This window comes from Burkholderia anthina, assembly GCF_902498995.1.
GTDB classification, from domain to species: Bacteria; Pseudomonadota; Gammaproteobacteria; order Burkholderiales; family Burkholderiaceae; genus Burkholderia; species Burkholderia anthina.
This window is the reverse complement of record NZ_CABVLY010000002.1, coordinates 1-57,671: the sequence shown is the minus strand read 5'-3', so window position 1 is coordinate 57,671 and position 57,671 is coordinate 1. Positions and strand designations below refer to the sequence as shown.

Here is a 57,671-nt window from a genome sequence, read left to right as displayed (position 1 = left end):
TGAAGGACCAGACGCAATCGCCGACCTTCGCGTACCAGTCGGCCGCGATCCAGTCGACCGGCGCGAACTACGTGCAGCAGGCGAACGATTTCGGTGCGCAGGGTTCCGCTTACCTGAGCGATATCGAGTTCGGCACCACGCCGCCGCTGGCGATGGCGTCGTACTATTTCAAGCCGACGAATTGCACGGGCTTCCTGTGCACGGTGCTGAATCCGCTCACGCAGAACTGAGCGGGCGCTGCCCGCACAACGACGGCGCGCGGGCCGATCCTGTCCGGATGCCCCGCGCATGTCGAATCGGGTGCCGCCGATGCGCCGCCTCGTTCGCGGACGCATCTTCTGCCGGCGGGAGGGCGTTTCGTGCGCGTCCGCGACCGTGGCGACCGGGCGAAGCGACGTGTCCGGCCGGACAGGTGCCCGACCCCCGATTTCGCCGACAACCTTCGTTCAAGTTCAAAACAATCATTCAAAAAGATCGGACGTGTACTAAAAGGATAATGCACACCTGATTTTCGCAGTGCCGTTTGGCATGATCGGGATATCACTATCCCGAATGTTTTCATCGTGACGGCCGGTCCGGCAGGGAATCCGCCGTATGTCCGCGCTCCGGGCGCCGTCACGCCGAGCCATGTCATACAGCACGCTTCAGTCGATTCGCCGCTACCAGAGCATCTCGATGTTCGGGGGCGGCATCGTCGTCACGATCCTGATCCTGATCGCCTGCGGGCTCGGGATCACGTCGATCGTATACGGCTACCTGGACGGCGAACGGCGCAATTTCCTGAACGGCGTCGAGGAAGCTGCCGACGAGGTGCAGATGGCCGAGACGTCGTTCCGCAACGGCGTCACGAACACGCAACTCATCTGGCGCGAGATCGACCCGGCGCCGGCCGACGTCACGAACGCATTCTTCGCCCACGGCCAGCAGCTCGCGATCAAGCCGTATCCGTCGCTCGTGGTCGGCGTGCCGGGGCAAACCGCACAGCGCGACGAGGTCGCGCGCTATCTCGCGCTGTCGTTCCTGCTGTCGCGCATCTGCGCGGCGAGTTCGATCAATCGCGGGCGTACGCTCGAGGGCTATCACTACAGTACGCGCACGGGGATGTTCGGCTTCGTGCCGCACCTGGCGCGCGACAATCCGGCGCTCGCGTCGACCGATGCGCGCGCGCATGTGCTCGACGCGCTGCGCGTCGATTTCGACGGCCCGCCGCCGGCCGCGAACGACGGGCGGCCGAACGTCCGCTGGTTGCCGCCCTACGTGAATCCCGTCACCGGGCAGGCGCGCATCCGCGTGGCCGCCGAGGCGCGTGCCGACGGCCGGCCGTTCGCGGTGCTGGTCACCGAATACGCACCGGAATACCTGCTGTCGTGGCTGTCCGGGCGTGCGCCGGCCGGCACGTTCTTCATCGCGTCGGCGGACAACCGGCTGATCGCGATCGATCCCGACGTCGAGCGCACGAACGCGCTGACCGAGCACTTGTTGAGTCTGGACGTCGCGCGCGAGGGCCATGCGTCCGGCGAGCCGTTCTTTCGCGACGGCGCGATCGTGTTCGGCAGCAAGCTCTCGGCAACCGGCTGGACGATCGCCTATGCGCTGTCGTGGGCCGACGTCATGGCCGGCATCGGCGTGCAGGCGGGCGCGCTCGCGGGGGCGACGCTCGTCGCGATCGTCGTGATGTGGCTGTTGCTCGTGCGCTTCCACCGGCGCGTGCTCGTGCCGGTCTATGCACGCTCGGCCCGCGTGTTCGACAGCGAGGCGCTGTGTCGCAGCGTGATCGCGATGGCGCCGGTCGGTATCGGTCTCGTGTCGCTGTCCGACCGGCGCGTGATGCTCGCGAGCGACGCGCTGACGCAGATGCTCGTGCCGCACGGCGGCGATCACCACGCGCTGTCCGCACAGGTGCTCGAGAAGTACGACGCGTTCGTCGCCAACGGCGGCGTCGGCCGGGCGATGATGACCGAGTTCACGCTCGATGCACGCGGCGAGGCGCCGCTGCATCTGGAGGTCATCGCGCACAGCGCACGCTACCAGGGCGAAGACGTGCTGATCGCGGCGTTCGCCGACACGAGCACGCAGCGCCGGCTCGTGCATCAGCTCGAGGAGGCGGTGCGCGCGGCCGATTCGGCGAATGCGGCCAAGTCGTCGTTTCTCGCCGCGACGAGCCACGAGATCCGCACGCCGCTGAACGTGATCCTCGGCAATCTCGAACTGCTTGAGCGCACGGCGCTCGCTGCGTCGCAGCACAGCCGCGTGCGGACGCTGCGCGCATCGGCCGAAGGTCTGCTCGCGATCGTCAGCGACATTCTCGATTTCTCGAAGATCGAAGCCGGTGCGATGTCGGTCGAGTCGATCGAGTTCGACGTGATCGCGGTGATCGAGCGCGAGCTCGCGGCATTCGCGCCCGTCGCCCGGGCGAAAGGGCTGCCGCTATTCGCCGATATCGATGCGAGCGGCGAGCAGCGGATGCGCGGCGATCCGACGCGGCTCGCGCAGGTGGTCGGCAACCTGTTGAGCAACGCGATCAAGTTTACGAGCGAAGGGCGCATCGTCGCGCGCGTGGCGGTCGGGCGCAATGCGCGCGGCGCGCTCGAGCTCGCGATCGGCATCGAGGATACGGGCATCGGGATCGACGTCGCGCAGCAGGCCAGGCTGTTCAAGCCGTTCTCGCAGGTTGACGCTTCGATCACGCGGCGCTACGGCGGCACGGGGCTCGGGCTCGCGCTGTGCGATCGGCTGGTCGAGGCGATGGGCGGGACGATTTCGGTCGACAGTACGCCGCGCGTCGGCAGCCTGTTCACCGTACGCTTGCCGTTGCGCATGGGTATTGCGCCGAAATTGCCGGTCGGTGCGCGTGCCGGTGCCGGCAGGACGCTGATCGTCGTGTCGCCGGAGGACGCGTGGCGTACGTTCGCATTTCCGCATCTGCGCGCATGGGGTTTCGACGTCGCGATGCATTCGAACCCGATCGGGATTGCCGCCGGGTGCGTCGCGCGTGCGCACGCGATCGTGCTCTTCGGCGATTCCGATCAATGGCGGCGCGAGGCGCTCGACAGCCTCGGCGGCGCTACGCCGGTCGTGCTGGCTACGCCGGACGGCCCGCTGCAGCCGGACGTCGCGGGCCGCACGATCCGCGTGTCGAGCTATTCGCTGAACGGGCTGCGCACGGCGATCGAGCAGGCGCGCGTCGTGAGCGCCGGACAGCGGCGCCAGCCGGCCGGCGAAGCCGGTGACGCTCGACCCGAAGCGGCTTCCGGTACGCGTGTGCCGCGTGTGCTGGTTGCCGACGATGCGGCCGTCAACGGCTCGATTTTCCGCGAGCAGCTGGATGTGCTCGGCTGCATGGTGCGATGCGTGTCGTCCGGCGGCGCGGCGCTCGACACGCTCGTGACCGGCGAGTGGGACGCGTTGCTGCTCGGTGCCGACCTGCCCGACATGTCGGCCCGCGAACTGGCGGAAGCGGTTCATGCGCGCGCCCTGCCGTGCGACATGATCGTCGTGGCATCGGATCTCGCACCCGACGACGCCAGGCGTTATGCGGCATCGAAGGTGGAATGCGTGCTGACCAAGCCCGTGACGCTGGCGGACCTGCGCCGGAGTGTCGCGCGCATCGCGCGGCGGCGCGGAATCGCGTTTCCCGCGGATGCGGCGGACGAGCGGCCGACGTCGAGAGCGATGGCGGCCGCGGCGGTGCACGGGCCGGGACGATAAAAGAAAAGCGACACCACGGCGGCGTCGATCGTCTGTGTCAAAGCGGGGAAGGCAGACACGCCGCATCGCTCCGGTGTCGCGTGATTTCGACTGAAGAAGGAAGGGTAAGGCCGTGCGCTATATGGGAAAGGTGTTCGGGCTGCTGCTGGGATTCGCGACGTTGCCGGAGAAATCCAGACGGGATTTCCTGACGAAGCTGAACGAATTCATGATGATGTCGCCGTCGCAGAAGCGGCGCGCCATCACCGAGTGGCAGCACGCCACGGATGACGGGCCGGGCGAGCCGGACAAATCCGTGGTCAAGCGTTAGGCAGCGGCTTTCGCCGCTCAGCGGGACCGGGTGGATCGACGGCGTCGGGAGCGCCGCCGATCGGATGTGCGTGGGCGGCGGACCACCGAGGGTTTGTGCCGCAACGCCGTGTCGGGCGCGCCGGCTGGCGCGACGGCAGGTGCGCCGACGGGCGCAGACAACCCGGGTTCCACCACCGCGACGCAGAACCTGTCTATCATCTTAAAATTACGCTGCGCACCGCCCGGTTCGCTGAACGCCGCGACGCGACTGTGTTGCGGGATCGATTCGAAGCCTGGCGCGTCGCACAACATGGCACGTCGGGCCGCGTGTATCGGGAGAAGAATAGAGATGGATGAATTTTTTGTGCGGGTGATGGTGGCGGACGATCATCCTTCGTCCGCACTCGGGATGTCGCAGGCGCTCGCGGGCAGCAGCACGATCAAGCTGCTCGGCACTGTCTCGAATTCGACCGACCTCGTGGCGATGCTCGACGAGAAGCAGAGCGATGTGCTCGTCGTCGACTATGTCATGCCCGGCGGCAAGTATGGCGACGGTCTTTCACTGTTGTCGTTTCTCCAGCGGCGCTATCCGGCGCTTCGCCTCGTGACGATCACGATGATCGACAACCCGAGCGTGCTGCTCGCGATCCAGAAGCAGGGCGTCGGGTGCATCCTGAGCAAGTCCGATGCGATTTCGCATCTGGTCGGCGCGGTTCATGCGGCGTTCGTCGGCGCGAATTATCTGTCTCCGTTCGTCAAGCGGCTGCTGGAGGACTGCCGGCCGTCGGCGGGTACCCGTACGCTGACGGCCCGCGAGATCGAAGTCGTGCGGCTTTACGGGGCCGGCCTGACGGTCGGCGAGATCGCCGTCCAGCTTCATCGCAGCAAGCAGACGATCAGTTCGCAGAAGTCGAGCGCGATGAAGAAGCTCGGCATCGTGCGCGATGCAGACCTGATCCGCTATGCGAGCGAGGGCCAGCTGCCCGAATTGCCGGCCGACGATGCAGCGGTACGGCGCGAGTAGCCGCACGCGATGCGTGACCCCTATCCGTTTCCGGCGGCGAGCAGCGGCCGGCCGCGCACCCTTCGGCGCCGACGATAATCCATGCCCGCCAAACTGAAGCGATTCGCCACCCAGGCGGCCGCTGCCGGCCGCAAGCCGTTCGATCCCGGCCGCGTGCGTCGTCAGCAACAACTCCTGTTGTATGGCGGCGGTATCGCGGTCACGCTGTTCATTCTGATTTGCGCCGCACTCGTCGTGCGGCTCGACGTGCAGGAGTATCGCTCGCAGGAGCGTTCGACATTCCTGCAACGGGAAGCGCGGTTCAATACGAGCCTGAGCGCGGCCGACACGGCGTTGATGACCTACGGGGACACGATGGAGCAGCTCTGGAATCAGGGCGCGCAACCGTCGCCCTCCGTACTGGAGGCATTCTCGGCCGCGGGCGGTGTGCTGGCCCCGCGCAACGGCAGCGCGTCGATGCTCGCGTTGGGCAGCATTGAGCCGGATCACCCTGCCGCATCGTACTCGCGATATCTCGGTGTGCTGGTTGGTCTCGCTGCGCGGGGCGGTCGGTCGCCGTCGCCATCGCCGACCGAGGTTGACGCCGAGCCGGTCGGCGGATATCTGATCGGGCTCGACCGCCCGTTTGTCGCCGTGCTGGGGGCGCCGCTCGTTGCGCGCGCACGTGCGCTTGCGCCGGGTACGGATTCCAAAGCGCTGATCGCGCAGTTGATGCCGACCGGGGCCGCGAAGCGCAAGCCGGGCGCGCAGAACCGCTCGTTCATGCTCGACCGCCGTTTCGACCCGTTTTCCGGCCGGACCGTCGTGCGGTACGCCCGCCGGCTGGACGACGCCGACGGGCGGCCGTTCGGGTGGTTCGTCGTCAACGGGTTGTATCGGGTCGACGACATGCTGATGCCGCGTTCCGACGACGAGGACATCGCGGTCGTCGATGCGCGCGGGAACATCGTCGTCGGGCGGCAGCGCGACCCGGCGATGATCGGGCGCGCGCTGCGCGACGCGCGTGATCCGCTCGGCGAACACGTGGTCGTGCGGCGGATCGGCACGAATTTCATCATCAGCGATCGCCTGCCCGATACCAGCCTCGTCATCATGACGACCTTCTCGTGGCGCAGCCTGGCGAGGGCGACGATCGTCGGCGTGAGCATCACGCTCGGCGCTGCGCTGTTCGGCCTCACGCTGCTCTGGTCGACGATCGTCCTGTTCGATCGTCGCGCGTTGCGTCCGGCGAACCGGCGCGCGATCCGCCTGATCGAGAGCGAGGCGTTCAACCGGACGCTGATCCGCCATGCGCCGGCCGGGTTGTTGCTGCTGTCGGTGGCGGACGGCGAGACGATGGTGCGCAACGACGCCGTGCTCGCATACGGCGGCGGCGGGGCCGGTTTGCCGCTGGGAAAGCGCATCTGGCAGACTTACCGCGAACGCCAGGCGGACGGCGACGATCGGCGCGGCGTCTTGCAGCAGGAACTGGCGATCGCGCGCGAGGATCATGGCACGGCCTACCTGACGGCTCATGTCGTGCGAACCAAGTTCCGTGGCGTCGACGTGCTGCTCTGCACGCTGACCGACATCACTGCACGCAAGCTGACGGAAGACAAGCTGCGCGAGGCCCGGGAGGCGGCGGACGATGCGAACAAGGCGAAATCGACGTTCCTTGCGACGATGAGCCACGAGATCCGCACGCCGCTCAACGCGATCGTCGGCAATCTCGAACTGATGGCGCGGGCGGCGTTGCCCGCGGCGGAACAGCGCCGGCTGCAGACGGTCGTGTCGTCGTCGGATGCGCTGCTGCGCGTGATCAACGACGTTCTCGATCTGTCGAAGGTGGAATCCAACCAGATGGTGCTGGAGGCCGTGCCGTTCGACCTGCGTGCGGTGCTGCGCGACGTCGCGGCGATCTTCCGCCCGCTCGCCGACGCGAAGCAACTCGTACTCGAATGCCGGATCGCACCCGAACTCGCCGACGGTTACGTCGGCGACCCGACCCGCCTGCGCCAGATCGTGTCGAATCTCGTCAGCAACGCGATCAAGTTTACCGAACACGGCAGCGTGACGATCGAAGCGCGGCAGCCCGTTGCCGGAGATCGCGCGCACGGCGTCGAAATCGCGGTGCGCGATACCGGTATCGGTATCGCGCCGGAGAGTCTGCCGGCGCTGTTCGACGTGTACGTCCAGACCGATGCGTCGATCTACCGGCGCTTTGGCGGCACGGGGCTCGGGCTGCCGCTGTGCCGGCGCCTCGCGCGATTGATGCACGGCGATCTGACGGTCGAGAGCCGGCCGGGCGTGGGCACGACGCTGGTGGCATCGCTGCCGATGCCCGACGCGCCGTCCGCGTGGCGCGTCGCGCTCGACGAGCCGGAGTCCGGGATCCCGGTACCGCCGGCCTGCGATGCCGGCGATGCGCCGCTACGCGTGCTCGTTGCCGAGGATCATCCGGCGAGCCGCGCATTGCTGCGCGATCAGCTCGAGGCGCTGCATTGCAGCGCGACGCTCGTCGCGAACGGAATCGAAGCGATGCGCGCATTCTTTACTCAGCCGTTCGACGTCGTGTTGACCGATCTCGGCATGCCGGAACTCGACGGTTTCGCGCTCGCGAATTTCCTGCGCGAGCAGGGCGCGAACGTGCCGGTGATTGCGATGACCGCGCATGCGACCGACGAGGACCGGCGCCGCTGCGCGCAGGTCGGGGCGGTGGAGGTCGTGCTCAAGCCGTTGTCGATCGATGCGCTCGACGCGGTATTGCGCCGGCATGGGGGGCGTGGCGCGGAAGCGGGGGAAGCAGGAGCCGGCACGCGGGAGAATGCGCCTGCCGTCACCGATGAAATCCGGCGGACCCTGCGCGAGGCAACGCTGAGCTCGCTCGACGCGCTCGATGCGGCGCTGTCGGGCGGCGACGCAGATGCGATGGCGGCGGAACTGCACTCGATGCGCGGCGGTTTCGCGATGGCCGACAATCCGCGGGCACGGGATGCCTGCGCGGCCATGGAGCATGTGTTGCACGAAGGCGGAGCCGAAGCGTTGAGGGAACGCTGGCCTGCTTTCCGGAACGCGATTGCACGCGAACTGGAGCCCTGAACCCGCGTGTGCGTCGATGCGGCCGGCACGCGCGCCGCACGTGCCGGCCGTGATCCTTCATTTTCGGCCCCCGCGCTTGAAACGAGCGGGGGCCGTCATGCCGAACCCTGCGGGTTCAACGCACCCTTACCAGTTGGCGGGACCGTAGCGCCACTGCCCGTCGATCTTGCCGAAACTCATGCCGACCGTGGCGTACGACTGGTCCGGGCCGCTGGCCGAGCTGGCTTCGATGTGGCCGCTGTCCGTATTCAGCCCGACCAGGCGCCCCTGGAAAAACGGACCGTAGGTCGGTGCCACGAGGTTCAGGCGGCTGCTCGACGTCGAGGCCCGGATTGTTCCGGCGTTTTCACCGACCAGGCCGCCCAGGTTCGACCGGTCGCCGGCAATCGTGCCGGTGGACGATGCATCGTCGATGAGGGCGCCTTTGTCGTTCAGGCCGGCCAGACCGCCGACGCTCGAGCCGTCGGCCGCCGCACTGCCCGACGCCTGCGCGTGGCGAACGATCGCGTCGTTGCCGCGGTTCGTGCCGACCAGTCCGCCGACGCGGCTACCGTTGCCGGCCGTCACGTCGACCGCGGCTTGCACGGTGTCCAGCACCCCCGAGTTTTGCCCGACGAGCCCGCCGACGTCGCTCGCGTCGCGCGCGTCGACCCTGCCTGCGGCGCGCGCGTTCGACACGGTGCCGTCGTTCGTGCCGACAAGCCCGCCAGCATGGCTGTTGCGACCGGCCGTCACCGTGGCCGTTGCATGCGCGTTGCGGATCGTGCCGCGGTTCGCGCCGGCCAGGCCGCCCACATGGCCGCTCGCGAGGTCGGTCACGTCGCCGGTCGAGCGCACGTCGTCCAGCGTGCCGCGTGCGTTTTCACCGACGAGACCGCCGATCGCCATCGCACCGGCGGCCGTGACCGAACCGGATGCGGACGCGTTTGCGATCGTGCCGCCGTCGCGGTTCTTGCCGACGAGGCCGCCGACATACCCGCCTCTGCCTGCCGTGACCGTGGCGGAGGTCGACGCATCGCGAATCGTGCCGTAGTTGATCCCGACGAGTCCGCCGGCGCTCGTGTCGTCGCGACCGGACACGCGTCCGCCGCTCGACACTCGAACGATCAGGCCGCCGTTGGTCCCGACGAGTCCGCCGACGCTCTGCACCTCACGGTTGAACTGCGGGTCGAACGGGCTGCCGGGTCGGCCCGACAACGTGACGTCGGCGAAGGCCTCGCTGTCGGCGATCGTGCCGGCGTTGGCGCCGACCAGGCCACCTACGGAGACGGTGTTGTTGCTGCCGGATACCCGCCCGGTGAAGCTCGCGCGTTCGATCGTGCCGAGGTTCCGGCCGACGAGGCCGCCCATCTGGACTGCGTCCCTGCCGTTGTACGAGACGCTCATGTTCTTCGCGGTGACGTTGGTGATGCGTCCGCCCAGGTTGTCGCCGACGAGCCCGCCGACGAACGCGGCGCGGCCGGCCGAGGTACCGTCGACGACGAGCGAATCGAGCGTCAGGTTCGCCAGGTGGCCGCTGCTTTGCCCGAACAAGCCGATGTTCGGGCCGGTATTGGTGATCGACAGCCTGCTGATCGTGTTGCCGAGGCCGTCGAACACGCCGTGGAACGCACGATCGCTGCCGATGCTGCGGAAGCTCGCGTTTGCGCCGTCGATCGTGTTGCCGATCACGTAGCGGCCGCCCAGGTTCGCATCGACGTTACGCAGGTCGGCGACCGTGTGCAGCACCGTGTAATCCTCGCCGTTCGAGCGGAACGATGCGTTGGCGCCGGACAGCGTCACGACGGCATTGCGGTTCGAGAGCGTATGACCGTTCTTCGCATTGAGCTCGAGGTGCGCGTTGCGGCCGGTGAGCTTGACCGCATCGTCGATGCGGATCTTTCCGGCGGCATTGATGTTCAGGCTGGCGTTCGCGCCGGTGGACGACAACGTTTGCGTCAGATCGACGTTGCCGTTTTGCGAAGTCAGCGTGAGCGTACGATCGCTGTTCCAGGCGACGGGGCCGGCGACGGAGAGATCGCCGCGGGTGTTGGCGAGCGCGACGTTGGTGGTACCGAGGTTGTGCGACAGCGTGTCGGCATCGATCGACGCGTCGACCGGATAGAGGCTGTCGGCGTTGTTGTTTGCGACGCCGGCGTTGGCGGCCTCGAGGGTCCAGGTGCCGGCCGTATCGCCCGCACGCGTGTCGACCGTGGTGCCGCGTGCGACACGAACCTGCTCGCCGCGCGTGACGACCGAGCCGGCCGGTGCGCCGGCTTCGGCCGCGCTCGCGTCGAGCGTGCCGGCGACCTTGACGGTGCCGCCATCGAGCGTGATCTTGCCGGCGTGGTTGGCGAGCCCCTTCGCCTCGATCGTGCCGGTGTTGTTGACGACGGCGTTCAGCAGGTTGCCCGCTGCGCGCGCGGTCATCAGCACTTCGCCGCCGTCGGCCTTGAGCAGGCCGCCGTTGCTGGCCTGCGCATCGACCGCGCCGCCTTCGACCTGCAGGCTGAGCAGGTCGTTGCCGTCGAAGTTGACCTTGAACGTATTGCCTGCGCCGAGCGCGATACGGCCCATCTTCGCCTGGATCACGCCGTTGTTGGATACGCGCGCGCCGAGCAGCGCGACGCTGCCGCCGTCGTCGGCGGCGATGTGGCCGTCGTTGACGATCGACGCGGTAGAGTTGCCCGAGAAGCGGTAGTTACCTGCGAGGAAGTCGGCATCGGCGATGTTCTGCGTGGACGCGACGAGGCCGCCGACGTTGATCTGCGCGCCGGAGCCGAACAGCACGCCGTTGGGGTTGACGAGGAAAACCTTGCCGTTGGCGTCGAGCTGGCCGTGAATCTGGCTGCCGTTGTTGCCGACCACGCGGTTCAGCGCGATCGACGTGGTGCCGGGCTGATGGAACGACACGCGCTCGTTGCCGGCGATGTTGAAGTCGTTCCAGTTGGTGATGAGCTTGTCGGTGTGCTGGTTGATGGACATCGACTTGCCGTCGTTTTCGCGAACGATGTCGGCTTTGCCGGCGGCGATGTTCTCGCCGGTGGGCAGCGCGAAGGCGGGCAGCGAGGTGAAGCCGAGCAGCGAGAGGGCGGCGGCGACGCGCTTGGCGCTGCCGGGCTTGGTGCGGCGGCGCGCGGTTTCCCCGACGGCGCTCCAGCATCCCTGGGTCTGGTTCCAGATCAATGCATAGGTCTTGTTCATCGTTTCGTTATCCAGATTGATTTTCGTGAGCCGGCCGACCGTGACGGCTGGTCGGCCGGAGGGGGCGACCGACGGCCTCGCGGCCGCCGGCAGCGAGCGGTCGGACCGCTCGCAGCAGGCGACGGAATCCGGCCTGCCGTTCAGGCGGCGGAGCCGGAGCCGTCCGGGTTCACGTCAGGGCTTCACCTGACCGTAGTTCACGCCGACCAGTGCGCCGTAGGATTGGTCGTAGCCCGGCTTCACATCGACGCGGCTGGTGCTCGACGAGCCGTAGACGAAACCGAAATTGCCGCCGACGAGCCCGCCCAGCCGCGCGTACCGGCCGCCGGATACGGTGCCGCTCGACGACGAGGCCGTGATGATGCCGCCGTTGCTGCCGACGAGGCCGCCGACGTAGCTGGCGTCGCCGCCCTTGACGGAACCCGTCGCGCGCGACTGGTCGACTGTCCCGGTCAGGCTGCCGACGAGGCCGCCGACCTTGCCCTGCATGCCGGCTTCGACGTCGCCCGACGCCGTTGACCGTGCGATGGTCCCGTTCTCGTTGCTGCCGACCAGGCCGCCGGCCGACGAGAAGTCGCCCGCCTTCACCGCGCCCGTCGCGCGGGAATCTGCGATCGTCCCGCTGTTACGGCCCGCGAGGCCGCCGGCGTAGCTCGATTGCCCGGCCAATACCTTGCCGTTGGCGCTCGACGTGCGGACGAGGCCCTGGTTGAGCCCCACGAGGCCGCCCGCCGTGCTGGCGTTCCGGACGGTGACGGTGCCCGATGCGTTGGAGGAATCCAGCGTACCGGTGTTGATCCCGGCAAAGCCGCCCGCCGTGCCGTTGTCGCCCGCGGCCACGTCGCCGGATGCGTCGGATGCCTCGATCGTGCCGGCATTCGTGCCGACGAAGCCGCCGACCGTGCTGTTGTGGTCGCCGGCCACGTTGCCGCTGGCGAGGGACGTCTCGATGAAGCCGTCGTTCGCGCCGGCAAAGCCGCCGAGCGTCGATTTGCCCGTGGCCCGCACGTGACCTTGCGCGTCGGATGCATGGATGCGGCCCGTCTTGCCGTTGCGCCCGGCGAAGCCGCCGGCGACGCTGTCGGCGCCCGCGACGACGTTGCCCGTCGCGGTCGACCCGTCGATGTCGCCGTCGTTGTAGCCGGCGAAGCCGCCGGCTACCGCGTTGCTGCCCGCCGTCACGTTGCCGTTGGCCTGCGACTTCATGATCCGGCCGCTGTTGGTGCCGACGAGCCCGCCGATCGTGCTCGAGGCGGCTGCGAACACGTCGCCGTCGGCCGTGGACGCGTCGATCTGACCCAGGTTCACGCCCGCGAGGCCGCCGGCGACGCTGCGTTCACCGACGCTCACCTTGCCGCTGGCGCGCGAATCCGTGATGGTGGCCAGGTTGAGGCCGACGAGCCCGCCTGCGATGGCGTTGTTGCGCGCAGTCACGCTTGCGGACGACGACGACTGCTTGATGATGCCGTTGCCGTCGTTGAAGCCGACGAGCCCGCCGACCATCGGGCTGGCGCCCGTCGCGTTGATGCGCCCCGCGCTCGACGAGCGCTCGATCAAGCCGGTGTTGTGCCCGACCAGGCCGCCGGTGGGGCCGTCGTGCGCGGCGTTCACCTCGACGTCGGCGTGGCTGTCGCGGATGGTGGCCGTCACCGGAGGCTGGTCCAGCAGCGTCAGGTTTTCACCCACGAGGCCGCCGATCGACTGCGCGTAGCGATCGCCGTCGATGCGGCCGGTGACCTTCGCGTGCTCGATCGTGCCGCCATAGTTGGAGCCGACGAGACCGCCGATGATTGCCGAGCCCGTGGCCGAGACCGTGACGTTGTTGGCCGTCACGTTCGAGATCACGCCCGAGTTGCTGCCGGCGAGCGTGCCGATCGAAGTCAGCCAATACGGCTGACCCGATGCGGTCGTCACGATGTCACGCAGGTTGAGGTTGGCGATGCGGCCGGCGTTGTGCGAGAACAGGCCGACGTTCGACTGGCCCGGGTTGGAGATGCGCAGGCGCTCGATCGTGTTGCCGAGGCCGTCGAATACGCCGTAGAACGATTGGTTGCCGCCGATGCTGCGGAAGCTCGTATTCGCGCCGTCGATCGTGTTGCCGATCACGTAGCGGCCGCCGCGGTTTGCATCGACGTTACGCAGGTCGGCCACGGTATGGAGAACCTTGTAGTCCTCGCCGTTCGAGCGGAACGATGCGTTGTCGCCGGACAGCGTCACGGCAGCGTTGTTGTTCAGCGTATGGCCGTTCTTCGAATTGAGTTCGAGGTGCGCGTTGCGGCCGGTGAGCTTGACTGCATCGTTGATGCGGATCTTGTCGGCGGCGTTGACGTTCAGGTTGGCATTCGCGCCAGTGGCCGACAGCGTCTGCTGCAGATCGACGTTGCCCTTCTGCGACGTGAGCGTGAGCGCGCGATCGCCGTTCCATGACACCGGGCCGCCGACCGTCAGGTCGCCTTGCGTGTTCGTCAGTGCGACGCTGGTCGTGCCGAGGTTGCGCGACAGCGTGTCGGCGCCGATCGAACGATCGCCGTTCACGCCGGCATTGGCGGCTTCGATGGACCAGGTGCCGGCGGTGCCGCCTGCACGCGTGTCGACGCGCGTGTCGGCGGCGACGTCGACGCGCTCGCCGCGCGTGACGACCGAGCCGGCCGGTGCGCCGGTTTCGGCCGCGCTCGTGTCGAGCGTGCCGGCGACCTTGACGGTGCCGCCGTCGAGCGTGATCTTGCCGGCGCGGCTGGCGAGGCCCTTCGCCTCGATCGTGCCGGTGTTGTTGACGACGGCGTTCAGCAGGTTGCCCGCTGCGCGCGCGGTCATCAGCACTTCGCCGCCGTCGGCCTTGAGCAGGCCGCCGTTGCTGGCCTGCGCATCGACCGCGCCGCCTTCGACCTGCAGGCTGAGGAGATCGTTGCCGTCGAAGTTGACCTTGAACGTATTGCCTGCGCCGAGCGCGATGCGCCCCATCTTCGCCTGGATCACGCCGTTGTTGGATACGCGCGCACCGAGCAGCGCGACGCTGCCGCCGTCGTCGGCGGCGATGTGGCCGTCGTTGACGATCGACGCGGTGGAGTTGCCCGAGAAGCGGTAGTTACCTGCGAGGAAGTCCGCGTCGGCGATGTTCTGGGTGGACGCGACGAGGCCGCCGACGTTGATCTGTGCGCCGGAGCCGAACAGCACGCCGTTGGGGTTGACGAGGAAAACCTTGCCGTTGGCGTCGAGCTGGCCGTGAATCTGGCTGCCGTTGTTGCCGATCACGCGGTTCAGCGCGATCGACGTGGTGCCGGGCTGATGGAACGACACGCGCTCGTTGCCGGCGATGCTGAAGTCGTTCCAGTTGGTGATGAGCTTGTCGGTGTGCTGGTTGATGGACATCGACTTGCCGTCGTTTTCGCGAACGATGTCGGCCTTGCCGGCGGCGATGTTCTCGCCGGTGGGCAGCGCGAAGGCGGGCAGCGAGGTGAAGCCGAGCAGCGAGAGGGTGGCGGCGATGCGCTTGGCGCTGCCGGGCTTGGTGCGGCGGCGCGCGGTTTCCCCAACGGCGCTCCAGCATCCCTGGGTCTGGTTCCAGACCAGTGCGTAGGTCTTGTTCATGAAATGATGTTCCTCAGGAAAACTACAGGGTGACCACTTCGTATTGATACGTATACCTAACGAAGATGGGAAATCGGAAAGACGCGACATGCGCGCTTCCGACGGTGCGGGTGGCTATGCCACCCATGCTGCTTGCGCCCCGACATGTGGCGGGCCGCAGGTCGGCCGCCGCTCAGAAATACTGTGCGGCCTGAAACCAGATGCTTGGCGAACGCGTGGCCGACGCGACCGGGTCGGTGTAGCCGACCGGCAGCGCGGCGGTGACGCTGGCCTGACGACGCGTGCCGAACCAGCTCGCCCCGATGCCGAGCGACGACAATTGCACGGTGTTGCGCTCGCGCGACCATCGCTGCTTGCTGAGCTGAATGCGTCCCGTGTCGGCGAATGCGCTCAGTTGCCAGCCGGGCGCGACGAGATGGCGCAGTTCGGCCGTGGCTTGCCAACCCTGATCGCCGCTGCCGGCGCCGAGTGCGAATGCACGCACGCCGTACGGGCCGCCGAGACTGAATTTTTCGGATGCGTCGAGATTGCGCGACGACAGTTGCGCACTGAGCTGGATATAGAGCTGCAATCGCGAGCCGAGCGCCTGGAGCCGCAGCGCGCTGACATTCAGCTTCGCGAACTGGCCTTGCGTATGCACGTAGTAGTCCATGTCGAACGGATCGTTGCCGCTCAGATGGCCGATGCCGAGCGTGGCGGAGAAGCCGCTTCTGCCGCCGCCGCCGAAAGTGTCCTGCTGGTTGCCGCTCACACCGAACGACCACAGATCGACGGTCTTGTCGTTGACCACGTCGAACGCGCCGTACACGTCGCGCAGATGCTTGTTTTCGTAGACGACCTGCGCGTCGAGGCTCGCGCGCCTGCTGCGCAGTAGCGGCTGCGTGACGAACGCGGAGCGAACGTCGGCACCGCCGTGGTAGCGCAGGTCCTTGAGGTCGCGGCCGATCCGGTAGTCCATGTCGGAATATGCGATGCCGATGCGGGTCGATGCGGGGCCGACGGGCAGTTGATACGACGCGCGGTAATAGCGCTGATTCGTGTTGCTCGTCAGTCCGCGCAGCGAGAAGCGGTCGCCGACCCGCAGCGGCGCATTGACGTCGACGCTGCCGGTCGCGCGATAGCGGCCCGTCAGCGGATCGCCGAAGTTGTCGAGTTCGATCGAGCCGGTGGCGAAGCGACCGCGTTCGGCATCGATCACGAGGTCGGTCGTGCCAGGTTCGGCGCCGGGCCGCAGCGTGCCCTTCGCATCGACGCCGGGGATCTCGTTCAGCAGCATGAGGCTGCGCTCGAGACGGTTGCCGTGCGCGATTTCGCCGGGCTGCAGCGACGCCAGCGGTTGACGCAGCGCGCGGTCCAGCACGCGCGTGCGGTTGTGCAATTCGATCTGTCCGTAGCGGCCTTCGACGACGGCGATGCGCACGATGCCGTGTTCGATGTCCTGGCGGGGAAGATACGCGCGGGCGAGGACGTAGCCGTGTTCGCGGTAGTACGTCGTGATCCGGTTGGCGGCCTGTTGAAGATCGCCGAAGCTCAGTTCGCCGCCGACCAGATCGCCGAGCAGCGGGGCGAGCCGCGCGGCGGGAATGGCCGCATTGCCTTCGATGGCGAATGCGCTGACCGTGACGCGCGGGCCTGCTTCATCGGGCGACGCAGGGGCGGGTTCGGCGGGCGCGATGTCGATTTGCGGGGCGGTGGCGGCCGGCAGCGACGGCCGCACGGTCTCGATGTCGCGCATCGATTGTCCGGCGCCGGGTATCGGCTGCGCATGGACCAGGCCGGGCAGGAGCAGCGCCGCGGCGAAGCACCAGGGGCGCGGTAACGCGGCCCGCCGTGTGCGGGCGCTGGTGTGCGGGTCGCGAGGCGCGTGCGGCGTGACGACGGTTGCCGGTTGCGGCATCGCCGGCAAACCGGAGACGGCGGTCGACGTGCCGGCGATCGCCGGCACGTGAGTGCGACGGATGAATTGAATATTCCACCCCGGATCGGAAAATATGGACCGGTCTCAAACGTTTGCGCCGGCTCGTTGATATAGCCGGGGATATTACGAAACGGTTGCGGGTGTGGATATTGAACAAGTACGAGCGCGCATGCGAGAACACTCTGTCTTGCACGATTTTGGGCGCGATGTGCGTTCGCTGCATGAATTGTCGTATCAGCGCGCTACGCAAAACCGTCGATTGCCGTCACGATGCCGGCCGGCGCGGCTTGCGCACCTGCGATTCGGGGCGCGGCCGATGACGTCCGGATGCAGCGGAGAGATGGAATAGCCGGCCGGGCTGCGCATGGCATGCCGAATCGCAAATGACCGCGGCCCGATGCGGACAATCGCCGCCCGGGCCGGCTTTACCTCACGGCGCGCATGAACGCGCGCCGGGCCGATATCGACCGGACATCAGCCGTTGCGGAAGATCTCCGAGTACGCGCTCAACGCGGGCACCCCGCCGAGATGCGCATAGAGCACCTTCGATCCCGGCTCGAATTCGCCGAGGCGCACCTTGTCGATCATTCCGTGCATCGATTTCCCTTCGTAGACGGGGTCGGTCAGCATGCCTTCCAGCCGTGCGCACAGACGAATCGCGTCCAGCGTGCCGTCGTTCGGCAGCCCGTATTCAGGCCCGGCATAGCGCGTGTCGAGCACCACATCCTTTTCGTCGATGTCGCGGCCGAGGCCCACTAGTTCGGCCGTATGCCGCGCGATGCGCGTGATCTGTTCGTGCGTGCGTTCGGGCGTCGCCGACGCGTCGATGCCGATCACGCGATCCGCGCGCCCGTCGGCCGCGAAGCCGACGACCATCCCTGCCTGCGTGCTGCCCGTGACCGAGCAGACCACGACGTAATCGAACTTGAACCCGAGTTGCGCTTCCTGCTCGCGCACTTCTTCCGCGAAGCCGACGAACCCGAGGCCGCCGAGCGGATGTTCGGAACACCCGGCCGGAATCGGATACGGCTTGCCGCCGGCCTGCCGCACGCCCTCCATCGCTTCTTCCCAGCTGCGGCGAATGCCGATGTCGAAGCCGTCCGACACGAGCCGCACGTCGGCGCCCATCATCCGCGACAGCTGGATATTGCCGACGCGGTCGTACACCGGATCTTCGTAGTTGACCCAGTGCTCCTGCACGAGCACGCACTTCATCCCGAGATGCGCGGCGACGGCCGCGACCTGGCGGGTCTGGTTCGACTGCACGCCGCCGATCGACACGAGCGTGTCGGCGCCTTGCGCGAGCGCGTCGGGGACGAGGTATTCGAGCTTGCGCGTCTTGTTGCCGCCGAACGCGAGGCCGCTGTTGCAGTCCTCGCGCTTCGCATACAGCTCGACCTTGCCGCCGAGATGCGCGCTCAGGCGCTTGAGCGGCTGGATCGGCGTCGGGCCGAACGTGAGCGGATAACGGGGGAAACGTTGCAGATTCATCGACAAGCTCCGAAGGGCGGTGGGCGGGAAACCGGATCGGTCGGGCGCGGCGTGCGGCCCGTGTTCCGATGGAAAAATGATAGGCAGGACCGCGAGAAATGAGCTTGCGAAATAAATCGTGAAGACCTACGTTATCGATGTGGTATGAATGAATGGAATAATTTTGATTCGTGAAATCGACAGGAGGCGCAATGAAATTAGATCGCGGTAACGCGGCGCCGGCCGACGCCGCGCCGGCGCTCGATCGCATCGACCGCGCGATCCTGCGGCAACTGCAGCAGGACGCGTCGATCTCGAACGTGAGCCTCGCCGCGAAGGTGAAGCTGAGCGCGCCGGCGTGCCTGCGGCGCGTCGAGCGATTGAAGGAAACGGGGCTGATCCGCGGCATCGTCGCGCTGCTCGATCCGAAGCCGCTCGGCGCCGGGATGCTGGTCGTGATCGGCTTCGTGCTCGATCGTTCGACGCCGGAGGCGTTCGCCGAATTCGAGAAGGCCGCGCAGAAAGTGTCGGGATGCGTCGAATGCCACGTGGTGACCGGCGAGTTCGACTACTTCATGCTGGTGCGCACGCGCGACAACGAGAGCTTCAACCGGCTGCACGCCGATCAACTGCTGTACCTGCCCGGGGTGCGGCAGGTGCGCTCGTTCATGGTGCTCAAGGAGATTCTGTCGACGCATGCGCTGCCGTTGTAGCGCGTGGTGATGGGGCAGGGCTTGTCAGCCGTTGTGCACGGCGCGACGCGTGCCGCGCCTGTGATTTTTATTTGCCGCATGTGACGGCGGTATTGTTCCAACCTTCCGCACGCGCTGGAATACGGGCATACGGGCGTCGCTTTATCCGCTCATGCTCCGTGACTGGCCTTGCAAGATCGCTTCGACTTTCTGCCATACGGCGTCACGCGTGGCGTTCGAACTGTCCCGTCCCGTATCCACAAAAGACAGGATGCAAGCGGCGCCGGGCGCACCGTCAACGTTGCCACGGCGCTGCCCCCGGTTGCTGCTGCACCGCCTTGCCGAGCCGCTCACGCGCTGCGCGCAGGAGGGCCGCATCGAGTTCGCCGTCGTCCGCGAGCGCCTTCAGCGCGGCGAGCACGATGCTCGCGCGATCCACTTCGAAGAACGCGCGCAGTGCATCGCGCGTGTCGCTGCGACCGAACCCGTCGGTGCCGAGCGTCACGTAGCGGCGCGGCACGCAGGCGCGGATCAGCTCGGGCACCGCACGCACGTAGTCGGTCGCCGCGATCACGGGGCCGTGCGTCGCGGCAAGCTGCTGCGTGACATAAGGTGCGACCGCCGCGTCGCCGAGCCGTGACAGCCGCTCGGCTTCCATCCCGTCGCGCTGCAGTTCGCTGAAGCTCGTGACGCTCCACACGGCCGCGTCGATCCCCCAGTCGTCCTTCAGCATCCGCTGCGCGGCGAGCACTTCGCCGAGAATCGCGCCCGCGCCGAGCAACTGCACGCGCGCGGCTTCATTCGATGCGCACGGCAGCCGGTGCATGCCCTTCAGGATGCCGTCGCGCCGCGCGGCCGGATCGTCGTCGGGCATCGACGGCTGCGCGTAGTTCTCGTTCGTGACCGTCACGTAATAGAACACGTCGTGCTGCTGCTCGACCATCTCGCGCATGCCGGCATCGACGATGGTTGCGACTTCGTAGGCAAACGCCGGATCGTACGCGCGGCAGTTCGGAATCGTCGATGCGGCGAGGTGGCTGCTGCCGTCCTGGTGCTGCAGGCCCTCGCCGCCGAGCGTCGTGCGGCCCGACGTCGCGCCGACGAGAAAGCCGCGCGAGCGCTGGTCGGCGGCGGCCCAGATCAGGTCGCCGATGCGCTGGAAGCCGAACATCGAGTAGTAGATGTAGAACGGCAGCATCGGCAGGTCGTGCACGCTGTATGCGGTCGCGGCGGCGATCCACGACGACACTGCGCCCGCTTCCGAAATCCCTTCCTCGAGAATCTGTCCGCGCGTGTCCTCGCGGTAGTAGAGCATCGAGCCGAGATCCTCGGGTTCGTAGCGCTGTCCGACCGGCGAATAGATGCCGACCTGCCGGAACAGGTTCGCCATCCCGAAGGTGCGCGCTTCGTCCGCGACGATCGGCACGACGCGCGGGCCCAGCCCGGGATCCTTCAGCAGCGCGCCGAGCATGCGCACCAGCGCCATCGTCGTCGACATCTCGCGGCCCGCCGCGTCCAGCGCGAACGCACCCCAGGCCGGCGTCGGCGGGACGGTCAGCCCCTTCGACGCCGCCATCCGCCTTCTGGGCAGATAGCCGCCCAGGGCAGCCCGGCGAGCATGCAGGTAACGCATCTCGGGGCTGTCTTCGGCTGGTTTGTAGAACTTGAGCTGCTCGACGTCGAGATCCGACAGCGGCAGCCGGAAGCGGTCGCGGAACGCCTTCAGGTCGTCGACGTCGAGCTTCTTCTGCTGGTGGGTCGTCATGCGTCCCTGGCCGGCCGCGCCCATCCCGTAACCCTTCATCGTCTTCGCGAGGATCACGGTCGGCTGGCCGCGATGCGCGAGCGCGCGCGCATACGCGGCGTGCAGCTTGCGTGCGTCGTGGCCGCCGCGGCGCAGACGGTCGATTTCCGCGTCGGTGAGCTGCGCGGCGAGCGCTTCGAGCGCCGGGTCGCGGCTGAAAAAGCGCGCGCGGTTGTAGGCGCCGTCGTTCGCGGAGAAGGTCTGGAACTGGCCGTCGACGGTGTCGGCGAACGCGCGCGCGAGCGCGCCGGCGTGGTCGCGCGCGAACAGCGGATCCCAGTCGGCGCCCCACAGCACCTTGATCGTGTTCCAGCCGGCGCCGGCGAACAGCGCCTCGAGCTCGTCGATCACGCGGCCGTTGCCGCGCACGGGGCCGTCGAGCCGCTGCAGGTTGCAGTTGATCACGAACACGAGGTTGTCGAGCCCTTCGCGCGCGGCGAGCGACAGCGCGCCGAGCGACTCGGGTTCGTCCATTTCGCCGTCGCCGAAGAAGCCCCACACGGTGCGGCCGCCGGTGTTCGCGAGCCCGCGATGCTGCAGGTAACGCATGAAGCGCGCCTGGTAGATCGCGTTGATCGGGCCGATGCCCATCGAACCCGTCGGGAACTGCCAGAAGTCCGGCATCAGCCACGGATGCGGATACGAACACAGCCCGGGGCCGGCGATTTCGCGACGGTAGTGCGTGAGATGCGCTTCGCCGAGAAAACCTTCGAGGTACGCACGCGCATAGACGCCCGGAGACGAATGCGGCTGAAAGTAGACGAGATCGCCGCCGGCGCCGCTGCCGTCACCGGCGTCGCTGCTGCCGGCCGGCGCCGCGCGGAAGAAATGGTTGAAGCCGGTTTCGAACAGGTCGGACGCCGACGCGTAGCTCGCGATGTGGCCGCCGAGCTCGCCATACGCGCGGTTCGCGCGCACGACCATCGCGAGCGCATTCCAGCGCAGCGCGGCGGACAGCCGCTCTTCGAGCTCGACGTCGCCCGGATAGGGCGGCTGTTCGTGCGCGGCGATCGTGTTCACGTACGGCGTGACGGGGCCGCGCGGCGCCGCGAGCCCACGGCCGTGCGCATGCGCGGCGAGCCGGTCGAGCAGGTATTGCGCGCGTTCCTTGCCCGCGTGCGCGACGACGGCGTCGAGCGACTCCAGCCATTCGGCGGTTTCTTCCGGGTCGGCGTCGGCGTGGGCGAGGCCCGCGCGCCGCGTGGCATCGATACCGTTGGACAGGTCCGTCATCGCAGGTCTCCCGCACACCGCTTCGGGGCGGCGCGCAATCAGTGGCAATCGGTCGAATCATGCTACCCGCCGATCTGCAAAATATGCGTCTGATTTCATTGGGATTTCGTGCGCGGATAGTGTAAATATTCCGGTTGTGGCCACTCTTCTGGAATATTTCGACCATGAGCAGCAACCCCAGGCGGCTCGACCGCATCGACATCGGCATCCTGAACCAGCTTCAGCAGAACGCACGGATCACGAACGCGGAACTCGCGCGCGCGGTGAACCTGTCGGCCACGCCATGCTTCAACCGCGTGCGCGCGCTGGAGAAGCTCGGACTGTTCCGCCAGCAGGTCACGCTGCTCGACCCCGAGCCGCTTGGGCTGCGGATCAACGTGTTCATCCAGGTCAGCCTCGAGAAGCAGGTCGAGGACGCGCTGCAGCGCTTCGAGGAAGCGATCTCGCAGCGCCCGGAGGTGATGGAGTGCTACCTGATGTCGGGCGACGCCGACTATCTGCTGCGCGTCGTGATGCCCGACATGCGCACGCTCGAGCGCTTCATCATCGAGCGGCTGACGACGATTCCCGGCGTGTCGAACATCCGGTCGAGCTTCGCGCTGAAACAGGTGCGCTACAAGACCGCCCTGCCGCTGCCGGCGACGGGGCTCACGCTGGTCGACCCGGACGAGTCGGCGTCCGACTGGAGCTGAACGGCGGCCCGGGTTTCGGATTTCGGACGAAGCGCCGACGAAATGGTGACGAGAAGGCGACGATTGCCCGACGGTGCCGAAAGGAATGAGCGGTCGCGCGGCGGGCCGCCGCCGTGTGGCGGTCACGATGCCTGCGTCGTCGCGACACCGCTCGGGACGATCGCGTATGCTCGTCCCGTCAGCGGCGACGGTGGCTGCCGTGGCCGGATCAATCGTGTGACGACGCATCAACGAGCGAGGGCATCATGGCAAGACAGACGATGGCGGAATACCTGGCGAAGACGCTGGCGGCAGCGGGCATCGAGCGCATCTGGGGCGTGACGGGCGACAGCCTGAACGGCCTGTCGTTCAGCCTGAGCCAGCTCGGCACGATCCGCTGGATGCATACGCGGCACGAGGAAAGCGCCGCGTTCGCGGCCGGCGCGGATGCCGCATCGACCGGGCGGCTCGCCGTATGCGCGGGCAGCTGCGGCCCCGGCAACCTGCACCTGATCAACGGGCTGTACGACTGTCACCGCAATCACCAGCCGGTGCTCGCGATCGCCGCGCACATCCCGTCGACCGAGATCGGCCTCGGCTATTTCCAGGAAACCCATCCGCAAGAACTGTTCCGCGAATGCAGCCATTTCGCGGAGCTCGTGACCAACGCGTCGCAGTTTCCGCGCGTGCTCGCGCGCGCGATGCGCACGGCGATCCAGGCGCGCGGCGTCGCGGTGATCGTGCTGCCGGGCGACATTGCGCTCGGCGACGGACCGGAAGAAACGCCCGCGTGGAGCGAATCGGCGCCGCCGTCGATCCTGCCGGCGGATGCCGACCTCGACCGGCTCGCGGCGCTGCTCAACGGCTCGGACGCGGTCACGCTGCTGTGCGGCAGCGGCACGCAGGGCGCGCACGACGAAGTGGTCGCGCTGGCCGATACGCTCGGCGCGCCGGTCGTGCACGCGCTGCGCGGCAAGCCGTTCGTCGAATGGGACAACCCGTTCGACGTCGGGATGACCGGGCTGATCGGCTTCAGTTCGGGCTATCACGCGATGGAGTCGTGCGACACGCTGCTGATGCTCGGCACGGACTTCCCGTACCGGCCGTTCTATCCGGCCAACGCGAAGGTCGCGCAGATCGACTGGAAGGGGTCGCAGCTCGGCCATCGCGCGCCGCTCGCGCTCGGGCTCGTCGGCACCGTGAAGGAAACGATCGCGGCGCTGCTGCCGCGCCTCACGCGCAAGACGCAGCGGCGCTTCCTCGAGAACGCGCTGAAGCACTATGCGGCCGCGCGCAAGGGGCTCGACGATCTCGCGGTGGCCGAGCCGCCGGGCCGCGCGATTCATCCGCAGTACCTGACGAAGATCGTCGACGAAGTCGCGGCGGAGGATGCGATCTTCACGGCGGACGTCGGCACGCCGACGCTATGGGCCGCGCGCTACCTGACGATGAACGGCAAGCGCCAGCTGCACGGCTCGTTCAATCACGGCTCGATGGCGAACGCGATGCCGCAGGCGCTCGGTGCGCAAGGCGCGCACCCGGGGCGCCAGGTGGTGTCGCTGTCGGGCGACGGCGGGCTGTCGATGCTGCTCGGCGATCTGCTGAGCGCACGCCAGCTCAACCTGCCGATCAAGATCGTCGTCTACAACAACAGCCTGCTCGGCTTCGTGTCGATGGAGCTGAAGGCGGCCGGCTATCTCGACACGAACGTCGACCTGAGCCCGACCGATTTCGCGGCAATCGCGAAGGGCGCGGGGATTTTCAGCGTGCGCGTCGAGCATTCGGAGAATGTGGAGCACGCATTGCGTACCGCATTCGCGCATGACGGGCCGGCGGTGGTCGACGTCGTCACGTCGAAGTACGAACTCGCGATGCCGCCGAAGATCGAGATCGCGCACGCGAAGGGCTTCAGCCTGTTCATGCTGCGCGCGATCCTGAGCGGGCGCGGCGACGAGATCGTCGAGCTGGCGCGGACCAATCTGCGGTGAGGCCGCGAGGCGGCGCGGGTGTCGGGCCCGCGGCCGCATCGGCCGGCACGCGCGGGATGCGGCCCGGCCGGTTTCGAAGGTCGGGCCCGTCTGGAAGCCGTTTGGCGGAAGGCAGCAGGCGTCGAACCTGCCCGGCGCGCTGTTTTCCCGAAACCGGATTGGGAGGGCGGGCTGGGCAGGCAACTGACGGCGCTTGCACCGGGCCCGGCCGTCTGTCGCCGTTCCTGGCCCCGCTCGCGAACCGTCGGTCGTGCAACGCGTCGCCTGCGCCGGCTGCCCATTCGCGTACCGCTTCCACGAACAGCCGCAGCGCGGTCGGCGGATCGGCGCCTCGGACAATCTTCACGTCATCTTAAGTTCGCGTTTCCTAGAATCGTTTCATCGCCGCGCTTCCTGCGGCGGAACGATTCGTCGGGAGGATGCGCATGAAGAAGACCCGGATGGCCGTTGCATGGCGCGGCGAAGTCGTCGGCACGTCGACGCAGGACGCGCGACAGGGCACGGAGGTTTGATGATCTGGCCGAACGCGTTGCGTGTCTCGGCACTGTTCGTGCGCGAGTGGGTTGGCCGTCCGGCCTCGGTGGGCGCGTTGTGTCCCAGTTCGCGGCATCTGGCGCGCGAGATGGCCGATGCCGTGCCGGATGGCGACGGGCTCGTCGTCGAACTCGGCGGCGGAACCGGCGCGGTGACGGCGGCGTTGCTCGAACGCGGCATCGCGCCGCGGCGCCTGGTCGTGGTCGAGCGGTCGCCCGCGTTCGTGCGGCATCTGCGCACGCGCTTTCCGGGCATCACGATCGTGTCGGGCGATGCGCGGCAGCTCGAGCGGCTGCTGCCGCCGGCCGCGCGGGTCGACGCGATCGTATCGTGCCTGCCGCTGCGCACGCTGCCGCGCGATGCCGTGACGGCGATCGTCGAGCAGTGCCGGCGCGTGCTGCCGGACGACGGCGCGATGATCCAGTTCACCTACGACTTGCGGGCGCCCGATCGCCACCCGCTGGGCAACTCGGGATGGGTCGCCGCCGAGAGCCGCATCGTGTGGGCCAACATTCCGCCCGCGCGAATCGTGACCATGCGCCGGGCCGACGTCGGGCAGGCAGCGTGACGGCGGTGCGGCGGGGCGCTTTCTTTCCTTTCATCGAGCCTGCGGACGCTCGCGGCTGACGGTCATGCCGCGGCGTCCGGCATGCGCGCCGACGGCCGTGACGCGGCCCGTCTGATGAAGCGGTCGAGCGGCGTCGCGTAGCCGCGCGCGATGGCCGCGCTCAATGCGGCAGACACCATCAGATACGCGACGAGCAACACGAGCTTGCCGTCGCCGTGCATGAGCGACGGCGGCCACGCCGTGCGGAGCGCGCCGAGCACGATCAGGTGGAACAGGTACAGCTCGTAGCTGAGCCGGCCGCTCCAGCGCAGCGGCGCCAGCGCGCGGCCCGGCGTGTTCGTGCCGTTGGCGTGCGCGCCGATCAGCAGCACCGCGGTGCCGAGCGCCATCGCGGACACGCCGACGACATGGCTTTCCGAGATCGGCCATGCGAGATAGAGCACGCTCATCGCAATCGCCGTCAGCCCTTGCACGGGCGCCGCGGCGAGCACCTGCCAGCGGGCGCGTGCTGCGAGCAGCGCGGTGCAGCAGCCGATCGCGATGCCGTCGAAGCATGCGAAGTACGCGTAGAGAAATCCGCCTTCGTCGCCCGCATGCGTGAAGCGGTACACGGGACCGATCGCGACGACCGCCGCCCAGAACGCGAACAGCCGCGCTTCGCGGCGCAGTGCGAGGCACAGCAGCGGAAACGACAGGTAAAACACTTCCTCCACCGACAGCGACCACAGCACACCGAGCGCGTAATTCACCCATCCGGCCGCGCCGATCAGGACGTTCATCCAGAACGTGAGCGACGCGAGATTCACGCGCCAGAACGACACGGCGACGCCTTGCGGCGCGTGATTTTCGAAGATCGGCACGCCGGCCGCGGCCAGCCCGTTGACGAGCGCGAGCAGCAGGAGCAGGCACGGGACGATGCGCGCGATGCGCGACACGTAGAACGCGCGCACGTCGAGCGCGTCGAGGCTGCCCCAGCGGCGGCGCGCATTCGACGTGATCAGGTAGCCGGAGATCACGAAGAACATCGTCACGCCATAGTTGCCGTTGCGGACCACCGCATGCACGGCCTCCCAGCCGGCCACGCGCGCGACGGACGTGTCGCGCAGCGAATACGGGATGTTGAAGTGATGCAGCAGGACCAGCAGGATCGACACGCCGCGCAGTACGTCGATCCGCGCGTTGCGCGGCCCGGTACTCATTGCGGGCGGCCTGGTTGAGCGAACGCGGGCAGCGCCGAGAGAAATGCGTCGCGCGAGCGCAGGCCGGCTTCCGGTTGCCAGTCGAGCAGCGTGATGCGCGCGTGATTCAGGCTCAAGCGAAACTCCATCGGATCGGGGCGGGGGCGGGCCGCCCGGAAGCGGCCGATCGTATGCGCCATGAAAGCCAAGTCCGGCAGCGTGGCCGCCGGAGGTCGAGATGGCCCACAGTGTATCGGCGAAGCACGGGCGGTTGTCCTGTCATCGTTGACGGGGCGCGCACGGCCCGGCGGCCCACTCGTCCGAGCGCGCGCCGAAACAAAAAGCCCGCCGGCAGGCATGCGCCTGCGAGCGGGCAAAGACACCGCGGCGGACCGCGCGGGGTGTCGCGTGAAGACGGCGAAACCGCGTCAGAACTTGTGACGCAGCGCGAGACGCACGGCCACCTGGTTCGACGTCGACGACGGCGCATCGGTGCCGGGGATGAAGGCCTGGTCGAGGATCGAACCCGTCTTGTCGCCGGCGATGTGCTGGTACGCGGCCTGCACGTACACGTCGGTACGCTTCGACAGGTTGTAGTCGGCCATCAGCCCGACCGAGTGGATCTTCGGCTTCGCGTCGCCGGTCGACGCGTCGTATTTCTCGAGCGACAGCACGTACTGCGCGCCGACCATGAACGCCGGCGTGATCTGGTATGCGCCGTTTACTTCGAAGTTCTGGTACTTGATCGCGCTGACCGTCGCCCCCGGCGCGATGATCGCGCCCGGCGTGCCGAGATAGCCGTTGCCGGTCGGGTTCTTGTAGTTCGAGTTCGTGTACGCGAAGCCGACCGTCGCGGGCCCGAACGTGTAGTTGATGCCCGCGCCGAACACGCGCATGCGCTCGGCGATGTAGCTCGCGTCATTCGACGTGATCGCGCCGGCGGAGCCGTCTCCCGGGTGGTTCGCCTGCAGGTACGCGGCGGCAATCAGCAGCCCGTCGTTCTGGTATTGCGCGCCGAAGCTGTACGCGCGGTTGTCCGAGAAACCCGTGCTGTTGCTGAAGCTGTATGCGCCGCCGAACTGGAAGCCCGCGAAGTTCGGGCTCGCATACTTCACGGTGTTGTCGAGCCGGAACGAGTTGTCGGTGTTGTCGTTGTCGAACGGGTGCGCGAGCAGGTAGCCGCCCCAGTTGCCGTTGGCGGTGGTCGGCGCGAGATAGTCGACGACGGAGTCGTACTGGCGGCCGAAGGTCAGCGTGCCGTACTGCGTCTGGCTCAGGCCGACGTACGCCTGGCGGCCGAACATGCGCCCGCCCTGGCCGAGCCGGCCGCTGTTCACGTCGAAGCCGTTTTCGAGCTGGAAGACCGCTTTCAGGCCGCCGCCGAGATCCTCGTTGCCCTTCAGGCCCCAGCGGCTGCCCTGCGCGTAGCCGCTCGCCATTTCGTAGACGTGGCCGGTGCCGACGTTGTTCGTGTAGTTCAGGCCTTCGTCGATCACGCCGTACAGCGTGACGCTGCTCTGCGCGAATGCGGGCGACGCGAAGGCGGCGGTCACGGCGAGCGCGGTCAGTGTCTTGTTCATTCAGATCTCCGGGTGTCCAGCTTGTATCGGTTGTCGTGAGCGCGTCCGGTGCGGCGCGTCCCGTCATCCTGGGCGAAGCGGCGCGGCGCGCGCGGCGCCGGCCCGCGGGTGCGGCGGCGTGGCGGCGGGCGGCGTCCGGTCCGGTCTCCTCCGATGACACCGCGCATTGTTCCCAAGCCGAAACGGAATCGAAAGCGAGTAATTTCGATGGATGGAATCGGGTTCGCCGATGGGGCGCGCGACGGGCCGCCTCGGCCGCCGGAGCCCGGATCGGGAAAGATTGGCGAACCCGATCGAAATGATCGGAATTACTCGTTTCCCTAAACAAATTGGCGGTTGAAACATGCAGGCTGACCGGACGTGGACGCGGGACATGCACACGTTTTTCGGCCGCCGCGCGCATGCCGCGACGCACAAACAACAGATCAGATTGGAGACGACCCATCATGCAGATTCGACGACTGAAGACAGTCCTTCTCGCCGCCGCGGCGATCCTGTCGGCGCCCCTGGCTCATGCGGCCGCCGGCGCGTGCGCGGACGGCAAGACGGTCCATTTCGCCGGCGTCACGTGGGAAAGCGGGTCGTTCTCGACCGAAGTGCTGCGGCAGATCATGGAGAAGGGCTACGGCTGCAAGACCGATGTCGTGCCCGGCAGCACGGCCGCGACGGAAACGGCGCTCGCGCGTAACGATCTGCAGGTGTGGTCCGAGCAGTGGACGGGCCGCAGCGAAATTGTCGCGAAGGCGGTTGCGGCCGGCACCGTCAAGCTCGTCGGCGATACGTTGCCGGGCGGCACGAAGGAGGGCTGGTACGTGCCCGAGTACGTGGTGAAGGGCGACCCGGCCCGCAACCTCAAGCCGGTGGCGGCGGGCCTCGCGTCGGTCGAGGATCTGCCGAAGTTCAGGCAGGTGTTCGCGGATGAGGAGGAGCCCGACAAGGGCCGTTTCCTGAACTGCCCGACCGGCTGGGATTGCGAGCGCGTGAATACGCGCCTGCTGCGCGTGCTGAAGCTCGATGCGTCGTACACGAATTTCCATCCGGGCACGGGCGCGGCGCTCGATGCGGCGATCGCATCCGCGTACCAGCGCGGCGCGCCGATCCTGTTCTACTACTGGGGGCCGGCCGCGCTGATGGCGAAATACCGGTTCGTCGCGCTGAAGATGCCCGCGTACAACGAAGCGTGCTGGAAGACGCTGCGCGAAGAGCGTGCGACGAACCCGTGCGCGTCGGCGTACATGGTGTCGCACCTGAAGATCGGTGTGTCGAAGCCGTTTTACGACGCGAATCCCGCGCTCGTGGCGGTGTTCGAGAAGGTCGGCTTCCCGATGGATTTCCTGAACCAGACGATCCTCGACATGACGACGAAGAAGATCGACGGCGCGGCCATGGCGACGCAGTTCCTGAAAACGCGTCCGGACATGTGGAAGCAGTGGGTGCCGGCCGATGTCGCGCAGAAGATCGCGGCCGGCCTGAAGGGCGCGTAACGCGGGCGGCGGCATCATGCGCGCCGTCGCGGCGCGCCGGAGAACGAACATGAACGGCTTCTTCCTGCACCTGTCGATCGCCGACTGGGTGAACGGCGCGGTCGAAACCTTCGTCGCGCGATACGGCGACAGCTTTCACCACGTCAGCGCGCTGCTGCTGCGCTATCTGCTGGTGCCGCTCGAGGGCGTGCTGCGCGTGGCGCCGCCGTGGCTCGTGCTGCTCGTGGTCGGCGCGATCGCGTGGAATGCGACGCGCCGTGCGGGCCTCGGCGCGGTGTTCATGCTGCTGCTCTACGCGATCGGCTGCTTCGGCCTGTGGGACAAGCTGATGCAGACGCTCGCGCTGATGCTCGTCGCGACGGTGCTGTCGGTCGCGATCGGCGTGCCGCTCGGCATTCTCGCGTCGCGCAGCGCGTGGCTGCGCCGGCTGCTGCTGCCGGTGCTCGACGTGATGCAGACGCTGCCGAGCTTCGTCTACCTGATTCCGGTGCTGATGCTGTTCGGGCTCGGCAAGGTGCCGGCGATCCTCGCGACCATCATCTATGCGCTGCCGCCGCTGATCCGGCTGACCGACCTCGGCATCCGCCAGGTCGATCCGGACGTGACCGAGGCCGCGCGCGCGTTCGGCACGACGCGCTGGCAGTTGCTCGTCAACGTGCAGTTGCCGCTCGCGCGGCCGAGCATCATGGCCGGTATCAATCAGACGACGATGATGGCGCTGTCGATGGTCGTGATCGCGTCGATGATCGGCTCGCGCGGGCTCGGCGAGGACGTGCTCGCGGGCATCCAGACGCTCGACGTCGGCAAGGGCACGCAGGCCGGCATCGCGATCGTGATCCTGGCGATCGTCATCGACCGCATCAGCCAGGGCTTCGGCCAGGAGCGGCGCGCGCGGCGGCGGCTTGCGCAGCAGCGCCGGCAGAAGGGCGCGTCGCGCGTGCCGTACCGCCTGCCGCGCAAGGCGGCGCCGTCCGGCACCGATTCGAACCCGCCGGCGCAATCGTCGCGCGCATAGCCACGGAGGCACACATGGCAACCATCGACGTCAGGCACGTGTACAAGCTGTTCGGGCCGGAGGCCGCGCATCCGCGCGTGCTCGACCTGTTGCGGGCGGGCAAGCGCAAGGCCGACGTGCTGTCGGAAACGGGCTGCAACGTCGGACTCAACGACGTGAGCCTCGGTATCGCGTCGGGCGAGATCTTCGTGATCATGGGGCTGTCGGGCTCGGGGAAATCGACGCTCGTGCGCCACTTCAACCGGCTGATCGAACCGACGGCCGGCGAGATCGTGATCGACGGCAACGACGTGATCGGGCTCGATGCGAACGGATTGCGGGAATTGCGCCGCTACAAGGTCAGCATGGTGTTCCAGAATTTCGGGCTGCTGCCGCACCAGACCGTGCTCGACAATGCCGCGTACGCGCTGCGCACGCGCGGCGAGAACCGGCACGACGCGCTCGATGCCGCGCGCAACTGGCTGACGAAGGTGGGGCTCGACGGGTACGGCGAGCATTATCCGGACGAGCTGTCGGGCGGGATGCGGCAGCGTGTCGGGCTCGCGCGGGCGCTGGCGGCCGACACCGACGTGCTGCTGATGGACGAGGCGTTTTCCGCGCTCGATCCGCTGATTCGCACCGAGATGCAGGATCAATTGCTCGAGTTGCAGGCGACGCTTTCGAAAACGATCGTGTTCATCACGCATGATCTCGACGAGGCCTTGCGCATCGGCGACCGGATCGCGATCCTGCGCGATGGCACGCTCGTGCAGGTCGGCACGCCGGACGATATCCTGTCGCGGCCGGCCGACGAGTATGTGCGGCGGTTCGTGGAGAAGCGGACCGGCGTGAACTGACCGGTCGGGTCGGCTCGCGCATGAAACGCGGCACATCGCGACGAGCGGTGCGCCGGTTTTTTACCGGGCGCCGGCGATACGAACCCGCGCGGCGTGCCGGCGTTTCGCCGTCAGCCCTGACGCGGCGAGTTCGCGTCCACGTACACCCACGCCGATGCGCCCGACGCGAGCACGACGAGATCGCGGCGGTATGCATCGACTTCGTAGTCGTCCGCGTGCTTCAGTTCCTCGGGCGTGATCGCGAACACGGTGCCGCTGACCTTGTCGCCGGGATGGCCGGTATAGGTCACGACCGGGTGATGCGTCTTCCCGCTGGTCGCGACGACCTCGGGATCCTTGATTTCCAGCATCGCGAGCGAATAGCCGGGCATGTGATCGGCATGACCGCCCAGCAATCGGCCGAACGTTGCAAGCTGCACCTGTTCGAGCTGAAGCGTGCCGTACGAGAAAAGGTTTTCTGAAAGCGTGGAATCGACGTTCGACATGACGGGTACACGTGGAAGCGGAGTGGTCGATTCTATAACCTCGTACGGATGCCTGCAGGGAAGCCGGGCTGTGGTGTGCGATTCGTACCGACGCGCCCGGCCGCCGGATCAATGTGCGACGGTTTCCCGCGCGCCGGCCGGCACGCCGCCCGCCTCGCCGCGCAACGCATCGGCCAGGATCAGATCCGCGCCTTTTTCCGCGACCATCATCGTCGGCGCATTGATGTTCCCCGACGTGATGTTCGGGAACACCGACGCATCGACGATGCGCAACGCCTTCAGCCCGTGCACGCGCAGCGATGCGTCGACGACCGACGTCGCCGCATCCGGCCCCATCGCGCACGATCCGCACAGGTGGTAGATCGAACCCGACTGCTCGCGGAAGTACTGCCGCATCGCTTCGTCGGAATCGACCTGCGGCCCCGGCGAAATTTCCTCGACCGTCATCGCCTTCAGCGCCGGCGCCTGCATCAGCGCGCGGATCACCTTGCTGCCCTGCACGGCTTCGTCGAGATCCTTTTGCGTGGTGAGCGCATTGATGCGGATTTTCGCGGCATCTTCCGCGCGGTTCGATGCGATCTCGATCGTGCCGCGGCTCGTGGGCCGGCACGGGTTGAACGCGATCAGAAAACCGGAGTAGGGCTCGGGCTTGATGCTTGCGCGATCGCTCTTCGGGATCCGGTACGACAGCGGGTTGAAGTAAAGCTGCAGGTTCGGCTCGTGCGTGTCCGCCGTGCCGCGGAAGAACCCGCCGGCCTGGTTCACGCTCATCGCGAGCGGGCCGCGCTTCGTCAGCAGATAGCGCAATCCGATCTTCACCTTGCCGAGCAGCGTCCCCATCTCGTCGTTGAGCGTCGGCCGGTTCGCCTTGAAATAGAAGCTCACGCACAGGTGGTCCTGCAGGTTGCGGCCGACGGCCGGCAACGCATGCACGAGCGGCACGCGATGACGCGCGAGCAGCGCCGGATCGCCGACGCCCGACAGTTGCAGCAGCTTCGGCGTATCGACCGCGCCGGCCGCGAGAATGACTTCGCGCGCGGCGCTCAGCGTTTCGTCGCCGTGTTCGCCCGCGACGATCACGCCGGCCGCACGCGTACCGTCGAACGTCACGCGGCGCACGAGCACGCCGGCGCGCAGCGTGAGATTCGGCCGGCCGAGCGCGGGTCGCAAATAGGCGAAACTGCTCGAACAGCGTTCGCCGTGCTTCGTGTTCAGGTCGTAGATGCCCGCGCCTTCGAACCGCGCGCCGTTGAAATCGTCGGTGCGCGGCAGGTTCAGCTGCGCGCAACCCTTCAGGAATTCATGGACGATCGGATGCACGTCGGCCTTCATCGACGTGATGTGGATCGGCCCCGACGTGCCGTGATGCTGCGGATCGGTTGCGCCGGCCGCGTGCGTTTCGAGCTTGCGGAAGTACGGCAGCACGTCGTCGTAGGCCCAGCCGGCATTCCCGGCCGCGGCCCAGTCGTCGTAGTCGCTGCGCTGGCCGCGCACGTAGACCATCGCGTTGATCGAGCCCGAGCCGCCGACCACCTTGCCGCGCGGGCAGTACAGGCTGCGGCCGCCGAGCTGCGCTTCCGGTTCGCTGTAGTACATCCAGTTGTAGCGGCGGTTGTAGTAGGTCTTCGTGAAGCCGACCGGCACCTTGAACCAGAACGACGCGTCCTGTTCGCCCGCTTCGAGGAGCAGCACCGAGTGCCGGCCCGATTCGCTCAGGCGGTTCGCGAGAATGCAGCCGGCCGATCCCGCGCCGACGATGATGTAGTCGTAGGTCATGTCTCGTCCTTCGTGCTCAGCCCTTCGCGGGCGCGAGATCCTTCACGTCGACGGGTTTCTCGCCCATCTGCAGATGCAGCCGCTCGCCGGTGTACGGCGTGTGCCGGCGCACGACGTCCATGTCGAGCTCGATGCCGAGGCCCGGCTCGTTCGACGGGACGATGTAGCCGTCTTCCCAGCGGATCGGGGTCTTCACGACCTCCGCATGGAAGCCGCCCCAGGTCATGATGCTTTCCTGGATCAGGAAGTTCGGCGTGCAGGTCGCGAGCTGGATGCTCGCGGCCGCGCCCACCGGTCCGTTGTACAGGTGCGGCGCGATCTGCGCGTAGTGCACTTCGGCGAGGGTCGCGATCTTCTTCGCTTCGAGCAGCCCCCCGACGCGGGCGACGTTCAATTGCAGGATCGACGCGCCGCCCGCCTGCAGCAGCTTGTGGAATTCGTATTTGGTCGTCAGGCGCTCGCCGGTCGCGATCGGAATCGACGTGTGCTTCGCGACGTCGGCGATCGCCTCTTCCTGACCCGGCGGCACGGGCTCCTCGAACCACAGCGGGTCGTACTTCTCGAGCCGCTTCGCGAGCCGGATCGCCGACGACGGCACCATCTGGCCGTGCGTGCCGAACAGCAGGTCGGCCTTGCTGCCGACTGCTTCGCGCACGCGGCGACAGAACAGCTCGCAGCGATCGAGCACTTCCAGCGACAGCTGGTGGCCCGAATAGGCCGTGTACGGGCCGGCCGGATCGAACTTGACCGCCGTGAAGCCGCGCTTCACGTTCTCGGCCGCGCATTCGGCGGCGAGATCGGGATCGTCGTAGTCGTATTCGCCGTCCGCGTTCTTCGGGTACAGGTACGTGTACGCGCGCAGCCGTTCGTGGATCCGGCCGCCGAGCAGCTCGTACACGGGCTTGCCGGCGGCCTTGCCGACGATGTCCCAGCACGCCATCTCGAGCCCGCTGACGACCCCCATCATCGTCAGGTCGGGCCGTTGCGTGAAGCCGCTCGAGTAGGTCTCGCGGAACAGCCGCTCGACGTGGTGCGGATCGTGGTTCAGCAGGTAGCGGTCGAACACGTCGTCGATGATCGGGCCCATCGCCTTCGGGTGGAACGTCGCCGAGTAGATCTCGCCGACGCCTTCGATGCCGCAGTCGGTCTTCAGCTTCACGAAGATCCAGTACATCCCGCCAATATGCGGCGGCGGGACGGCGACGATGTGGGTTTCGAGCGAAACGATCTTCATGCGGACTCCTTGAGGCGGTTGACGCGATTGATGCGGTTGAGACGATGTTTGAGGCATGCCGCGGCGCCCGCGCCACACAGAGCGATGGCCGCGATATAGCCGAAATAGAGCTGATAGCCGTGTGCGCCGGGCCAGGTCTGCGTCACGTAGCCGTTGATCAGCGGCACGAACACGTCGGGCGAATAGCCGAGCACCGAGATCAGGCCGATGGCGAGACCCGCGCAGTGCGTGGGCACGCGGCAGTCGTCGAGCAGCGACCAGTAGAGGCCGCGTATCGCATAGGTGAGGATGCCGATGAACAGCACGAGCACGACGAGCATCGCTTGCGGGCTGTGCGGCGGCGCAGCGATCAGCCCGACGAGCGACAGCGCCGCGAGCACGAGTGCCCAGAACAGCACGGACACCTTCGACACGCGGTCGCCGAGGAAGCCGCCGCCGATCCCGCCGACGGGGCGCATCCACAGCTTGAGGGTCGTGATGAAGCCGGCCGCGGTCGCGCTCAGCCCGAAATTGCCTTCGTGCAGGTAGGCCGAGAAGCTGTAGGTTGCCCAGAACACCTGATAGCCGCAGAACACGATCGCCGCGACGAGCCACAGCTCGGGAATCGCCGCGAGCGTCTTCAGATCGGTCAGCACATTGGTGCGGCGGTCGTTACCGCGGCGGTCGTCACCGCGGCGGTGCTGCGCTGCCTGGCGCCCGTCGGCGCGCGGTCGATCCTTCACCAGCGCAAGCAGCACACCGAGCGCGATGCAGAAGCACGCGTACAGATGCACGACGAGCGTGAAGCCGGCCGCGTCGGTGCCGCCTCGCGCCTGCGTCACGTACGCGAACAGCGTGATCGCGATCGTCGCGAGCAGTGCCTCGACGAGCCCGCGCCCGCCGTCGAGCAGCCCGAAGAAGCGGCCCTGTTCGTCGGGGCCGGCGATCATGTTCACGCGCTTGATCACGGCCGCCCAGAACGTGAGGCCCGTCGTCAGCCCCCAGCCGCCGAAGATCAGTACGAGCGCGTTGAACGACGGTCCGGTCGCGTAGACGAGGCCGAGCGCGCCGGTCGCGAGCAGCGAGAAGCAGATCAGCCAGCGCGGCGACAGACGGTCGGCGAGCCAGCCGCTCGGCAGGTAGCTGAGAAGGAAAATCGTGCCGAGCGACGAGTACAGGTAGCCGAGTTGCACGTCGTCGATCCGGAAGAACTGCAGCATCGTCGGCTGGTACACCTGCCGCAGGTACAGCATCGGGTAGATCGCGCCGGCGGCGATCACGAGCAGCAGCAGCTGCAGGTAGCGCTGCGCGCGCGACTCGTGCGCGGCGCCGGGCAAGGCGAGCGACGCGGCGGGCGTCGACGGCTGGGTAGGCATGATGTCTTCCTCCATCAGGCGCCCTGGAAGCGGGCGTCTGCAGATTTGTTATGTGCTGGTCGATCGTGGGAACGGCGCGTGCGACGGGGGCCGTTGCCAGGCGCGCCGGAAAATGGCACCGGGAAATGGCGCCGGGGCGTGCGTCAGTGTCAGTACTTCATGACGACGAGGCGCGTCTGCGTGAATTCGAGCATGCCGTGCTTGCCGTCGTCGCCGCCGAGCCCCGAGCGTTTCCAGCCCGCGTGAAAGCCCTGGTACGGATCGGCCGGCGTGCGATTGACGTACAGCTCGCCGGCTTCGATCGCGTTCGCCACCTTCATCGCGGTGCGGTAGTTCTCGGTGTAGAGCACCGACGACAGCCCGAACTGGTGATCGTTCGCGAGCGCGATGGCCTCGTCGATCGTCGTGTAGCGCAGCACCGGCATGATCGGGCCGAAGGTTTCCTCCTGCACGATTTCCATGTCCTGCCGGCAGCCGGTGAGCAGCGTGGCCGGGTAGAAGAAGCCGGGGCCGTCGGGAATCGCGCCGCCCGTTTCGAGCGTCGCGCCGGCCGCGACCGCGCGTTCGACCATTGCATGGATGTGCGCGCGCGCCGATGCGCTGACGAGCGGGCCCATGTTCGACGGATCGGCTGCGCGATCGCCGCTGCGCACCGCGGCCATCTTCGCCTTCAGCAACGCGACGAAGCGGTTGTATACGCCGTCATGCACGTACACGCGTTCGATGGCGGTGCAGAGCTGCCCGCAGTGCGTGGTCTTCGACGCGACGAGCGCCGCGGCCGCGCGTTCCAGATCGGCATCGGGCTCGATGATCGCGGGTGTCTTGCCGCCGAGTTCGAGCGACGGCTTCGCGATGTTCGCCTTGCAGTAGTCGAGCACCTTGCGGCCCGCGTTCACGCTGCCCGTGAGCGTGATCATCCCGACCGCCGGATGCGTGCACAGCGCCTCGGCCGTCGCATGATCCATCGTCAGGATGTTGACGACGCCCGGCGGGAAGCCCGCGTCGTCGACGGCTTTCGCGATCTCGAATGCCGACACCGGCGTGTGGTTGCTCGGCCGCACGACCACCGTGTTGCCGGCGATCAGCGCCGGCGCGATCTTGCGCAGCAGCGTGTAGACCGGATAGTTGAACGGGATCAGGCACGCGACGACGCCGATCGGCTCGCGTTGCAGGAACAGGTTCTCGTCGGGCGTGTCGCTCGGAATGATTTCGCCTTCGATCCGGCGCGCCCATTCGGCGTGATAGCGCGTGATCTGGCCCGCGTAGACGGCTTCGTTCGACGCGTCCTCGACGCTCTTGCCGGATTCCCGAGCCAGCGCCGCGCCGATCTGCGGTGCGCGTGCGGCGAGCGCATCGGCGAAACGATGCAGGTACGCCGCGCGCTCGGCGCTCGGCAGCGTGCGCCAGCCTTTTTGCGCGGCGGCGGCCGCGTCGGCCGCGGCGAGCGCGTGGGCCGGCGTCGCGGCGGGCACGCGCGCGAACGGCGCTTCGGTGGCGGGATCGTGGACGACGATGAACGCGTCGCTTTCCGGGACGACGAAACGGCCGTTCACGTAGTTGCGTTCGGTTCGCATGAAGAGGCTCCTCCAAGGGGTGCGGGCGGATCGCTTCGGATGGCGAAACGCGCGACAACAGGACAGGAGCCATTCTGTTCATGCGTTTATTGCACGGCAAACGACTTATTTTTGCGCCGATCATGAGAAAAACGCACGTTACTCGGCCGGGCAACCGGAATCGCCCGTCATACAAGGCCCCCGCGGTGATCGGGACGGCGGGCGGCGGTGGCACCGGCGGGGGTATTCCCCGACTGATTCGCGTGTGCCGGGGCGCGGGAGCCGGCAGGGCGGCGCCCGTCAGCCAGGCGACGCGTCGTTCGTCGTTGCAATAGCTACGGCTATTGCGCCTCCTCGCTCCTTGCCTGCGCCCGGAGGAAGTCCCCCTGGGGGACGGGCGGAAAGGCACGTTCGCAAGCCCGTTATTAGCGTGAACAGGCCCTAGCGCAGCGGCACCTGCGGCAGCGGCGATGAAGGTTCGAGGTGGCGTTTCGCGAGCCATACTTCCTGTTGCAGCCAGTCGCGGAACTGCACGATGTGCGGCAGGTTCGTCTGTTCGGGGCGCGTGACGAACCAGTACGACTGATGGCCGTCGACGTGTACGTTGAGCACCTGCATCAATTGCCCGGTCGCGAGCTCGCGCGCGACCATGTGGCGGTCGGCGATCGTGATCCCGAGGCCGTCGATCGCCGCGCGGATCGCGTGGTCGAGCAGGTCGAACTCGTAGCCGCCGCGCGTATCGACATCGGCGATGCCGGCGGCTTTCAGCCAGTGCTGCCAGGTCAGGTAGCGCTGGTCGTCGGTCGCGAGCACGTGCAGCAGCGTGAAGCGGTTCAGGTCGATCGGCGCGCCGTCTTGCCGCAGCCGTGCGTAGAGCGCGGGGGCGCAGACGGCGATATGCTGCTCCTGCATCAGCAGTGCGTTGTCGAAGCCGTCCCATTCACCGTCGCCGAAGCGGATCGCGCAGTCGAGCACGCGCGATTCGCCGAGGCTGTCGTGGATCCGGGTCGTGAGGCTCAGCTCGAATTCGGGATGCGCGTCGCGCAGCCGGCCGAGGCGCGGCATCAGCCAGCGCGCGGCGAAGGTCGGCGGTACGTTGGCGCGCAGGCGGTTCAGATGGGTTTTCTCCTGCAGGCTGCGCACGGTCAGCTCGATCTTGTCGAACGACTGCTGCAGCGCGCGCAGCAGCACGCGCCCGGCCGCCGTCAGTTCGAGCTGGTGATGGCGGCGCTCGAGCAGCGTTTCGCCGAGCTGGCCTTCGAGCTGGCGCACCTGCCGGCTCACCGCGCTCTGCGTCACGTTGAGCAGTTCGGCCGCGCGTGTAAAGCTGCCGGTGCGGCCGGCCATCTCGAAGGCTTTCAGCGCATTCAGCGCCGGCATCTTGCGTCTCACGGGGCGGTGTCGTGTTTGGTGCGGGATGCTTATTGTAGGCGGGTGGGCGGCGCGGCGGGAACGACGAATGACGTGGCCGGCCGATGGGCCGCGCGCAACGGATATCGGGGTTTTCACGACCTGCCGGGCGGCGTGCTTTTCTGCGATAAAGCTGCGCGCAAGATTGCCGGCGGCCTGACCGGCAGCCAGACGAAAGACGGAGAGGAAACACATATCATGCGACGCCTGCCATCGTTGATCGCGTTGCGATTTTTCGAAGAAACCGCGCGTCATCTGAGCTTCAACCGCGCGGCGGTTTCGCTGTGCGTGACGCAAGGCGCGGTGAGCCGGCAGATCCGCTTGCTCGAGGAGGCGCTCGGCGCGCGGCTGTTCGAGCGCGATCACAAGGGCGTGCGTCTGACGGATGCCGGCGAGCGGCTGCTGCCGTTCGTCGGGCAAGCGTTCGACACGATCGAGCGCGGCGTCGGCGAGATCGCCGCCGCACGGCCCGGCGCGAAGCGGCGCCTTACGGTGTCGCTGCCGCCGACGTTCGCGACGCAGTGGTTTTCGCCGCGGCTCGGCACGCTCGCGGAGGTGCTGCCGGATGTCGAGCTGTCGATCCGCACCGAGCCGGCCGACGATTGCCATTGCCACATCCGCTTCGGACGCGTGGCGCGGCCGGGCATGCAGTCGGAGCTGCTGATGATGGAGCGCCATGCGCTGGTCGGCGCGCCGCGCTACCGCGGCGACGCGCTCGATGCGCTGCTCGGCCGGCTGCCGTCGCTGCACGTGCTGCACGAGGGCAAGCGCCTGACGTTGTGGGCCGACTGGTGCGAGCAGGCGGGGATCGCGGTCGAGCGGATCGGCGACGGCATCGAGTTCTCGACCCTCGAACAGGCGATCCGCGCGGCGCGCAAGGGCGCCGGGCTTGCCGTGGTCGACCTCACGATGATCGAGGAGGAGATCGCCGAGGGCAGCCTCGTGCGGCTGTCGCCGGTGCTGCCGATCGGGCCGTTCGGCTATTGGCTCGACATCGCGCCGGAGAACGTCGCGATCGAGCCGGTGCGCGCGTTCGCCGCGTGGCTGCGGGAGCAGGCGGCGAGGAAGGGGTAGGGGCGACGATGCGACGCGGCTGATCGGGACGTTGGAAAACCCGGGCCTCGTCCTAATCCGGCACGCATGGCCTCCGCGTTGTTATCCGTTAAAGATGGTTACCGTGCCGGCTGTGGGTCATTGGGTCATTGATCGGGGTCCTGGCCGAAATGGAGAAGAGTTTTCCGGCGCCCGACGGCCCTTGCTTCAGCTTCCGAAATGATGGGCAACTGACTCTTCGAGTGATCGATGCGCCCCGTATCGAAGACTTTTCTTGGCGGCCGTGATACGGGCTGACTGGCGGGTCGCTGGACGTGCTCCGCGGCAAAGCCGCGCATGACGCGCGCCAGGCTGTCATGGAGTGCGTTCGCGATGAACGTACCGATGACCTGCATGGTTTCTACGCGGTGCCCGATTGTCGAGCGATCTCGCTTCGCCGCAGTGCGTGCGATCCGGAATCCCGTGATGCGACAGCGCTTTACAGTCATTCGTAAATCTCCTTTTCAATCAGGTATGCGCGCAGCGCCCGCACGGACTCGCGATGCGGTGCGACGTCGAATGTCATCCACCGGTGCGACCCGGCTACTCGCCAGAAGTCGCGGCCGACGCTCGTCGCGTAAAGTGCCCGCAGCGATCGAAGGGACCCGTCGGCCAGCCCGATCGGGTATCCGCGGAAGTACTGGAACAGCGCTGCTTCGTCATCGTGCTCGCCGGGAATCGGTGCATCGAAGCCGAATCTCGGCCACGCGTAGTATCCGTAGAGCCGTGGGCCGCCGGGTTTCGGCGCAGCCTTTCGACCGCCCACGGCCAGTGCGACGATCCGGGGGATGCCCAAGGTAGCGCACGCTCGGGCGATTCTCCAGAGCATGGCCGCGCCGAGTCCGACGACCGCGCTGTCGGAAAGATCGATGGTCTCTAGTTCGAGTACGGACGCGTCCGTGTTTCGAAGGACGGATATCCGATTCTCGGATCGGATCAACGCCGGGTGGGTGACGGCGAAAGTCAGCCTGCCTGAACTGTCGAGATAGCTCTGGATATCCGATTCGGCCGGCGCGCCGCACAGGGACACGAGCAACTCGTCGGCGACTTCGCCTTCGATACCAAGCAGCGCGGGAATGTCCAGATCGTTTCGCTCGACCGTCAGTCGATCGTCGAAGTAGATCGCTTCGTACGGGAGAACATGACTGAGATCGACATGAAGGGCCGGCATGGTCGTGCACAGGAAACGGAAAGCCCCAGCATATCGCCGCGAATCCGGCGGCCCCAGTCTGCCGAACAGCCAGCTCGAACGTGCCGCAGCGGGCGTCCTGCCGGGCTTCCGCCCGGTTCGTACCGATACACACGATGTCGCGTCGCGCCTGCCGGCATGCCCGGCCCTTCCGGCAAGCGCACCGCGCATCGGTCCTTCAATGCCCGGCCGCCTCCTCCAGCGTCAGGTGCTTCGTCTCCGGTGCCCACGCGATCGATACGATCATCCCGACCAGCAACACGCCGGCCAGCGCGAACATCGTCGCGTGAAAACCGAGCGTCGCGATGCCGACCGGCAGCAGGAACGTGCCGATCGCCGATCCGAGCCGGCTGCACGCGATCGCGAGGCCGACGCCGCTTGCGCGTACTTCGGTCGGGAAGCACTCGGGCGGAAACACGCCGACAAGATTGCTGAATGCCGACATCGTCAGCGTGAACACGGCAAACGCAACGATCATCGCGATGGCCGCCGACGACGGCAGCAGCGCCAGCGCGACGAGCGACGCGCACGTTACCGCGAACGACCCGATCAGGAAGCCGCGCCGCGACAGCCGGATCGTGAGCCAGATCCCGATCAGCGCGCCGAGCACGAGGAAGCCGTTCAGCATCAGGTCGGCGCCGAAGCCTTCGGCGAGGCCGATCGTCTTCAGGATCGTTGGCAGGAACGTGTAGATCGCGAAGTACGGAATCACCAGGCACACGAAGAACGCGCAGTTGAAGATCGTGCGGCGAATCAGGTCGCGCTGGAACAGTCGGGCAAAGCCGCCGTGCGCGTGCGGTTCGGTGGCGCCGTCGAGCATCACGTGTGGCCCGAAGTGCTTTGCGACGATCGCGCGCGCTTCGCGCTCGCGGCCCTTGCCGAGCAGCCAGCGCGGCGATTCGGGCGTGCCGATCCGCAACACGAGCACGACGAACGCCGGCAGCGCGGCCGACGCCAGCAGCCAGCGCCATGCGTCGGGCGCGACGTCGCTGTAGGCGAGGCCGAGCACGTTCGCGGCGACATAGCCGATCGTCCAGATCACGCTGAACGAACCGAGCAGCGCGCCGCGATGCTTGCGCGGCGAGAATTCGGCGAGGATCGCGTGGCCGACCGTGAAGTCGCCGCCCATCCCGAAGCCGATCAGCACGCGCAGCAGGCACAGTTCGAGCGGCGACGACACGAAGAACTGCGCGAACGCGGCTGCGGTGATGATCACGAAGCTCGTCAGGAAGATCTTCTGGCGGCCCATCCGGTCGGACAGCCAGCCGAACACGAGGCTGCCGAAGAAGATGCCGACCAGTGCCGAGCTGCCGATCATCCCCATCCAGAACGCATCGAGCGGCATCTGCTTGCCCAGCGCGGCCAGCGCGTAGCCGATCGTGCCGAGCGTATAGCCTTCGGTGAAATGCGCGCCGAACGTCAGCCCCGCGATCTTCACGTGGAAGCGGTTGAGCGGCACGTCGTCGAGCGCGACGGGGTGGTGCGGCACATCGGCGCCGCGCGACGGCGGCAATGCGCGCGCCGTGCCGGATTGAAGGTTGGCCTGATTCAAGCTGTCTCCTGGATTGTTGTGCGTCCGGCATGCGACGTGCGGGCATCGATCGACGCCGGGAAGCCGTGCCGGGCGCCGCGCGGCCGGATGGCGCGCGGCGCATGTCGAGCGTCGGGACCGCCGGGCGCGGTCAGCGGCCGAGACCGGCCATCAGCGTGTACTTGAGCTCCACGTACTCGTCGAGGCCGTACTTCGAGCCTTCGCGGCCGAGCCCCGATTGCTTGACGCCGCCGAACGGCGCGACTTCCGTCGAGATGATCCCGTCGTTGACGCCGACCATCCCGCTTTCGAGCGCGCCGGACACGCGCCATGCGCGGCCGAGGTCGCGCGTGTAGAAGTACGCCGACAGACCGAACGGCGTGTCGTTGGCCGCGGCGACGGCTTCGTCCTCGGTCGCGAAGCGGAAGCAGCCGGCGACGGGGCCGAAGGTTTCCTCTTCGGCGATCAGCATGTCGGGTGTCATGCCGGTCAGCACGGTCGGTTCGTAGAAGGTGCCGCCGAGCGCGTGGCGCTTGCCGCCGGTGAGCACGCGCGCGCCTTTCGCGGTCGCGTCGGCCACATGCCGCTCGACCTTGCCGAGCGCCGCTTCGTTGATCAGCGGCCCCTGGTCGACGTCGCCCGCGAGTGCATTGCCGACGCGCAGTGCGCGCACCGCGTCGGCGAGCTTGCGCGTGAAGGCGTCGTACACGCCGTCCTGCACGAGGAAGCGGTTCACGCACACGCAGGTCTGCCCCGTGTTGCGGAACTTCGAGGCGATCGCACCCTGCACGGCCGCGTCGAGATCGGCGTCGTCGAACACGATGAACGGCGCGTTGCCGCCGAGTTCGAGCGACAGCTTTTTCAGCGTGTCGGCCGACTGCTTCGCGAGCAGCTTGCCGACGCGTGTCGAGCCCGTGAACGACAGCTTGCGCACGACGGGCGAATGCGTGAGCGCCTCGCCGATGGCGACCGCGTCGCCCGACACGACGTTGAACACGCCGGCCGGCACGCCCGCCCGCTCGGCGAGCACCGCGAGCGCGAACGCCGACAGCGGTGTTTCCTCGGACGGCTTCAGCACCATCGTGCAGCCCGCCGCGAGCGCGGGGCCGGCCTTGCGCGTGATCATTGCGAGCGGGAAATTCCACGGCGTGATCGCCGCGACGACACCGACCGGCTCGCGCGTGACGACGATCTGCGCGTCAGGCTTCGGGCTCGGGATCACGTCGCCGTACATCCGCTTCGCCTCTTCCGCGAACCATTCGAGAAAGCTCGCCGCGTACGCGACTTCGCCGCGGGCTTCCGCGAGCGGCTTGCCCTGTTCGCGCGTCAGCAGCTCGGCGAGCGCGTCGCGATGTTCGAGCATCAGTTCGCCCCAGCGTTTGACCCGGGCGCCGCGCGCCTTCGCGGTCAGCGCGCGCCAGCCGGGCAACGCGCGCGCCGCGGCGTCGATCGCGCGCTGGGCGTCGTCCGCGCCGCCTTTCGCGACTTTCGCGATGGTCTCGCCGGTCGCGGGGTTCAGCACCGCATAGGTCGCGTCGCTCGCGCCATGCGGTTCGTGCCATTCGCCGCCGATGTAGTGGCCGGTTCTGAGAAATTCGGTCATCGTGTGTGGTCCCTTCAATCCGTGAAGCTGCCCTGTGCCGGGCGCGACGCGCGCGCGATGCGCCGGCCGGCCGTGTAGTCGTTGATCAGGTCGCACGGCGTGTAGTTGCGTTCGAGCTCGTGCAGTTCGTCTTCGCCGAGCCGGGTTTCGAGCGCGCCGAGTGCGCTGTCGAACTGCGCGACGGAATCGGCGCCGACCAGCATGCTGGCAATGCCGGGACGGCTCAGCACCCAGGCCTGCGCGATTTGCGCGGGCGGCACGCCGCGCCGCTTCGCGACCTTCGCGACCGATTCGGCGATCGCGAGCGATGCCTCGTCGCCGTACATCTGCGCGGTGAAGAAGTCGGTCTGGTTGCGCGTCGATTGCGGCTCGCAGGTCAGCAGGCCGCGTGCGAGCGGGCTGAATACCGACACGCCGACGCCCTGGTCGATACAGTACGGCACCATTTCGCGCTCTTCCTCGCGATACGCGAGGTTCAACTGCAACTGCATGTTGATCGGCTTGTCCCAGCCGTTGCGCTCGCACGCCTGCATGATCTTCGCGAATTGCCACGTATACATCGTCGACACGCCGATATAGCGGGCCTTGCCTGCGCGCACGATGTCGTGCATCGCGCTCATCGTTTCCTCGACGGGGGTGTTCACGTCGAAGAAGTGCAGCATGAAGATGTCGACGTAGTCCATTCCGAGACGCTTCAGCGACCCGTCGATGCCGTCCAGTACGTGCTTGCGCGAATGGCCGCCGGCGTTCGGATAGCTGCCCATGTCGTAGCCGACCTTCGTCGTGACGACGAGCTCCTCGCGGCGCGCGTTGCGCTTCAGGATGCGGCCGACCACTTCCTCGCCGACGCCTGTCGAATAGAAATCCGCGAGATCGATGAAGTTGACGCCGGCATCGAGCGCGCGGCGCACGATCGGTTCGCTCTGCGCTTCGTCGAAGATCCACGGTTTCCATTCGGGCGTGCCCATGTTCATCGTGCCGAGGCACAGCCGGGACACCTTCAGGCCGGACTGGCCGAGGCGGACGTATTCCATGCTTCCTCCTGATTCGGCCTTGCCGGCCGTTCGTTGTCGGTCAGTGCTGGTTCGGCGTGTAGAACGGGTTCGATACGTCGCGCGCGGCGGCGAACACCGCGTCGCGATGCGGCAGCCCCTCCATCGCGGCGACGATCGCGTTGCGGCACGCGCGGTAGTTGTTCTCGAACACGGCGTCGAGATCGTCGGTCTTCGGGTTCACCCAGTTCGCCGACACGACGACCCAGTCGTTCTCCGCTTCGGGCGGCAGCGTGCCGTTTTCGAGCGCTTCGGCGACCGCCTTCGCGATGCCGGCCTGCGAGGCGCCCCACGTCGCATTGCCGTGGAAGTCGCCGTCGATCTGCGCCTTGTTCACGTACAGCGTGAGCGGCTTGGTCGGTATGCCCGGCTGCGCGATCACGACGAACGGCGCATGGCCGGCCGACGGCGTCGCGAGTGCGGTCGCGAACGCCTGCCCGGCGGGACCGTTGCGCGGGCCGATCAGCACGTTGATGTGCGCGAGGTTGACGCCGGGGCCTTCGAAGCCTTCGCCGATGAAAAGCTGTCTGGGTTGCAGTGCGGTCATTGCTGTGTCTCGTCGATGAGGTGGGTGTGAGGCGATTGTCGGGGGCCGCGGCGCGGCCGGTGAATCGATGTTTTCTGATCGAGGTATGAGTTTTCGTCGTCTCCGGGAAAGCCCTGAACGCCGCGCGCGGACGCCCGCCGGCCGGGCGGCCGGCGCTTCGGGACGGTGTCGCGGAACGGGCGGCGCGGGCGAACGGCTGCCTGCCGGCTCCGGGTTTGTCATACCCGGGCAGGGGTTGGAGGGCCGTGCGGGTCTGGACAACAATCGGCATCGCCAGTCCTATCTTTCGTCGCCCCGTCCTTTTTCGAAAGCGAGTAATTCCGATGGCAGCCATTCAGAAGCCCGATTGGTCGAAGCTGAGTTCGCTCGACCCGGAGCTGATCCGCGCATTCGTTGCCGTCGTCGAGAGCGGCGGCTTTACCGCGGCGGCCCGGCAACTGCATCGCACGCAGTCGACCATCAGCCTGCGGATCCGGACGCTCGAGGAGCGGCTCGACACGCACTTGTTCATGCGCAACAGCCGGCGGCTCGAACTGTCGCGGGACGGCGAGAACTTCCTGATTCACGCGCGGCGGATCATCCAGGTGCAGAACGACGCGATCATCGCGCTGAAGCAGACGAGCAGCGACCGCGGCGTCGTGCGTTTCGGGTTGCCCGAGGATTACGCGGAGTTGTGGCTGCCCGACCTGCTGAAGTCGTTTTACGCGCTGCGGCCGGGTGCGCGCCTGCACGTGCATTGCCGGATGTCGCTCGAACTGGTCGAGCGGCTGCAGGCAGGCGAGCTCGATGTCGCGCTGGTGGTGCGGCATGGGCCGAATGCGGGCGGGCGGCTGCTCGGCCGCCACGACGTCGTGTGGGCCGCGCATCGTGACTTTGCGCTCGACCCGCTCGCCTCGGTGCCGCTCGCGCTGTTTCCTGAAACCTGCTGCTACCGGCAGCGCGGGCTGCAGGCGCTCGCGACCGCCGAGCGGCCGTATCACGTCGTCTATACGAGCCAGAGCCCGACCGGCATCAAGATCGCGGTGAACCATGGCGCGGCCGTCACGATGATCGACCGCTGCACGCTCCCCGGGAACTGGCGCGTGCTGGACGACGCAGACGGTTTGCCGCCGTTGCCGCCGGCCGATCTCGAGTTGCATCGCTCGCCCGGCATCTGCGATCCGCTGACCGACGATCTGGTCTCGCTGATCGAGGCGATGGTCGACGAACGGCGGCGGGCGTCGCTCGAGGCGTTCGCGTAGTCGAGCGCCCGGCGCGTGGATGCCGGGGCGGCAGGCCGGCATTCCGTCGAGCCGGGAGTCCCGGAATCGGGAAGGCCGGTGGGCGGCGGCCTGCCGGCGGCGCGGGTGCTGCCGCAAGCCGTTTTTTGCACTGCAATGCCGTTTTTTTGCACGGCGTTTATATCTCTTCTTCTAAGCTCGGGATGTGTTGAACAGCCGCGACGGCCTCCGTCCGTTCCATGACCTTCATCCATCCCGTCCCCGCTTTCGACGTCGCCGGCCGCCAGTTGCGCACCGGCGAGCGCCGCAGCGTCATGCCGTTTCCTTTGCCGCGCCCGCGCCTGCAACTGCCCGTCACGCTGACGGCCGGTTCCGCCGCGCTCGCACACGCCCGGCTCGCGGCGCTTCTGCATTCCCCGCTCGGCGTCCATGTCGTCGGCGCGCGCACCGTGCGCGACGTGATCCACGTGCAATTCGACATCGCGGCGGAGGATCTGGACTTCACGCTGCACATGCTGATCGCGCTGCAGGCCGACGCCGTGATCGGCCCCGTCGCCCGCCGGTTGCATGTCGGATCGCAGCACCGCCAGCCCGGGGCGCGCTGATTGCTTGTTCGGTCCGCCACCTTTTCTCCGGTTGCCGTGTTGTCGGTGAACCGGCCGCGGCGAACGTTCGTGCGCCGCGTCGTACGTGGCGCCGACCCTCGACAGGGAGGATTCATGTATCTCACGGAAGAAGTGCGCACCGCGCGGCCGGCAGGCCGGCGCGTGCGGGGCGCGACGCTGCCGTCGGGCGGGCAGCTCGCCCGGCAGTTGATGGTGACGGTTCGCACGGCGGACGTGCTGCTGCGCCAGGCGATCCGGATGCCGGATCGGCATCAGTGGTCGGTCGACATCGAGCGGGTCGACGCGGCCGGCGGCCCGTTGGCCGCATGGGATTCGCACGCGATGTTCCGCATCGCCGGGACGTTCGAGCCGGGTATCGAGGCGAACGCGCGGGCCGGCGATCCCGACCGGATCGCCGTCGAAATCCGGTTGTTTCTTCCCGAGCAGGCCTATCTGGGCGAACAGCGCATCGGCATCTTCGGCAGGCGGCATGGCAACCGGTTCGGCGCGACGCTGTCGGTGACGGCCGGGTCGCGGCGGGGCGGCCGGCGCGACGAATGCATTCCGCCGGCCGGGCGGTACGTGCGCGGCGACACGCTCGAAGCGCTCGTCGATACGGTCGCGGGCATCGTCAACGCGGCGCTGCCGGCCGCGGGCCATCCGCGAGCGGGCGATTCGTGACGCCGCACGCAGCGGCGCCTGATCGCGTTCAGGCGTCGCCGGTCTGGCCGGTTTGCCGCTGCAGATCTTCCATCAGTTGTTCCGCGAGAAAGTCGCACGGCGGGCGCTTCGATTTCGTGCTGCGCGCGAGGATCAGCTCGAGCGGCGGCAGATCGGGCAGCCCGTGCGAGCGGCCGAGCATCGACAATTGCGCGGGAATCGCGCAGCGCGCGAGCGGCGCGACCGCGAGGCCGGCTTCGACCATGCTCAGCAGTCCGAGCAGGCTCGGGCTTTCGTAAGAGGTCCGGAACGGCAGCTTCGCGCGTTCGAGACTGCGGATCGCGTTCTCGCGCGCGACGCTGCCCGGCATGAACACCGCGATCGGCAGCGGCCGTTCCTCCCAGACGCGCGGCCCGTTCGTCATCGCGGCCCATGCCATCGGCTCGTGGCGGATGAAGTCGCCCGACAGCCCCTTGATGCGCGTGCCGCACACGAGATCGACGGTGCCGTCCTTCAGCAGCGGCGCGAGCGCGCTGCTCGGCAGCCCGATCACCTGGATCTCGACCTTCGGATAGGTCGCCGAGAATTTCTTCAGCACCGACGGCAGCAGCGACGACGCATAGTCGTCCGGCACGCCGATCACCACCTTGCCGGTCACTTCCGGGCGCACCACGGCCGCCCACGCCTCGTCGCGCAGCGCCAGCATTCGTCTGGCGAATCCCAGCAAGACCTCGCCTTCGCGCGTGAGCACGATGCTGCGCGGCTTGCGCACGAACAGCGGCCGTCCGATTGCGTCCTCGAGGCTCTTGATCTGCATGCTCACGGCCGACTGCGAGCGGTTCACGGCTTCGGCCGCACGGGTCATGTTGCCGGTTTCCGCGACGGCGACGACGGTGGCCAGCACGTCGTGATCGAGCATCTTCATCGGTATCAGTAAAACTGAATGTAACGATCAACATTATGCGTTTTTATTGTCGCAATGTGTCTGCCATAGTGGAATCACACCGGCTGCATCGTCCGATGCAGCGCGGCAATTGCGCCGGCGTGGCCGGCATGCAGCGTTGAACAGGGAAAGTGGTGTACCGATGATCGATCATCCGTTGCGCGCCGCACTGGCCGCGGAATTGCATGCCCGGCCGTTCCTGCGGCTCGCCGAAGCCGTGTCGCTCACGCACTATGCGATCTACGCGGACGGCCAGCCCGATCTTCACGAAACGCTGCTGCACGCGCTGTGCCGCGACACCGGCATCGATGCGCCGCACGAAGGCGCGACGCACTACGCGGTGCAGTCGCCGTCCGGCTGGCATCTGAAGTGGGAGCGCCACACCGAATTCTCGACCTTCACGTTCGTCGCGCCGCGCCGCGACACCGGCTATTTCGACGATCTCGCGATCGAGGGCATCCCGGCCGCGTGGTTCGCGCGGCTCGCCGGGATCCGTTTCGTCGCGGTGCGCATGGAGTTGCTGTCGGGCGACGCCGCGCGGCTCGTGTGCGGCGACCTGCGCCGCTGGATCGACGGGCCCGCGCTCGTCGGCAGCAACGTGCTCGGCGGCGGCAAGGTGTTCTGCGACTGGCATGTGCGTGCCGACGGCTTCATGCGCTTTCTCGTCGTCGACGAGGATTTCCGCGAGGAGCAGGGCGGCCGTTTGCTGCAGCGCCTCTACGAGATCGAGACGTACCGGATGATGGCGCTGCTCGCGTTGCCGGTTGCGCGGCAGATGAGCCGCGAGCTCGACGAGATTCATGCGGCGCTGCATGCGCTGATGCAGCGGATGGACGCGAGCGGCGCGGCCGGCGACGACGCGGCGCTGCTCGTGAAGCTCACGCATCTCGCGGTGCGCGTCGAGGCGCTGTCGGGCTCCGGCGGGCGTTTCAGCGCATCGCGCGCGTACGAGAAGCTCGTGCTGGCGCGCATCCAGGAACTGCGCGAGGAGCGCATCGAAGGCATGCCGACGATCGCCGAGTTCATGGAGCGGCGCTTCGCGCCGGCGATGGAAACCTGCCGCAGCGTGTGGGCGCGTCACGAGCAGATCGCCGCGCGGATCGCGCGTGCCGTCGATCTGCTGCGCACGCGCGTGAACCTCGCGCAGGAAAAAGATGTGACGCGACTGCTGGCGGGCATGGAGCGCACCGCGCGCAACCAGCTTCATCTGCAGCATGCGGTGGAAGGGCTGTCGGTGGCAGCCATTTCGTACTACGTGCTGTCGCTTGCGGCCGCGGCGTTCAAGGCGCTGCACGTGATGAACCTGCCGGTCGATCCCGAACTGGCGGAGGGCCTGCTGATCGCGCCCGTCGTGTTCGCGGTGATTCACATCACGCGGCGCACGCGCGCGCAGCTGGCGCGCTCGGAGGCCGCGCATGACGATGCACTCGTGCATGCGGCGGCATTGAAGCAGGCAAGCTAGAAGATCAACGACATATCAAAGGAGTGGAGATGAATCCTGTGCAAACGCAACCCGGATTTTTCAGCAGCCTCGACGCGTTCGACGAGCCGGTTTGGGACGAAACGGGTGCGCCGAAAGAGGCGCACGTAACGTCGTATCAGGCCGCGATGCTGGAGCCGACGACGTCGCTCGTCGGCGGCACGTTCGATCGGCCGGATGTCGCGGCGGTGGCGATTCTCGGGTACAACTGACGCGGTGTCGAACGTGGTGAACACCCGGTCGCGTGTGCGCCGGGTGGGGGTGTATTGTTTGCCGGTGCGACCGGCTGTGACTTGCGGTGATGCCCAGTCGCCCGACTAGCCGGCGGCCCGCATGCGCGGCATCGTCGGATACTCGACCCACTGGGCTTCGATCTTGCGGTCGGGCAGAAAATGAAGCTCGATATAGCCGTCGCGCTTGTTCGGCAACTGCGGGACGGCGATGTCCGTCTCGTAGATTTCCGGCGACATGTTCTTCGCATCTTCGTCGGGTGTCAGGTCGTACGTGATCTCGAGGTGCCAGGTCTTCTTGTTGCGCGGCACTTCCATGCAGCAGACTGTACCGCCGCCACCGCCGAACTGGCGGGCGTGCGCGCTGCCTGCGCCGAAGCCGTCGACGACGAAGTTGTAGACGCCACGGTTGGTGTAGTTGAAACCCACCACGTGATAGGGGCCGTAGCTGGCGGTCTGTGCATGCAGCCACCATGCACCGCCTAATAGCACGACGGCGACGATGAGCGGGTTGCGAATGAGGCGGTGCATCACGCTTGACATGTCCATGACTCCATCGTTCGATCCCTCACGTTTGTCCGTCTAGCGGGCGTCCGGAACATGCGCGTCGATCCGACGGCCACGCCCACCCACCACCACCCCCAGCTTCGATCATCGCGCGCGCTTGCCCGTGCCGGCGTGCTGCGCGAGCGCCAGCTCGACGAACGCGCGCGCCGCGGCGCTGCGATACGCGCCCTTGCGCTGCAGCAATACGGCGGTGCGCCGCAGCACGGCCGGATCGAGCGCCACCGCGACGAGATCCTCGTGCTCGATGGCGATCGTGGCGGGCAGCAGCGTGGCGAGGTGGGTGCGGCGCACGATCTCGATCACCGCGCCGATCGAGTTGGCCTCCATCAGCACGCGAGGCTGCACGTCGTGCTCGCGGAAATAGCGGTCGATCTGGCCGCGCGTCGCGAATTCGGCGGTGAGCAGCACGAGCGTCGCATCGCGTAGCGCGCGCTGGCCGGCGGTGCGCTTTTTCGCGAACGCGTGCCGGCGGTTCACGACGAGCGCGAGCGTCTCGACCAGCAGCGTCTGCACTTCGATATCCGCGCTTTGCACATCCTCGAACGCGATGCCGACGTCGAGCTCGTCGTCGACGAGCAGCGCCTCGATCCGCTCCTGCGACATCTCACGCACCGACAGCGACACGTCCGGATAGCGGCTGTAAAACGCGTCGACGAGCGGCCCGACGAGGTAGGTCGTGAAGGTCGGCGTGACCGCGATGCGCAGCGAGCCGCGGCTCAGGTCCTGCACGTCGTGGATCGCGCGCCGGCCTTCCGCGAGATCGTGCAGCGCCTGCCGCGCATAGCGGAAATACACGTCGCCCGCATCCGTCAACCGCGTGACGCGGCCGGTGCGGTCGAACAGTTGCGCGCCGAGGGTGTCCTCGAGCTGGCGGATCTGCTGCGACAGCGCGGGCTGCGACACGTGGAGTGCGGCGGCGGCGCGCGTGAAGCTGCGATGCTCGGCGACGGCCAGGAAGTAGTTGATATGGCGCAGCAGCATTGTTCGATCCTATAAGTGGTGCTTATGCGGCAGATCATAAATCAGTCTTTTACGTTATCGGAAGCGGGGCGTAACCTGCCCTTCATCGATCCCGCCCACACCGGAGGCCACGCGATGAAGGACATCATCGACGGATTTCTGAAGTTCCAGCGCGAAGCCTATCCGGAGCGCGCCGCGCTGTTCCACGATCTCGCGCGCCGGCAGAACCCGCGCGCGCTGTTCATCTCGTGCTCGGACAGCCGGCTCGTGCCGGAACTCGTCACGCAGCGCGAGCCGGGCGACCTGTTCGTGATCCGCAATGCCGGCAACATCGTGCCGTCGTACGGCCCGGAGCCGGGCGGCGTGTCGGCGTCGGTCGAATACGCGGTCGCCGCGCTGCGCGTGACCGACGTCGTGATCTGCGGACATTCCGACTGCGGCGCGATGACCGCGATCGCCACGTGCCAGTGCATGGACCACATGCCGGCCGTCGGCCACTGGCTGCGCTATGCCGACTCGGCGCGCGTCGTGAACGAGGCGCGCACGCATCGCAGCGAGCGCGAGCGGATCGACTCGATGGTGCGCGAAAACGTGATCGCGCAACTCGCGAACCTGAAGACGCATCCCGCCGTGCGGCTCGCGCGCGAAGAGGGCCGCCTCGCGCTGCACGGCTGGGTCTACGACATCGAGTCGGGCTCGATCGACGCGTACGACGGCGCGACCGGCCGGTTCGTGTCGCTCGCCGGGCATCCCGGCGTACGTGCGACGCCTGCGGCGCTGTCCGCCGCGGCCTGAAACCTGTTTGTTCACCCACGAGGTATTGCCATGATTCAGTCCCAGCACAGCCAGAGCGCACGCCACGCGCTTGCCGAAACCGTCGTGCTCGCGAAGGCGCGCAAGAACCTGTCGTTCGCGCAGCTCACCGAAGGCACCGGCCTGAGCGAAGCGTTCGTCACGGCCGCGCTGCTCGGCCAGCACGCGCTGCCGGCCGACGCGGCGCGCAGCGTCGCCGGCAAGCTCGGCCTCGATGACGACGCGGTGCTGCTGCTGCAGACGATTCCGCTGCGCGGCAGCATCGACGATCGCGTGCCGACCGACCCGACGATCTACCGCTTCTACGAAATGCTGCAGGTGTACGGCACGACGCTGAAGGCGCTCGTCCACGAGAAGTTCGGCGACGGCATCATCAGCGCGATCAATTTCCGGCTCGACGTGAAGAAGGTCGACGATCCGGAAGGCGGTTCGCGCGCGGTGATCACGCTCGACGGCAAGTACCTGCCGACCAGGCCGTTCTGATGCGGTTGCCGCGCCGCGGCCGCGAGGTCGTGCGGCGCGGATTCGTCTGACGCACGCCGGCTGCCGGCCGGCGCGCGATTCCGCCAATTCGTTTCAACGAGGACACAGCCATGGATTTTGTGAAACGCACGATCGATCTCGCGATGAAGAACGTGGAAGAGGGTGGCCGCCCGTTCGCGACGGTGATCGTGCGCGACGGCGAGATCGTCGCGGAAAGCCCGAACCTCGTCGCGCAGACGAGCGATCCGACCGCGCACGCGGAAATCCTCGCGGTGCGCGATGCGTGCCGCAAGCTCGGCACCGAGCACCTGACGGACTGCGAGATCTACATTCTCGCGAGCCCGTGCCCGATGTGCTTGGGCTCGCTGTACTACTGCAGCCCGAAGCGCGTGATCTACATCACGACGCGCGAGGACTACGCGCCGTTCTATCGCGACGACCGCAAGTATTTCGAGCTCGATACGTTCTATGCCGAGTATGCGAAGCCGGTCGAGGCGCGCCGCCTGCCGATGGTGCAGCAAAAGCACGGCGACGCGATTCGCGTCTACCAGCGCTGGAAGGAACTGAACGCGAAGTGATGCCGGCGGCGCGGCACCGCCGCCGCGACTGCTCGTTTTCCCCACCCTCCGCTTCGCCCGGCGGCCATCGTGCCGGCCGGGTTTCCCGCATGACAGCGCGGGCGCGTGCCGCGCCCCGTTTTCCCGGCCCTTCTCACATCGATTCCGTTCAATGTCCGGAACGGAAATCCGCGATCCAAAAGGTTTTTGACGGGTTTAAAAATTCGCACTGGAGACGACAGATGCGAGCAGAAAGCCCGATGAAAACCAATGAAATCATCATGACAGCCAGCATGGCGAACGAAGCCGGCGGCGTGCCCGAGCGGCCGCCGACGATCGCCGTGCGCGATGTGCCGGCGCCGTTCCGTGCGCCGGCCGGATGCCGCCGCCGCTGATCGTCGCACTTTGCCCCGACACCCGCTTGCTTGCGCCACACGACCCGGATGAGGAATCGCTCGATCCCTCTCCGCCGGCACCGCGCGGCCGCACGAGCGGTCGTGCCTGACCCCCGACATTCGCATACTTTTTCAACACGGACCATCATGAAACGGGATTCATTCAGTACACCTGAGGCAGTGCGTCGGGACGCGGCGACCGACACGCTCAAGCCGAACGACGCCTTCGTGCGCATCGAAAACGTCGTGAAGAAATTCGGCGACAGCACGGCCGTCGACAACGTGAACCTGACGATCGCGAAGAACGAGTTGTTCGCGCTGCTCGGCAGCTCCGGCTGCGGCAAGTCGACGCTGCTGCGCATGCTCGCCGGGCTCGAGACGGCCACCTCCGGCAAGATCTTCGTCGACGGCGAGGACCTCGCGTCGCTGCCGCCGTACCGCCGCCCGGTGAACATGATGTTCCAGTCGTACGCGCTGTTCCCGCACATGTCGGTCGAGTCGAACGTCGCGTTCGGGCTGAAGCAGGAAGGCACGCCGAAGAACGAGATCAAGGAACGCGTGGCCGATGCGCTCGCGCTCGTGCAGATGAGCAAGTACGCGAAGCGCAAGCCGCATCAATTGTCCGGCGGTCAGCAGCAGCGCGTCGCGCTCGCCCGCTCTCTGGTGAAGCGCCCGAAGCTGCTGCTGCTCGACGAGCCGATGTCCGCGCTCGACAAGAAGATCCGCCAGAAGACCCAGCTCGAACTCGTGAACATCATCGAGAAGGTCGACGTGACCTGCGTGATGGTCACGCACGACCAGGAAGAGGCGATGACGATGGCCAGCCGCCTCGCGGTGATGAGCGAAGGCAAGATCGTGCAGATCGGCACGCCCGGCGAAGTGTACGAATACCCGAACAGCCGCTTCTCGGCCGAGTTCATCGGCTCGACGAACCTGTTCGAAGGCCGCGTGGTCGAGGACGAACCCGATCACATCTTCGTCGAGAGCGACGATCTCGAAGCACGCATGTACGTGAGCCACGGCGTGTCCGGTCCGCTCGGGATGCCGGTCGGCATCTCGGTGCGCCCGGAGCGCGTGCAGGTGTCGCGCGACAAGCCCGGCTCGCATCACAACTGGGCGCGCGGCGTGGTGACCGACATCGCGTACATGGGCAGCTACTCGCTGTATCACGTGCGCTTGCCGAGCGGCAAGACGGTGGTGTCGAACCTGTCGAGCTCGCACCTGATGCACGACAGCGCGCCTTCGTGGAACGACGACGTGTTCGTGTCGTGGTCGCCGGCCAGCGGCGTCGTGCTGACGCAATGAGGACGACATGATGAGAACTTCCGCTTCCACACCGTCCACACCGTCCGCGCCGGTATCGACCGGCGCCGCAAGCACCGGCCCGGGCCGCGCCCGCGCGGGCCGCTTCGCGCTGCTGTCGCGCTTCCTGCCGTCGGGGCGCAGCGTCGCGATCGGCGTGCCGTTCCTGTGGCTCACGGTCTTCTTCGCGCTGCCGTTCGTGCTGGTGTTCAAGATCAGCTTCGCCGACCAGGTGATGGGGATCCCGCCGTACACGTCGCTCGTCGAGTTCAAGGACGGCGTCGTGCACTTCGCGCTGCAACTCGGGCACTACGCGTTCCTGCTGCAGGACGACCTGTACATCGCGACCTACCTCAGCTCGCTGAAGATGGCCGCCGTGTCGACGCTGCTCTGCCTGCTGATCGGTTACCCGATGGCGTACTACATCGCGCGCGCGGAACCGGCGCGCCGCAACGTGCTGATGATGGCCGTGATGCTGCCGTTCTGGACGTCGTTCCTGATCCGCGTGTACGCGTGGATCGGCATCCTGAAGGACGACGGCCTGCTGAACCACGCGCTGATCGCGCTCGGCATCATCCACACGCCGCTGCGCCTCTATCACAGCGACGCGGGCGTCTACATCGGGATGGTCTATTCGTACCTGCCGTTCATGGTGATGCCGCTCTATGCGCACCTCGTGAAGATGGACCTCACGCTGCTCGAAGCCGCATACGACCTGGGCGCGAAGCCGTGGGTCGCGTTCACGCGCATCACGCTGCCGCTGTCGAAGAACGGGATCATCGCCGG

46 protein-coding genes (1 of these 46 running past the window's edge) are annotated in these 57,671 nt (G+C 67.4%); 23 read left to right on the top strand and 23 right to left on the bottom strand.

The genetic code is table 11. The features are described from left to right. From BME24068_RS03060 to BME24068_RS03040, 5 genes are all read left to right on the top strand, one after another. Positions 1 to 230, top strand: the end of a protein-coding gene (locus BME24068_RS03060) for a hypothetical protein (protein ID WP_174925109.1). 787 nt of this gene lie to the left of the window's left edge; only the last 230 of its 1,017 coding nucleotides appear in the window; its start codon lies off the left edge, out of view; it ends in the stop codon at positions 228 to 230. 397 nt (positions 231 to 627) lie between these two features. Next, positions 628 to 3,708, top strand: a complete 3,081-nt coding sequence (locus BME24068_RS03055) for an ATP-binding protein (RefSeq protein ID WP_174925108.1) — start codon at positions 628 to 630, stop codon at positions 3,706 to 3,708. A 121-nt stretch (positions 3,709 to 3,829) separates the two neighbouring features. Continuing rightward, positions 3,830 to 4,018, top strand: a complete 189-nt coding sequence (locus tag BME24068_RS03050; RefSeq protein WP_096500661.1) for a hypothetical protein — start codon at positions 3,830 to 3,832, stop codon at positions 4,016 to 4,018. A 330-nt stretch (positions 4,019 to 4,348) separates the two neighbouring features. Further along, a complete protein-coding gene (locus BME24068_RS03045; protein ID WP_174925107.1) occupies positions 4,349 to 5,023 on the top strand; it encodes a response regulator in 675 nt (224 codons plus the stop codon). Positions 5,024 to 5,104: 81 nt separating this feature from the next. Beyond that, on the top strand, positions 5,105 to 8,101 hold the full coding sequence (locus BME24068_RS03040) for a hybrid sensor histidine kinase/response regulator (protein WP_174925106.1): 2,997 nt from the start codon (positions 5,105 to 5,107) through the stop codon (positions 8,099 to 8,101). A 126-nt stretch (positions 8,102 to 8,227) separates the two neighbouring features. Here the strand turns inward: BME24068_RS03040 and BME24068_RS03035 are convergent, their stop codons facing one another. The 4 genes from BME24068_RS03035 to BME24068_RS03020 form a co-directional block, all read right to left on the bottom strand. Further along, on the bottom strand, positions 8,228 to 11,284 hold the full coding sequence (locus BME24068_RS03035) for a GLUG motif-containing protein (protein ID WP_174925105.1): 3,057 nt from the start codon (positions 11,282 to 11,284) through the stop codon (positions 8,228 to 8,230). 174 nt (positions 11,285 to 11,458) lie between these two features. Next, entirely contained in the window at positions 11,459 to 14,962 is a 3,504-nt protein-coding gene (locus tag BME24068_RS03030) for a GLUG motif-containing protein (RefSeq protein ID WP_239007619.1), read from the bottom strand. An 82-nt stretch (positions 14,963 to 15,044) separates the two neighbouring features. Further along, positions 15,045 to 16,607, bottom strand: coding sequence for a ShlB/FhaC/HecB family hemolysin secretion/activation protein (locus BME24068_RS03025; protein WP_174925104.1), 1,563 nt, complete (start codon positions 16,605 to 16,607; stop codon positions 15,045 to 15,047). Between the two features lie 657 nt (positions 16,608 to 17,264). After that, positions 17,265 to 18,281 carry a 1-aminocyclopropane-1-carboxylate deaminase gene (locus BME24068_RS03020; protein ID WP_096500637.1) on the bottom strand — a complete coding sequence of 339 codons (1,017 nt, stop codon included), beginning with the start codon at positions 18,279 to 18,281 and terminating at the stop codon, positions 17,265 to 17,267. Positions 18,282 to 18,472: 191 nt separating this feature from the next. Here BME24068_RS03020 and BME24068_RS03015 point away from each other — a divergent pair, with 191 nt between their 5' ends. Beyond that, on the top strand, positions 18,473 to 18,973 hold the full coding sequence (locus tag BME24068_RS03015) for an Lrp/AsnC family transcriptional regulator (protein ID WP_096500635.1): 501 nt from the start codon (positions 18,473 to 18,475) through the stop codon (positions 18,971 to 18,973). 274 nt (positions 18,974 to 19,247) lie between these two features. Here the strand turns inward: BME24068_RS03015 and mdeB are convergent, their stop codons facing one another. Further along, positions 19,248 to 21,989 (bottom strand): alpha-ketoglutarate dehydrogenase, encoded by a 2,742-nt coding sequence (gene mdeB, locus BME24068_RS03010; protein WP_174925103.1) that lies wholly within the window; start codon positions 21,987 to 21,989, stop codon positions 19,248 to 19,250. 164 nt (positions 21,990 to 22,153) lie between these two features. On the opposite strand from mdeB, the gene BME24068_RS03005 reads away from it, so the two are divergent. The 3 genes from BME24068_RS03005 (at position 22,154) to BME24068_RS02995 (ending at position 25,750) form a co-directional block, all read left to right on the top strand. Further along, the gene (locus BME24068_RS03005) at positions 22,154 to 22,681 is read left to right on the top strand and encodes an Lrp/AsnC family transcriptional regulator (RefSeq protein ID WP_174925102.1); all 528 of its coding nucleotides are present in this window, start codon (positions 22,154 to 22,156) and stop codon (positions 22,679 to 22,681) included. Between the two features lie 245 nt (positions 22,682 to 22,926). Continuing rightward, positions 22,927 to 24,648: a ubiquinone-dependent pyruvate dehydrogenase gene (gene poxB / locus BME24068_RS03000; RefSeq protein WP_096500629.1), complete on the top strand. Its 1,722-nt coding sequence runs from the start codon at positions 22,927 to 22,929 to the stop codon at positions 24,646 to 24,648. A 511-nt stretch (positions 24,649 to 25,159) separates the two neighbouring features. Next, positions 25,160 to 25,750 (top strand): class I SAM-dependent methyltransferase, encoded by a 591-nt coding sequence (locus BME24068_RS02995; RefSeq protein WP_174925357.1) that lies wholly within the window; start codon positions 25,160 to 25,162, stop codon positions 25,748 to 25,750. Between the two features lie 62 nt (positions 25,751 to 25,812). On the opposite strand, the gene BME24068_RS02990 is transcribed toward BME24068_RS02995, so the two are convergent. After that, entirely contained in the window at positions 25,813 to 26,949 is a 1,137-nt protein-coding gene (locus BME24068_RS02990) for an acyltransferase family protein (RefSeq protein ID WP_174925101.1), read from the bottom strand. 407 nt (positions 26,950 to 27,356) lie between these two features. Further along, positions 27,357 to 28,508 (bottom strand): porin, encoded by a 1,152-nt coding sequence (locus tag BME24068_RS02985; protein ID WP_174925100.1) that lies wholly within the window; start codon positions 28,506 to 28,508, stop codon positions 27,357 to 27,359. A 446-nt stretch (positions 28,509 to 28,954) separates the two neighbouring features. Here BME24068_RS02985 and BME24068_RS02980 point away from each other — a divergent pair, with 446 nt between their 5' ends. The 3 genes from BME24068_RS02980 to BME24068_RS02970 are packed head-to-tail and all read left to right on the top strand — an operon-like array spanning position 28,955 to position 31,843. Next, the gene (locus tag BME24068_RS02980) at positions 28,955 to 29,992 is read left to right on the top strand and encodes an ABC transporter substrate-binding protein (protein ID WP_174925099.1); all 1,038 of its coding nucleotides are present in this window, start codon (positions 28,955 to 28,957) and stop codon (positions 29,990 to 29,992) included. A gap of 49 nt (positions 29,993 to 30,041) precedes the next feature. After that, positions 30,042 to 31,007, top strand: coding sequence for an ABC transporter permease (locus tag BME24068_RS02975; RefSeq protein ID WP_096501020.1), 966 nt, complete (start codon positions 30,042 to 30,044; stop codon positions 31,005 to 31,007). Positions 31,008 to 31,021: 14 nt separating this feature from the next. After that, on the top strand, positions 31,022 to 31,843 hold the full coding sequence (locus BME24068_RS02970) for a quaternary amine ABC transporter ATP-binding protein (protein WP_096500619.1): 822 nt from the start codon (positions 31,022 to 31,024) through the stop codon (positions 31,841 to 31,843). Between the two features lie 110 nt (positions 31,844 to 31,953). Here BME24068_RS02970 and BME24068_RS02965 read toward each other — a convergent pair whose 3' ends face one another. From BME24068_RS02965 to BME24068_RS02940, 6 genes are all read right to left on the bottom strand, one after another. Further along, positions 31,954 to 32,328 (bottom strand): gamma-glutamylcyclotransferase family protein, encoded by a 375-nt coding sequence (locus BME24068_RS02965; protein ID WP_096500617.1) that lies wholly within the window; start codon positions 32,326 to 32,328, stop codon positions 31,954 to 31,956. A 108-nt stretch (positions 32,329 to 32,436) separates the two neighbouring features. After that, positions 32,437 to 34,104 (bottom strand): GMC family oxidoreductase, encoded by a 1,668-nt coding sequence (locus tag BME24068_RS02960; protein WP_096500616.1) that lies wholly within the window; start codon positions 34,102 to 34,104, stop codon positions 32,437 to 32,439. Between the two features lie 16 nt (positions 34,105 to 34,120). Then, entirely contained in the window at positions 34,121 to 35,338 is a 1,218-nt protein-coding gene (locus tag BME24068_RS02955) for a mandelate racemase/muconate lactonizing enzyme family protein (protein ID WP_174925098.1), read from the bottom strand. Further along, positions 35,335 to 36,693, bottom strand: coding sequence for an MFS transporter (locus BME24068_RS02950; RefSeq protein ID WP_174925097.1), 1,359 nt, complete (start codon positions 36,691 to 36,693; stop codon positions 35,335 to 35,337). Before BME24068_RS02950 ends, BME24068_RS02955 begins: the two co-directional genes overlap by 4 nt. Before the next feature lie 149 nt (positions 36,694 to 36,842). Next, a complete protein-coding gene (gene aldA / locus BME24068_RS02945) occupies positions 36,843 to 38,267 on the bottom strand; it encodes an aldehyde dehydrogenase (protein ID WP_174925096.1) in 1,425 nt (474 codons plus the stop codon). Positions 38,268 to 38,687: 420 nt separating this feature from the next. Next, positions 38,688 to 39,626: a LysR substrate-binding domain-containing protein gene (locus tag BME24068_RS02940; RefSeq protein WP_096500608.1), complete on the bottom strand. Its 939-nt coding sequence runs from the start codon at positions 39,624 to 39,626 to the stop codon at positions 38,688 to 38,690. A gap of 228 nt (positions 39,627 to 39,854) precedes the next feature. Here BME24068_RS02940 and BME24068_RS02935 point away from each other — a divergent pair, with 228 nt between their 5' ends. Next, positions 39,855 to 40,730, top strand: a complete 876-nt coding sequence (locus tag BME24068_RS02935; protein WP_096501018.1) for a LysR substrate-binding domain-containing protein — start codon at positions 39,855 to 39,857, stop codon at positions 40,728 to 40,730. 125 nt (positions 40,731 to 40,855) lie between these two features. On the opposite strand, the gene BME24068_RS02930 is transcribed toward BME24068_RS02935, so the two are convergent. From BME24068_RS02930 to fae, 6 genes are all read right to left on the bottom strand, one after another. Further along, the gene (locus tag BME24068_RS02930) at positions 40,856 to 41,197 is read right to left on the bottom strand and encodes a hypothetical protein (RefSeq protein WP_174925095.1); all 342 of its coding nucleotides are present in this window, start codon (positions 41,195 to 41,197) and stop codon (positions 40,856 to 40,858) included. Beyond that, positions 41,194 to 41,919, bottom strand: coding sequence for a hypothetical protein (locus tag BME24068_RS02925; RefSeq protein ID WP_174925094.1), 726 nt, complete (start codon positions 41,917 to 41,919; stop codon positions 41,194 to 41,196). Before BME24068_RS02925 ends, BME24068_RS02930 begins: the two co-directional genes overlap by 4 nt. A 196-nt stretch (positions 41,920 to 42,115) precedes the next feature. Next, entirely contained in the window at positions 42,116 to 43,450 is a 1,335-nt protein-coding gene (locus tag BME24068_RS02920; RefSeq protein ID WP_226278860.1) for an MFS transporter, read from the bottom strand. Positions 43,451 to 43,619: 169 nt separating this feature from the next. Further along, positions 43,620 to 45,071, bottom strand: a complete 1,452-nt coding sequence (locus BME24068_RS02915; protein WP_174925093.1) for an NAD-dependent succinate-semialdehyde dehydrogenase — start codon at positions 45,069 to 45,071, stop codon at positions 43,620 to 43,622. 14 nt (positions 45,072 to 45,085) lie between these two features. Then, the gene (locus tag BME24068_RS02910; protein WP_096500598.1) at positions 45,086 to 46,105 is read right to left on the bottom strand and encodes an aldo/keto reductase; all 1,020 of its coding nucleotides are present in this window, start codon (positions 46,103 to 46,105) and stop codon (positions 45,086 to 45,088) included. A 40-nt stretch (positions 46,106 to 46,145) separates the two neighbouring features. Continuing rightward, positions 46,146 to 46,670: a formaldehyde-activating enzyme gene (fae, locus tag BME24068_RS02905; protein ID WP_096500596.1), complete on the bottom strand. Its 525-nt coding sequence runs from the start codon at positions 46,668 to 46,670 to the stop codon at positions 46,146 to 46,148. 323 nt (positions 46,671 to 46,993) lie between these two features. Between fae and BME24068_RS02900 the strand changes: the two genes are divergently transcribed. The 3 genes from BME24068_RS02900 (at position 46,994) to BME24068_RS02890 (ending at position 49,176) form a co-directional block, all read left to right on the top strand. After that, positions 46,994 to 47,911 (top strand): LysR family transcriptional regulator, encoded by a 918-nt coding sequence (locus tag BME24068_RS02900; RefSeq protein WP_096500594.1) that lies wholly within the window; start codon positions 46,994 to 46,996, stop codon positions 47,909 to 47,911. 218 nt (positions 47,912 to 48,129) lie between these two features. Next, complete coding sequence (locus tag BME24068_RS02895; protein WP_174925092.1) at positions 48,130 to 48,495, top strand: hypothetical protein; 366 nt, start codon at positions 48,130 to 48,132, stop codon at positions 48,493 to 48,495. Positions 48,496 to 48,609: 114 nt separating this feature from the next. Then, positions 48,610 to 49,176, top strand: coding sequence for a hypothetical protein (locus BME24068_RS02890; protein WP_174925091.1), 567 nt, complete (start codon positions 48,610 to 48,612; stop codon positions 49,174 to 49,176). 28 nt (positions 49,177 to 49,204) lie between these two features. Here the strand turns inward: BME24068_RS02890 and BME24068_RS02885 are convergent, their stop codons facing one another. Then, complete coding sequence (locus BME24068_RS02885) at positions 49,205 to 50,080, bottom strand: LysR family transcriptional regulator (RefSeq protein ID WP_044848057.1); 876 nt, start codon at positions 50,078 to 50,080, stop codon at positions 49,205 to 49,207. A gap of 160 nt (positions 50,081 to 50,240) precedes the next feature. On the opposite strand from BME24068_RS02885, the gene BME24068_RS02880 reads away from it, so the two are divergent. Both BME24068_RS02880 and BME24068_RS02875 read left to right on the top strand, forming a co-directional pair. Beyond that, entirely contained in the window at positions 50,241 to 51,560 is a 1,320-nt protein-coding gene (locus tag BME24068_RS02880) for a DUF3422 family protein (protein WP_096500588.1), read from the top strand. 29 nt (positions 51,561 to 51,589) lie between these two features. Beyond that, complete coding sequence (locus BME24068_RS02875) at positions 51,590 to 51,790, top strand: hypothetical protein (RefSeq protein ID WP_096500586.1); 201 nt, start codon at positions 51,590 to 51,592, stop codon at positions 51,788 to 51,790. Between the two features lie 105 nt (positions 51,791 to 51,895). Here the strand turns inward: BME24068_RS02875 and BME24068_RS02870 are convergent, their stop codons facing one another. Beyond that, positions 51,896 to 52,351, bottom strand: coding sequence for a DUF3304 domain-containing protein (locus tag BME24068_RS02870; protein ID WP_174925356.1), 456 nt, complete (start codon positions 52,349 to 52,351; stop codon positions 51,896 to 51,898). Positions 52,352 to 52,459: 108 nt separating this feature from the next. Next, entirely contained in the window at positions 52,460 to 53,356 is an 897-nt protein-coding gene (gene cynR, locus BME24068_RS02865) for a transcriptional regulator CynR (RefSeq protein ID WP_174925090.1), read from the bottom strand. A gap of 114 nt (positions 53,357 to 53,470) precedes the next feature. On the opposite strand from cynR, the gene BME24068_RS02860 reads away from it, so the two are divergent. From BME24068_RS02860 to BME24068_RS02850, 3 genes are all read left to right on the top strand, one after another. Continuing rightward, the gene (locus BME24068_RS02860; RefSeq protein WP_096500572.1) at positions 53,471 to 54,130 is read left to right on the top strand and encodes a carbonic anhydrase; all 660 of its coding nucleotides are present in this window, start codon (positions 53,471 to 53,473) and stop codon (positions 54,128 to 54,130) included. 30 nt (positions 54,131 to 54,160) lie between these two features. After that, positions 54,161 to 54,631 carry a cyanase gene (gene cynS / locus BME24068_RS02855; protein WP_174925089.1) on the top strand — a complete coding sequence of 157 codons (471 nt, stop codon included), beginning with the start codon at positions 54,161 to 54,163 and terminating at the stop codon, positions 54,629 to 54,631. Positions 54,632 to 54,741: 110 nt separating this feature from the next. Further along, entirely contained in the window at positions 54,742 to 55,209 is a 468-nt protein-coding gene (locus BME24068_RS02850) for a nucleoside deaminase (RefSeq protein WP_096500568.1), read from the top strand. A 148-nt stretch (positions 55,210 to 55,357) separates the two neighbouring features. Here the strand turns inward: BME24068_RS02850 and BME24068_RS02845 are convergent, their stop codons facing one another. After that, a complete protein-coding gene (locus BME24068_RS02845; protein ID WP_174925086.1) occupies positions 55,358 to 55,819 on the bottom strand; it encodes a hypothetical protein in 462 nt (153 codons plus the stop codon). On the opposite strand from BME24068_RS02845, the gene BME24068_RS02840 reads away from it, so the two are divergent. Both BME24068_RS02840 and BME24068_RS02835 read left to right on the top strand, forming a co-directional pair. After that, positions 55,731 to 56,888 carry an ABC transporter ATP-binding protein gene (locus BME24068_RS02840; RefSeq protein WP_174925088.1) on the top strand — a complete coding sequence of 386 codons (1,158 nt, stop codon included), beginning with the start codon at positions 55,731 to 55,733 and terminating at the stop codon, positions 56,886 to 56,888. The genes BME24068_RS02845 and BME24068_RS02840 overlap by 89 nt on opposite strands. A gap of 10 nt (positions 56,889 to 56,898) precedes the next feature. Beyond that, positions 56,899 to 57,671 (top strand): ABC transporter permease (locus BME24068_RS02835; protein ID WP_174925087.1); only part of this gene is annotated, 773 nt, incomplete at its 3' end.

Excerpts from the sequence above, each read along its gene's own strand:
- BME24068_RS03055 (WP_174925108.1), top strand. The coding sequence starts at position 628 with ATGTCATACAGCACGCTTCAGTCGATTCGCCGCTACCAGAGCATCTCG.
- BME24068_RS03050 (WP_096500661.1), top strand. The coding sequence starts at position 3,830 with ATGGGAAAGGTGTTCGGGCTGCTGCTGGGATTCGCGACGTTGCCGGAG.
- BME24068_RS03045 (WP_174925107.1), top strand. The coding sequence starts at position 4,349 with ATGGATGAATTTTTTGTGCGGGTGATGGTGGCGGACGATCATCCTTCG.
- BME24068_RS03040 (WP_174925106.1), top strand. The coding sequence starts at position 5,105 with ATGCCCGCCAAACTGAAGCGATTCGCCACCCAGGCGGCCGCTGCCGGC.
- BME24068_RS03035 (WP_174925105.1), bottom strand. The coding sequence starts at position 11,284 with ATGAACAAGACCTATGCATTGATCTGGAACCAGACCCAGGGATGCTGG.
- BME24068_RS03030 (WP_239007619.1), bottom strand. The coding sequence starts at position 14,962 with ATGTCGCGTCTTTCCGATTTCCCATCTTCGTTAGGTATACGTATCAAT.
- BME24068_RS03025 (WP_174925104.1), bottom strand. The coding sequence starts at position 16,607 with ATGCGCGACATCGAGACCGTGCGGCCGTCGCTGCCGGCCGCCACCGCC.
- BME24068_RS03020 (WP_096500637.1), bottom strand. The coding sequence starts at position 18,281 with ATGAATCTGCAACGTTTCCCCCGTTATCCGCTCACGTTCGGCCCGACG.
- BME24068_RS03015 (WP_096500635.1), top strand. The coding sequence starts at position 18,473 with ATGAAATTAGATCGCGGTAACGCGGCGCCGGCCGACGCCGCGCCGGCG.
- mdeB (WP_174925103.1), bottom strand. The coding sequence starts at position 21,989 with ATGACGGACCTGTCCAACGGTATCGATGCCACGCGGCGCGCGGGCCTC.
- BME24068_RS03005 (WP_174925102.1), top strand. The coding sequence starts at position 22,154 with ATGAGCAGCAACCCCAGGCGGCTCGACCGCATCGACATCGGCATCCTG.
- poxB (WP_096500629.1), top strand. The coding sequence starts at position 22,927 with ATGGCAAGACAGACGATGGCGGAATACCTGGCGAAGACGCTGGCGGCA.
- BME24068_RS02995 (WP_174925357.1), top strand. The coding sequence starts at position 25,160 with ATGATCTGGCCGAACGCGTTGCGTGTCTCGGCACTGTTCGTGCGCGAG.
- BME24068_RS02990 (WP_174925101.1), bottom strand. The coding sequence starts at position 26,949 with ATGAGTACCGGGCCGCGCAACGCGCGGATCGACGTACTGCGCGGCGTG.
- BME24068_RS02985 (WP_174925100.1), bottom strand. The coding sequence starts at position 28,508 with ATGAACAAGACACTGACCGCGCTCGCCGTGACCGCCGCCTTCGCGTCG.
- BME24068_RS02980 (WP_174925099.1), top strand. The coding sequence starts at position 28,955 with ATGCAGATTCGACGACTGAAGACAGTCCTTCTCGCCGCCGCGGCGATC.
- BME24068_RS02975 (WP_096501020.1), top strand. The coding sequence starts at position 30,042 with ATGAACGGCTTCTTCCTGCACCTGTCGATCGCCGACTGGGTGAACGGC.
- BME24068_RS02970 (WP_096500619.1), top strand. The coding sequence starts at position 31,022 with ATGGCAACCATCGACGTCAGGCACGTGTACAAGCTGTTCGGGCCGGAG.
- BME24068_RS02965 (WP_096500617.1), bottom strand. The coding sequence starts at position 32,328 with ATGTCGAACGTCGATTCCACGCTTTCAGAAAACCTTTTCTCGTACGGC.
- BME24068_RS02960 (WP_096500616.1), bottom strand. The coding sequence starts at position 34,104 with ATGACCTACGACTACATCATCGTCGGCGCGGGATCGGCCGGCTGCATT.
- BME24068_RS02955 (WP_174925098.1), bottom strand. The coding sequence starts at position 35,338 with ATGAAGATCGTTTCGCTCGAAACCCACATCGTCGCCGTCCCGCCGCCG.
- BME24068_RS02950 (WP_174925097.1), bottom strand. The coding sequence starts at position 36,693 with ATGCCTACCCAGCCGTCGACGCCCGCCGCGTCGCTCGCCTTGCCCGGC.
- aldA (WP_174925096.1), bottom strand. The coding sequence starts at position 38,267 with ATGCGAACCGAACGCAACTACGTGAACGGCCGTTTCGTCGTCCCGGAA.
- BME24068_RS02940 (WP_096500608.1), bottom strand. The coding sequence starts at position 39,626 with ATGCCGGCGCTGAATGCGCTGAAAGCCTTCGAGATGGCCGGCCGCACC.
- BME24068_RS02935 (WP_096501018.1), top strand. The coding sequence starts at position 39,855 with ATGCGACGCCTGCCATCGTTGATCGCGTTGCGATTTTTCGAAGAAACC.
- BME24068_RS02930 (WP_174925095.1), bottom strand. The coding sequence starts at position 41,197 with ATGACTGTAAAGCGCTGTCGCATCACGGGATTCCGGATCGCACGCACT.
- BME24068_RS02925 (WP_174925094.1), bottom strand. The coding sequence starts at position 41,919 with ATGCCGGCCCTTCATGTCGATCTCAGTCATGTTCTCCCGTACGAAGCG.
- BME24068_RS02915 (WP_174925093.1), bottom strand. The coding sequence starts at position 45,071 with ATGACCGAATTTCTCAGAACCGGCCACTACATCGGCGGCGAATGGCAC.
- BME24068_RS02910 (WP_096500598.1), bottom strand. The coding sequence starts at position 46,105 with ATGGAATACGTCCGCCTCGGCCAGTCCGGCCTGAAGGTGTCCCGGCTG.
- fae (WP_096500596.1), bottom strand. The coding sequence starts at position 46,670 with ATGACCGCACTGCAACCCAGACAGCTTTTCATCGGCGAAGGCTTCGAA.
- BME24068_RS02900 (WP_096500594.1), top strand. The coding sequence starts at position 46,994 with ATGGCAGCCATTCAGAAGCCCGATTGGTCGAAGCTGAGTTCGCTCGAC.
- BME24068_RS02895 (WP_174925092.1), top strand. The coding sequence starts at position 48,130 with ATGACCTTCATCCATCCCGTCCCCGCTTTCGACGTCGCCGGCCGCCAG.
- BME24068_RS02890 (WP_174925091.1), top strand. The coding sequence starts at position 48,610 with ATGTATCTCACGGAAGAAGTGCGCACCGCGCGGCCGGCAGGCCGGCGC.
- BME24068_RS02885 (WP_044848057.1), bottom strand. The coding sequence starts at position 50,080 with ATGAAGATGCTCGATCACGACGTGCTGGCCACCGTCGTCGCCGTCGCG.
- BME24068_RS02880 (WP_096500588.1), top strand. The coding sequence starts at position 50,241 with ATGATCGATCATCCGTTGCGCGCCGCACTGGCCGCGGAATTGCATGCC.
- BME24068_RS02875 (WP_096500586.1), top strand. The coding sequence starts at position 51,590 with ATGAATCCTGTGCAAACGCAACCCGGATTTTTCAGCAGCCTCGACGCG.
- BME24068_RS02870 (WP_174925356.1), bottom strand. The coding sequence starts at position 52,351 with ATGTCAAGCGTGATGCACCGCCTCATTCGCAACCCGCTCATCGTCGCC.
- cynR (WP_174925090.1), bottom strand. The coding sequence starts at position 53,356 with ATGCTGCTGCGCCATATCAACTACTTCCTGGCCGTCGCCGAGCATCGC.
- BME24068_RS02860 (WP_096500572.1), top strand. The coding sequence starts at position 53,471 with ATGAAGGACATCATCGACGGATTTCTGAAGTTCCAGCGCGAAGCCTAT.
- cynS (WP_174925089.1), top strand. The coding sequence starts at position 54,161 with ATGATTCAGTCCCAGCACAGCCAGAGCGCACGCCACGCGCTTGCCGAA.
- BME24068_RS02850 (WP_096500568.1), top strand. The coding sequence starts at position 54,742 with ATGGATTTTGTGAAACGCACGATCGATCTCGCGATGAAGAACGTGGAA.
- BME24068_RS02840 (WP_174925088.1), top strand. The coding sequence starts at position 55,731 with ATGAAACGGGATTCATTCAGTACACCTGAGGCAGTGCGTCGGGACGCG.
- BME24068_RS02845 (WP_174925086.1), bottom strand. The coding sequence starts at position 55,819 with ATGCGCACGAAGGCGTCGTTCGGCTTGAGCGTGTCGGTCGCCGCGTCC.